This is a genomic window from Selenomonas sp. FOBRC9, assembly GCF_000287655.1.
GTDB lineage: Bacteria > Bacillota > Negativicutes > Selenomonadales > Selenomonadaceae > Centipeda > Centipeda artemidis.
Window position 1 is genome coordinate 1 of record NZ_ALJR01000039.1, and the last position, 56,114, is coordinate 56,114.

The 56,114-nt window shown below is 56.3% G+C and carries 58 protein-coding genes and 4 tRNA genes (1 of these 62 running past the window's edge); 9 read left to right on the forward strand and 53 right to left on the reverse strand.

All coding sequences use genetic code 11. The features are described from left to right. Positions 1 to 210: transposase (locus tag HMPREF1147_RS12325; protein WP_369791747.1), on the forward strand; the 210-nt coding region annotated here is incomplete at its 5' end. A 78-nt stretch (positions 211 to 288) separates the two neighbouring features. Here HMPREF1147_RS12325 and HMPREF1147_RS11455 read toward each other — a convergent pair. From HMPREF1147_RS11455 to HMPREF1147_RS09075, 35 genes are all read right to left on the reverse strand, one after another. Next, on the reverse strand, positions 289 to 1,656 hold the full coding sequence (locus tag HMPREF1147_RS11455) for a hypothetical protein (protein ID WP_009658634.1): 1,368 nt from the start codon (positions 1,654 to 1,656) through the stop codon (positions 289 to 291). Positions 1,657 to 1,668: 12 nt separating this feature from the next. Further along, entirely contained in the window at positions 1,669 to 6,012 is a 4,344-nt protein-coding gene (locus tag HMPREF1147_RS11460) for a phage tail protein (protein ID WP_009658695.1), read from the reverse strand. 3 nt (positions 6,013 to 6,015) lie between these two features. Next, the gene (locus HMPREF1147_RS08915) at positions 6,016 to 6,453 is read right to left on the reverse strand and encodes a C40 family peptidase (RefSeq protein ID WP_009658639.1); all 438 of its coding nucleotides are present in this window, start codon (positions 6,451 to 6,453) and stop codon (positions 6,016 to 6,018) included. Between the two features lie 12 nt (positions 6,454 to 6,465). Then, on the reverse strand, positions 6,466 to 7,332 hold the full coding sequence (locus tag HMPREF1147_RS08920) for a DUF2163 domain-containing protein (protein ID WP_009658716.1): 867 nt from the start codon (positions 7,330 to 7,332) through the stop codon (positions 6,466 to 6,468). Further along, positions 7,329 to 7,925 carry a DUF2460 domain-containing protein gene (locus tag HMPREF1147_RS11465; RefSeq protein ID WP_009658641.1) on the reverse strand — a complete coding sequence of 199 codons (597 nt, stop codon included), beginning with the start codon at positions 7,923 to 7,925 and terminating at the stop codon, positions 7,329 to 7,331. The genes HMPREF1147_RS08920 and HMPREF1147_RS11465 overlap by 4 nt, the downstream gene beginning before the upstream one ends. Before the next feature lie 5 nt (positions 7,926 to 7,930). Then, positions 7,931 to 11,536, reverse strand: coding sequence for a hypothetical protein (locus HMPREF1147_RS08930; RefSeq protein ID WP_009658701.1), 3,606 nt, complete (start codon positions 11,534 to 11,536; stop codon positions 7,931 to 7,933). An 11-nt stretch (positions 11,537 to 11,547) separates the two neighbouring features. Further along, a complete protein-coding gene (locus tag HMPREF1147_RS08935; protein WP_009658658.1) occupies positions 11,548 to 11,778 on the reverse strand; it encodes a hypothetical protein in 231 nt (76 codons plus the stop codon). Positions 11,779 to 11,846: 68 nt separating this feature from the next. Continuing rightward, positions 11,847 to 12,185, reverse strand: a complete 339-nt coding sequence (locus tag HMPREF1147_RS08940) for a hypothetical protein (protein WP_009658705.1) — start codon at positions 12,183 to 12,185, stop codon at positions 11,847 to 11,849. 14 nt (positions 12,186 to 12,199) lie between these two features. Further along, a complete protein-coding gene (locus HMPREF1147_RS08945; RefSeq protein WP_009658655.1) occupies positions 12,200 to 12,943 on the reverse strand; it encodes a hypothetical protein in 744 nt (247 codons plus the stop codon). A 13-nt stretch (positions 12,944 to 12,956) separates the two neighbouring features. Continuing rightward, complete coding sequence (locus HMPREF1147_RS08950; RefSeq protein ID WP_009658671.1) at positions 12,957 to 13,388, reverse strand: hypothetical protein; 432 nt, start codon at positions 13,386 to 13,388, stop codon at positions 12,957 to 12,959. Beyond that, positions 13,385 to 13,870: an HK97 gp10 family phage protein gene (locus HMPREF1147_RS08955; RefSeq protein ID WP_009658632.1), complete on the reverse strand. Its 486-nt coding sequence runs from the start codon at positions 13,868 to 13,870 to the stop codon at positions 13,385 to 13,387. Before HMPREF1147_RS08955 ends, HMPREF1147_RS08950 begins: the two co-directional genes overlap by 4 nt. Then, complete coding sequence (locus tag HMPREF1147_RS08960; protein ID WP_009658603.1) at positions 13,867 to 14,229, reverse strand: head-tail connector protein; 363 nt, start codon at positions 14,227 to 14,229, stop codon at positions 13,867 to 13,869. The genes HMPREF1147_RS08955 and HMPREF1147_RS08960 overlap by 4 nt, the downstream gene beginning before the upstream one ends. Next, positions 14,216 to 14,548 carry a hypothetical protein gene (locus HMPREF1147_RS08965; RefSeq protein ID WP_009658684.1) on the reverse strand — a complete coding sequence of 111 codons (333 nt, stop codon included), beginning with the start codon at positions 14,546 to 14,548 and terminating at the stop codon, positions 14,216 to 14,218. Before HMPREF1147_RS08965 ends, HMPREF1147_RS08960 begins: the two co-directional genes overlap by 14 nt. Positions 14,549 to 14,561: 13 nt before the next feature. Next, positions 14,562 to 16,043, reverse strand: a complete 1,482-nt coding sequence (locus HMPREF1147_RS08970) for a hypothetical protein (protein ID WP_037351371.1) — start codon at positions 16,041 to 16,043, stop codon at positions 14,562 to 14,564. A 23-nt stretch (positions 16,044 to 16,066) separates the two neighbouring features. Then, positions 16,067 to 17,095 (reverse strand): hypothetical protein, encoded by a 1,029-nt coding sequence (locus tag HMPREF1147_RS11470; RefSeq protein WP_009658626.1) that lies wholly within the window; start codon positions 17,093 to 17,095, stop codon positions 16,067 to 16,069. Positions 17,096 to 17,209: 114 nt separating this feature from the next. After that, positions 17,210 to 19,327 (reverse strand): phage portal protein, encoded by a 2,118-nt coding sequence (locus tag HMPREF1147_RS08980; protein WP_009658614.1) that lies wholly within the window; start codon positions 19,325 to 19,327, stop codon positions 17,210 to 17,212. After that, on the reverse strand, positions 19,324 to 20,799 hold the full coding sequence (terL, locus tag HMPREF1147_RS08985; protein WP_009658644.1) for a phage terminase large subunit: 1,476 nt from the start codon (positions 20,797 to 20,799) through the stop codon (positions 19,324 to 19,326). The genes HMPREF1147_RS08980 and terL overlap by 4 nt, the downstream gene beginning before the upstream one ends. Before the next feature lie 13 nt (positions 20,800 to 20,812). Continuing rightward, the gene (locus HMPREF1147_RS08990; protein WP_009658589.1) at positions 20,813 to 21,361 is read right to left on the reverse strand and encodes a phage protein Gp27 family protein; all 549 of its coding nucleotides are present in this window, start codon (positions 21,359 to 21,361) and stop codon (positions 20,813 to 20,815) included. Then, complete coding sequence (locus HMPREF1147_RS08995; RefSeq protein ID WP_009658635.1) at positions 21,354 to 21,659, reverse strand: hypothetical protein; 306 nt, start codon at positions 21,657 to 21,659, stop codon at positions 21,354 to 21,356. The genes HMPREF1147_RS08990 and HMPREF1147_RS08995 overlap by 8 nt, the downstream gene beginning before the upstream one ends. Before the next feature lie 3 nt (positions 21,660 to 21,662). Continuing rightward, complete coding sequence (locus HMPREF1147_RS09000) at positions 21,663 to 21,962, reverse strand: hypothetical protein (protein WP_009658698.1); 300 nt, start codon at positions 21,960 to 21,962, stop codon at positions 21,663 to 21,665. After that, positions 21,962 to 22,630: a hypothetical protein gene (locus HMPREF1147_RS09005; RefSeq protein ID WP_156791316.1), complete on the reverse strand. Its 669-nt coding sequence runs from the start codon at positions 22,628 to 22,630 to the stop codon at positions 21,962 to 21,964. Before HMPREF1147_RS09005 ends, HMPREF1147_RS09000 begins: the two co-directional genes overlap by 1 nt. A gap of 1 nt (position 22,631) precedes the next feature. Next, positions 22,632 to 23,291, reverse strand: coding sequence for a hypothetical protein (locus HMPREF1147_RS09010; protein ID WP_009658631.1), 660 nt, complete (start codon positions 23,289 to 23,291; stop codon positions 22,632 to 22,634). 44 nt (positions 23,292 to 23,335) lie between these two features. Beyond that, complete coding sequence (locus HMPREF1147_RS09015) at positions 23,336 to 23,593, reverse strand: hypothetical protein (protein ID WP_009658586.1); 258 nt, start codon at positions 23,591 to 23,593, stop codon at positions 23,336 to 23,338. Between the two features lie 92 nt (positions 23,594 to 23,685). Beyond that, complete coding sequence (locus tag HMPREF1147_RS09020) at positions 23,686 to 24,015, reverse strand: Mor transcription activator family protein (RefSeq protein WP_009658689.1); 330 nt, start codon at positions 24,013 to 24,015, stop codon at positions 23,686 to 23,688. Next, a complete protein-coding gene (locus HMPREF1147_RS11475) occupies positions 24,012 to 24,428 on the reverse strand; it encodes a phage protein GemA/Gp16 family protein (RefSeq protein ID WP_009658704.1) in 417 nt (138 codons plus the stop codon). The genes HMPREF1147_RS09020 and HMPREF1147_RS11475 overlap by 4 nt, the downstream gene beginning before the upstream one ends. Then, complete coding sequence (locus HMPREF1147_RS09030; protein ID WP_009658627.1) at positions 24,406 to 25,089, reverse strand: hypothetical protein; 684 nt, start codon at positions 25,087 to 25,089, stop codon at positions 24,406 to 24,408. The genes HMPREF1147_RS11475 and HMPREF1147_RS09030 overlap by 23 nt, the downstream gene beginning before the upstream one ends. After that, positions 25,082 to 25,333 (reverse strand): AbrB/MazE/SpoVT family DNA-binding domain-containing protein, encoded by a 252-nt coding sequence (locus HMPREF1147_RS09035; RefSeq protein ID WP_009658607.1) that lies wholly within the window; start codon positions 25,331 to 25,333, stop codon positions 25,082 to 25,084. Before HMPREF1147_RS09035 ends, HMPREF1147_RS09030 begins: the two co-directional genes overlap by 8 nt. Continuing rightward, entirely contained in the window at positions 25,327 to 25,557 is a 231-nt protein-coding gene (locus HMPREF1147_RS09040; RefSeq protein ID WP_009658677.1) for a hypothetical protein, read from the reverse strand. The genes HMPREF1147_RS09035 and HMPREF1147_RS09040 overlap by 7 nt, the downstream gene beginning before the upstream one ends. Further along, entirely contained in the window at positions 25,541 to 25,834 is a 294-nt protein-coding gene (locus tag HMPREF1147_RS09045; RefSeq protein ID WP_037351372.1) for a hypothetical protein, read from the reverse strand. Before HMPREF1147_RS09045 ends, HMPREF1147_RS09040 begins: the two co-directional genes overlap by 17 nt. Next, positions 25,834 to 26,790 (reverse strand): AAA family ATPase, encoded by a 957-nt coding sequence (locus HMPREF1147_RS09050; RefSeq protein WP_009658612.1) that lies wholly within the window; start codon positions 26,788 to 26,790, stop codon positions 25,834 to 25,836. The genes HMPREF1147_RS09045 and HMPREF1147_RS09050 overlap by 1 nt, the downstream gene beginning before the upstream one ends. After that, positions 26,790 to 28,754, reverse strand: a complete 1,965-nt coding sequence (locus HMPREF1147_RS09055; RefSeq protein ID WP_009658640.1) for a DNA-binding domain-containing protein — start codon at positions 28,752 to 28,754, stop codon at positions 26,790 to 26,792. The genes HMPREF1147_RS09050 and HMPREF1147_RS09055 overlap by 1 nt, the downstream gene beginning before the upstream one ends. Continuing rightward, positions 28,730 to 28,921, reverse strand: a complete 192-nt coding sequence (locus tag HMPREF1147_RS09060; RefSeq protein WP_009658718.1) for a hypothetical protein — start codon at positions 28,919 to 28,921, stop codon at positions 28,730 to 28,732. Before HMPREF1147_RS09060 ends, HMPREF1147_RS09055 begins: the two co-directional genes overlap by 25 nt. After that, positions 28,905 to 29,408, reverse strand: a complete 504-nt coding sequence (locus HMPREF1147_RS09065) for a hypothetical protein (protein WP_009658650.1) — start codon at positions 29,406 to 29,408, stop codon at positions 28,905 to 28,907. Before HMPREF1147_RS09065 ends, HMPREF1147_RS09060 begins: the two co-directional genes overlap by 17 nt. A 163-nt stretch (positions 29,409 to 29,571) precedes the next feature. Beyond that, positions 29,572 to 29,763: a helix-turn-helix transcriptional regulator gene (locus HMPREF1147_RS09070; RefSeq protein WP_009658599.1), complete on the reverse strand. Its 192-nt coding sequence runs from the start codon at positions 29,761 to 29,763 to the stop codon at positions 29,572 to 29,574. A 58-nt stretch (positions 29,764 to 29,821) separates the two neighbouring features. Continuing rightward, positions 29,822 to 30,007: a hypothetical protein gene (locus HMPREF1147_RS09075; RefSeq protein ID WP_009658621.1), complete on the reverse strand. Its 186-nt coding sequence runs from the start codon at positions 30,005 to 30,007 to the stop codon at positions 29,822 to 29,824. A gap of 52 nt (positions 30,008 to 30,059) precedes the next feature. On the opposite strand from HMPREF1147_RS09075, the gene HMPREF1147_RS09080 reads away from it, so the two are divergent. Both HMPREF1147_RS09080 and HMPREF1147_RS12070 read left to right on the forward strand, forming a co-directional pair. Next, complete coding sequence (locus HMPREF1147_RS09080; RefSeq protein ID WP_037351374.1) at positions 30,060 to 30,482, forward strand: hypothetical protein; 423 nt, start codon at positions 30,060 to 30,062, stop codon at positions 30,480 to 30,482. After that, positions 30,479 to 30,913, forward strand: coding sequence for a hypothetical protein (locus HMPREF1147_RS12070; protein ID WP_156791319.1), 435 nt, complete (start codon positions 30,479 to 30,481; stop codon positions 30,911 to 30,913). Before HMPREF1147_RS09080 ends, HMPREF1147_RS12070 begins: the two co-directional genes overlap by 4 nt. Here the strand turns inward: HMPREF1147_RS12070 and HMPREF1147_RS09085 are convergent. After that, the gene (locus HMPREF1147_RS09085) at positions 30,876 to 31,253 is read right to left on the reverse strand and encodes a hypothetical protein (RefSeq protein ID WP_009658683.1); all 378 of its coding nucleotides are present in this window, start codon (positions 31,251 to 31,253) and stop codon (positions 30,876 to 30,878) included. The two genes, HMPREF1147_RS12070 and HMPREF1147_RS09085, sit on opposite strands and share 38 nt — an antisense overlap. Positions 31,254 to 31,433: 180 nt before the next feature. Between HMPREF1147_RS09085 and HMPREF1147_RS11480 the strand changes: the two genes are divergently transcribed. After that, on the forward strand, positions 31,434 to 31,817 hold the full coding sequence (locus HMPREF1147_RS11480; protein ID WP_050992877.1) for a helix-turn-helix domain-containing protein: 384 nt from the start codon (positions 31,434 to 31,436) through the stop codon (positions 31,815 to 31,817). Between the two features lie 468 nt (positions 31,818 to 32,285). Continuing rightward, a complete protein-coding gene (locus tag HMPREF1147_RS09095) occupies positions 32,286 to 32,849 on the forward strand; it encodes a hypothetical protein (RefSeq protein ID WP_009658605.1) in 564 nt (187 codons plus the stop codon). A gap of 276 nt (positions 32,850 to 33,125) precedes the next feature. On the opposite strand, the gene HMPREF1147_RS09100 is transcribed toward HMPREF1147_RS09095, so the two are convergent. The 6 genes from HMPREF1147_RS09100 to dhaL form a co-directional block, all read right to left on the reverse strand. After that, the gene (locus HMPREF1147_RS09100) at positions 33,126 to 33,536 is read right to left on the reverse strand and encodes a rhodanese-like domain-containing protein (RefSeq protein WP_009349550.1); all 411 of its coding nucleotides are present in this window, start codon (positions 33,534 to 33,536) and stop codon (positions 33,126 to 33,128) included. Between the two features lie 45 nt (positions 33,537 to 33,581). Continuing rightward, complete coding sequence (locus tag HMPREF1147_RS09105; RefSeq protein ID WP_009658693.1) at positions 33,582 to 34,340, reverse strand: sulfite exporter TauE/SafE family protein; 759 nt, start codon at positions 34,338 to 34,340, stop codon at positions 33,582 to 33,584. 53 nt (positions 34,341 to 34,393) lie between these two features. Then, positions 34,394 to 34,468, reverse strand: a tRNA-Glu gene (locus HMPREF1147_RS09110). Between the two features lie 6 nt (positions 34,469 to 34,474). Further along, positions 34,475 to 34,549: transfer RNA gene (locus HMPREF1147_RS09115), tRNA-Glu, on the reverse strand. A gap of 80 nt (positions 34,550 to 34,629) precedes the next feature. After that, a complete protein-coding gene (gltX, locus tag HMPREF1147_RS09120; RefSeq protein WP_009658624.1) occupies positions 34,630 to 36,108 on the reverse strand; it encodes a glutamate--tRNA ligase in 1,479 nt (492 codons plus the stop codon). A gap of 34 nt (positions 36,109 to 36,142) precedes the next feature. Continuing rightward, a complete protein-coding gene (gene dhaL / locus HMPREF1147_RS09125) occupies positions 36,143 to 36,766 on the reverse strand; it encodes a dihydroxyacetone kinase subunit DhaL (protein WP_232208074.1) in 624 nt (207 codons plus the stop codon). A gap of 540 nt (positions 36,767 to 37,306) precedes the next feature. Between dhaL and HMPREF1147_RS09130 the strand changes: the two genes are divergently transcribed. Continuing rightward, positions 37,307 to 39,898 carry a cell division FtsA domain-containing protein gene (locus tag HMPREF1147_RS09130; protein ID WP_009658682.1) on the forward strand — a complete coding sequence of 864 codons (2,592 nt, stop codon included), beginning with the start codon at positions 37,307 to 37,309 and terminating at the stop codon, positions 39,896 to 39,898. Between the two features lie 119 nt (positions 39,899 to 40,017). Here the strand turns inward: HMPREF1147_RS09130 and HMPREF1147_RS09135 are convergent, their stop codons facing one another. Next, the gene (locus HMPREF1147_RS09135) at positions 40,018 to 40,677 is read right to left on the reverse strand and encodes a 3'-5' exonuclease (protein ID WP_009658609.1); all 660 of its coding nucleotides are present in this window, start codon (positions 40,675 to 40,677) and stop codon (positions 40,018 to 40,020) included. Positions 40,678 to 40,951: 274 nt separating this feature from the next. Here HMPREF1147_RS09135 and HMPREF1147_RS09140 point away from each other — a divergent pair, with 274 nt between their 5' ends. Further along, complete coding sequence (locus HMPREF1147_RS09140) at positions 40,952 to 42,154, forward strand: MFS transporter (protein ID WP_009658648.1); 1,203 nt, start codon at positions 40,952 to 40,954, stop codon at positions 42,152 to 42,154. 156 nt (positions 42,155 to 42,310) lie between these two features. Here the strand turns inward: HMPREF1147_RS09140 and HMPREF1147_RS09145 are convergent, their stop codons facing one another. From HMPREF1147_RS09145 to HMPREF1147_RS09190, 10 genes are all read right to left on the reverse strand, one after another. Continuing rightward, the gene (locus HMPREF1147_RS09145; RefSeq protein WP_009658588.1) at positions 42,311 to 46,090 is read right to left on the reverse strand and encodes a PolC-type DNA polymerase III; all 3,780 of its coding nucleotides are present in this window, start codon (positions 46,088 to 46,090) and stop codon (positions 42,311 to 42,313) included. Beyond that, the gene (locus HMPREF1147_RS09150) at positions 46,087 to 46,665 is read right to left on the reverse strand and encodes a lytic transglycosylase domain-containing protein (RefSeq protein ID WP_009349541.1); all 579 of its coding nucleotides are present in this window, start codon (positions 46,663 to 46,665) and stop codon (positions 46,087 to 46,089) included. Before HMPREF1147_RS09150 ends, HMPREF1147_RS09145 begins: the two co-directional genes overlap by 4 nt. Continuing rightward, on the reverse strand, positions 46,649 to 47,254 hold the full coding sequence (gene coaE / locus HMPREF1147_RS09155; protein WP_009349540.1) for a dephospho-CoA kinase: 606 nt from the start codon (positions 47,252 to 47,254) through the stop codon (positions 46,649 to 46,651). Before coaE ends, HMPREF1147_RS09150 begins: the two co-directional genes overlap by 17 nt. After that, on the reverse strand, positions 47,254 to 49,935 hold the full coding sequence (gene polA, locus HMPREF1147_RS09160; protein ID WP_009658680.1) for a DNA polymerase I: 2,682 nt from the start codon (positions 49,933 to 49,935) through the stop codon (positions 47,254 to 47,256). Before polA ends, coaE begins: the two co-directional genes overlap by 1 nt. Continuing rightward, positions 49,932 to 50,441 carry a cob(I)yrinic acid a,c-diamide adenosyltransferase gene (locus HMPREF1147_RS09165; protein WP_009658592.1) on the reverse strand — a complete coding sequence of 170 codons (510 nt, stop codon included), beginning with the start codon at positions 50,439 to 50,441 and terminating at the stop codon, positions 49,932 to 49,934. The genes polA and HMPREF1147_RS09165 overlap by 4 nt, the downstream gene beginning before the upstream one ends. A gap of 77 nt (positions 50,442 to 50,518) precedes the next feature. Next, positions 50,519 to 50,932 (reverse strand): nucleoside-diphosphate kinase, encoded by a 414-nt coding sequence (ndk, locus tag HMPREF1147_RS09170; protein WP_009349537.1) that lies wholly within the window; start codon positions 50,930 to 50,932, stop codon positions 50,519 to 50,521. Continuing rightward, positions 50,932 to 51,462, reverse strand: a complete 531-nt coding sequence (locus tag HMPREF1147_RS09175; RefSeq protein WP_009658715.1) for a gamma carbonic anhydrase family protein — start codon at positions 51,460 to 51,462, stop codon at positions 50,932 to 50,934. The genes ndk and HMPREF1147_RS09175 overlap by 1 nt, the downstream gene beginning before the upstream one ends. Before the next feature lie 73 nt (positions 51,463 to 51,535). Next, on the reverse strand, positions 51,536 to 52,903 hold the full coding sequence (locus tag HMPREF1147_RS09180) for an HD domain-containing protein (protein ID WP_009658642.1): 1,368 nt from the start codon (positions 52,901 to 52,903) through the stop codon (positions 51,536 to 51,538). A gap of 62 nt (positions 52,904 to 52,965) precedes the next feature. Then, a tRNA-Ile gene (locus tag HMPREF1147_RS09185) sits at positions 52,966 to 53,042 on the reverse strand. A 71-nt stretch (positions 53,043 to 53,113) separates the two neighbouring features. Beyond that, a tRNA-Gly gene (locus HMPREF1147_RS09190) sits at positions 53,114 to 53,188 on the reverse strand. A 213-nt stretch (positions 53,189 to 53,401) separates the two neighbouring features. Between HMPREF1147_RS09190 and sstT the strand changes: the two genes are divergently transcribed. After that, positions 53,402 to 54,649: a serine/threonine transporter SstT gene (gene sstT, locus HMPREF1147_RS09195; RefSeq protein WP_009658665.1), complete on the forward strand. Its 1,248-nt coding sequence runs from the start codon at positions 53,402 to 53,404 to the stop codon at positions 54,647 to 54,649. 136 nt (positions 54,650 to 54,785) lie between these two features. After that, on the forward strand, positions 54,786 to 56,114 hold the 5' portion of the coding sequence (locus tag HMPREF1147_RS09200; RefSeq protein WP_369791748.1) for a subtype B tannase. It continues 195 nt past the right edge of the window; the window shows 1,329 of its 1,524 coding nt (coding positions 1-1,329); it begins with the start codon at positions 54,786 to 54,788; the stop codon falls past the right edge of the window.

Sequence of the window (56,114 nt, forward strand, 5' to 3'; positions counted from 1 at the left end):
CCTTATACGCCAAGTGAACGCGGAACTAATGAACGCCAAAACGGCATGGTACGACGCTTTATCCCAAAGGGGACCGATATTGCTTGCCTCACGCCGGACACAATTCAACAGGTAGAGGACTGGATGAATAACCTCCCCAGGAAAATCCTCGGATACGATACACCCAAAGAGCGTTTCGATTCATATGTTGCTCAATTCGCTGCCTCGTAACTTTTTCCCTACTTGTCCCACTTGCTATTGCAATTTAGGGTCAAATTTTGTGAGATATTCTAATTCCATGCTTCCTCCTCAAATTCCAATTGCAAACCAGAGGATATCTCCATTAGGTGATGTGTTGGCAAACAATTCCGCATATTGTGGTCCATAGCTCTGTACTGCGCTATTGGTTATATTTTGATCACTCATAATAGTACTTGAAAAATTAATATGAAATATTTTATTAAAAGCTATGGGATATGTCACCCTATGCGAGCCATAGCCGTTTTTAATAACTCCCCACTGCAAAATAAACCCATTGGCGAACTTAACCCATCCGTTCTGCGCAACATTCCCAGTCACAGACGTAGCGCGTATTTGATCCAGAATCCATTGAAGTGACTGTCCACCAAGAGCATTCGCATTAGATGCACTATCTGCATGTCCATGGAAGCCTTGTGCCCATACATGTCCCGGAAACGTAGAATTGCCATTCCCATCAAGCAGCGTAAGCGTTCGAATAAGATTTTGAAACACTCCACTATATTGCCGCACATAGATCGGCTCATTGCCATCATCACAGGTCGCAATTTCGGCATAGCCGCCGTTATTATCACCGCCGACACCTATGCGGAAATAATCATTCATTGCCATACAGGCTTTTACAAGCTCTTTGAAGCCATTCCGATCGGACATATCCTCAGCACGTTGCGCGACATCTGTTGTTGTGTTAATCGTGACATCTCCGGACCCATCAAAATAAGTTTCTCCACGTGTGCTTCCTATGAGGCGGATCACACGTGCATTGTTCAGTTTGCTCGCTGTTCCGGCATTGCCCGTGCAAGAATCCGCCTCTACGTTCGTAACATCGAGGATAATATCCTGTGTCCCATCGAATCCGATCCCCGCCGCCTTAATCTTCCCATCAAGCGTAATTGTCCGCGCACTTAAGAGTTTCCCTGCGACATTCGCAGAGTCTACCATACCTGACAGGGCGATTATGATGCGATCATTCGCTGCATCGGGCGTTAGGGTGATATTATTGCCCGCCGCAAGCATCAACGTGTCGGTCTTGTTGTCCGCCTGAATCACTGTGCCGTTGACATTGATATTAGAAAAGGCATTTTGGTTGACCTCTGCACCTGTATTAACGCTGTCGAGCTTCGCTTTGTCAGCGTTGCTCATCAACCCGTTGCTGCTCGGTGTTACTATCGGATGTGTGTGTCCTGTCAAGGAAAAAGCCTCGGCAGGCTTCCCCTCAAGTAGCGCAGCATTGAGGTTTTGGTTCAGTGTGCCATTATTAACGGCAACATTACCGATGGCATTTCCCGGTTCGAGCCCCTTGAGCAGTCCAGCATTTACCAATTCGTCATGAATGAGCGCCCTCAACTGTTCGCGCATCTCAGGTGGGAAATCTGCCAGATAGCCTTGATCCTCTGGTTTATTCACATCAAATGCCATATTATCGCCTCCTTAATATCCCTTAATTCGGATGTCCACATTACCACCAACATCGTTGTTATCATGATCTTTAACCTTGATCATACAATCCGTCTGCGTCTTGCTGATAAGCTCCGCATGCAATCCCTCACCAACGGCTGCGGGGATGACAACAGGAACGCTATAATAAGTATGCCCATATGAGATTTGACTGCCGCCCCTCACGATGAGTACAGTCATTGAAATATCCGTGTCCGGCACGTCAATCTGTACAATAAAGCGATTGACCTCAGGCGAACCCGTACCATCACCATTCATCAAGATGCGAAACTGCACGTAACGGAACGTAAATTGAAGCGGTTTGAAGATATTCCAGTCAATCCAAGTCACTCCATCCTGACTTGTCCGCACCTCGAGAGAGATGTGACCGTTGTCCCGAAGAACTGACGTGTTATTGAATGTTGTCGTGATATTGGCAGTAATTACGCTTCCGATGTCGATCATCTTACAAGTATAGACGCCGTTTTCCGCATAGTGTGTCTCGCTCTTTTTGAGTCGAAGGATACGCCTGCCGCCCACGTCTACAAATTTCACCTTTGGATAGTCGGAAAACCGTCCGCCGATGGTCTGCCAACTGATCTCAGACTCGGCAAATTCAGTGTTTTCATGCATCCCATCCGCTACTTCAAATTCGTCATAGGAATGGATGATATTTTTCGGCATAAGTTCGGTCACAGTGATCACAACACCTGCCGCAAGCACACTATAATGCCCAGCCTTATTGATTGCCTTGACCATATAGCGATAGGGGCGGCAGGTATCAATCTCGACTTTGTGGCTCGGTGTCAGTACACTGATCGCAACAATCTGACCATTTTCCCATGATATACCCTCGCGTATTTCATAGCCTGCAACATCTTTTTCCTCGGGCGTGTCCCAATAGAGTTCAATGCTATCGCCATTTTGGAACGCCTTGAGATTTTGAATGTCAGCAGGTTCGATTTTCGCCTGATAAGAAATAGAAGTCTCACCCGAATAGTACCCCGCAGCATTGAGTGTCTTAATCATAACGCGCACACTTTGGGATTTGTGCATTTTATAGGACGCATAGAGTTCACCCGTGATCGGCAACGCCTCCGAGGTTTCCCATTTGTCACCGATCCGCACCTCATATCCTTTGAGATCGCCGTCGAGAACACGGCTCCATTGAAGCATGAGGTGTGAGCGGTCATCTTCTGCCTGTCTGCACTGGAGATCGTGCACCGGCGAGGGACGGAGAGAAAAGACGGAGGAGATACTTGTCGCGTATTGCGATTCATGCCCTGCGATTGTGACCGCCTTGATCATCCACGATATCAGGCGTTCCTCATCAATCTTTATGTCATAATAGACACCTGACACACGCGGTGCGATGATGTTGCCACTCTCCCATGTGTCGCCCTCCTTAATGATATAGTAGGCGGTATCAGCGTCTGAAACCGTATCCCACGAGAGCCGAACAATGGATTTATCCGTTCCGGACTGCACTGCACGAAAGCCCGTTACATCAAGCGGCTCTATGGAGATTGTGATAGAGACGTTGGTGATCGCAGAAACTTGCCCCGCAATCGTCACTGTCTGCACCATGATGTTATACGTGCCAGATGCAGGTACGCTCCACGCATGCATTGTTTCTTTCGTCGCCGTGATGAGCGTGCCTGTCTCCCAGTCATCACCATATTTGATGATGTAGCGCGCAATATCCTCACCCGGCGATGGGGTAAAGGAAATGACAGCCTTACTGCGATCCTGTTTGCTCTGTACTGCGCTCAGATCTGTCACAGCGTCGGGAACAACGCGGATCAGCTCCGTCACATATGTGTCATTAACAGAATAGTTACCGCTGTTGTCGAGGGACTTCATACGGTAAGTATACGCGCCGTTGGCTTTTACGATATGGCTGAACTCGTTGCGAAATACAGGATCCCCGTTGAGTTTCCGAGCCGCATCCCAACTCAGATTGCCAAACCGAATCTCATAGCCGCGCAGATCGGGCACGTCTGATAAAGACAGCTCGTTCCACGAAAGAAAAATTTCCTCGCGGTTATATGGATTCTGACGAAGGCGCAACCCTGTCACGTCCGGTGGCGGCGCACTCTTGCCAACGAGTGTAATCACATCACTCACAGTACCCGACGACTCTACGCCATATCGCGTGACCGTTGTCACCTTGACACGGACGTGCTGCGCCTGTGGCAAGGCCTTAATGCGATAGTCACTGTCCGCCGCTGCGCCCGCAAATTTCCAGACCCCGCTCTTGTTGAGTTCATAATAGACGTTATAACCGCTGACAAGCCCCTTTAAACCGCCTTTAAAGGCGACAAGAACATCCGACAGAACCGTGCCATCGCGTAGGCGATAGGTGTCCTCATCCAGCGTAATATTCGTAACTTCCTGCGGCATGAGGCAATTCAGCGTATGTTCGTATACTGCAACATCCGCAAGAGATTCTTCCCCCGTCCCGTAGATGTTGAATGACGTGAATTTCAAATAGATCTTCTTCCCAAGATCATCAGTCGCATAGGGATATTTGAAGACTGCCGCATCCAAACGGACAAACGCGCTGCCCATCGGGTGCATCTTGATCTCTGAGCCATATCCACCACGTTGCAACGGAGAAAGTTCATATTCGCGCGCAGCCATGAGTTTCGCGCGACGATAGGCAATGATCTCACCATCCACATAGCATGCCGTTCGATATGACACCGCGTCATCGCGTGTTCCTGAGAGCAGCTCATCACCGGAGGAAAGCCGCACATGCAGGGCGTTTTTATCATCTGCAGCGCTTCCGATCGGCAATTCACCTATGAGTTCACCGCGCCGTGCAGGGCTGTCGATCTTTCCGATGCTCTTATAGGTGCTGCCGTCCGTGCTTGCCCAGACCGTACACCCGCCCCAATTCGGTGATTCTCCGTTTGTTGCGATCCACGTTTCAAATCCTGTGTCCGTCATCTCCGGAGGCGGATTGAAAATAACAGGGCGCACAACACTTCCGGGGCTGACGTTGTAATCCATCTTGGGGCGCTGCGCAGCCTGCGTCGTATAAATGGTCGGGCTGTTGATTCCATCCGGGCAGTCCTCCGCCGTGATTTTAAGATTGAGTTCCTCGTCCTCCTCGATCGTGAGGATACGCACAGGATGACGATCCAGCCCCAGAATCTCATCCGTGAGTGTCACCACGTCCATCGGGTCGAGGAGACAGTGCCGCCACGAAAGCGTAAATTCATATTGCGCCGCAATGTAGAGCTTGCGCTGAAGGATTGCCTGTGCCGCAAACGTCGCAACATCCGGCTCCGTGATAAAGTGCATCTCAATGCTGTCTGCCGTGCGGATGCCGCGCTGACTGATGTCGGCGTCGTCCGTCGCCTTGATCGGCTCGACGTTGTAATCATTATTCCGGTTGAGGATTTCGACGGGCTGCACGTTGTAGCGATCAGTTGTCAGATTCGGACGGATCGTGATCGGTGTCTCACCCTCGGTATAGACAAGATCATCGTGTGTAATATCATAGAGCGGTGCTTTCGGCGGCGTATAGGTCACACCGTTTGTCGTTTGCTGCGTCAATCCGTACGGAACAAATTTAAGTTTTCCCTGACTCCATACAGGAGCGGCATTGGCAGCTTCCAGAAGGGCGGCGATGAGTTCGTGCGCTTCCTTCTGACTGTCATAGGCGGGCGAGAAATAGATGCCGTTGACCGTACAATAATGCTCGAATTGCGACGTATCCGCGAGATACCGTGCAGGGAAGCCGACCCCGATCTGCGTGTCCGAGAGGATGCCGCGAATAATGGAGATCGGCGCAGCGTCCTCCTTGCCCGGGGCAATGTCCCGACCTGCCACCTCGTAGTTAAATGACGGAACCGTCGCCGATGACAAGAGCTCGAGGTTCGGACTTGCAATATAGCACGTCTCCGGATAACCGAGGGCGCGCTCCGGATGTTTGCCGACCATCCACGGCCACGGAGCTTGCCCGGCTGTACCTGTATAGACACTCATGCGAAGGTCTTCGAGTTTTGTGTGCACCTCCTTATTCTTCCAAACACGCTTAACACCTTCGACAGGCCCCTCGCAGAGTGCAAAGATCGCAGCAACCTCATAGGTGTACGTCGTATGGGACGAGGTAACGCCTCCACCGCCGCCCTTGCCCCCGCTGCGTGTTGTTGTCGTATGCGGAATCGCGGTAAAGTCGATATAGTCAATCATATTGCCCGCAACGCGCGCCGTGCCGAATACCACGGGTATCGCAATACCATAGGTGCTCTGCGAGATCGCAAGACTGCCGATCCGCGTGTCTGCCGTGCTGACTGTCCCGCCGCCTCCACCTAATATCGCGCCCATGATTTACCTCCAGTAACTATAGATTCCACTCTGCCGCTTCTGCATATCCGCGTCATTGCCGTCTGCAAGGACGACACCAAGCCCTAGATAGGCGTGGATCATGCGCGGCCAATCGACAACCAGCGCCCCGTGACTGATGCAGCGTCCATAGCGGTAGACAACGATATCCCCGGGAAGCGGTATCTCACGCTCGACTTTGTGACAGTAGCGTGTCACCCATCCGAGATAGCGCTCCGCGCTCCGATGCAGATGCCAGTCCATCGGATAGTATTCAACCTCGGTATCCGGAATAAGCCCGACATTGATAAACGTCTGCAAGATGAGCATCCCGCAGTCCGTGCCGCCGCCCTTCACTCGCCCCGCGTGATGATACGGCGTTCCGAGCCACGTCAGAGCCTCGTCGACCACCTGCGCGCGTTCACACGTTTCTTTTTCGTTCATCTTACCCCTCCTCTAATATGCTGTCTCGGGTACGGGGATGAACGGATAGCCCCGAAAATGTGCGAGATTATCAAAACGCAGCTTGCAGCAGTTCATACTTTTGTCACAAGCGGGCAAAACACTGAACGTATCTCCTATGTCAGGAAGATAGTAGAATGGCATAACTACCGTAATCGCGCCTCCCTCGTTCGTACGGATCGTCCGCATAACGCCCGCATTGCGCCCGGAGGTAAATATAATGTGCCCTTGCGCAAGATAGGCGTTTGCAAGCGAAAGATTCGTTTCTATGACGCTGCGCGTTCCGCCCGTCGCTGTGCCCCGCTGCCGGAATTTTTTCAGATCGACCCCGCAACTCATATCTCCGAGGGTGTAGATACAGGGCGGATAATAAAGATGCGTTGGAAATTTGACGTTGAGCAGTTCTGTCATGGATGCTACCGTAGCCTCGATCGTAATGCCGCCCGCACGCTCGATATTCAGTCTGCCGAGCCACCAGAGCAGTGCATAATCAGGGTCAATGCGTCCCGTGAACACGGTGAACGGCTGTGGAGAAAAGAGCCGATGCAGCTCTACCTCAGCGTCTGCAAAGCGTCCTGCCGCAACGCCCTGCATGATGGTCGTTTCACGGTCAAGGCGTTGCGCCGCATCCACAGTGATCGTCAGGTGCATTTCGTCGACGGTGATATCATTGGTCTGCGTCGTACCGTCACGCTCAATCGCAAGCGGCGTATAGCGGTCGTCTCCGACCGTGAGCACGATGTCCGCTGAAGTATACCGCAGCGCAGTTCCGTCTGTCAGCGTGATTTTATAGAGATCGGCGATGTAGAGCGTCTGCGATTCAATCAGCAGACGTTTCAGTCGCTCACTCGCTTCTTTCATGACGCAAACACCTTCCTTGATGTGACAAATTCGACCGACCGCGCCGACCAGAGCTTAAAGGCAAAGTTCTGAAATTCAAGGGATGATTCCTTAAAGCGGCAGCGGTAGTAGAAATCTCCCGACCATGTGAGGCGTTTTCCCGCTGCGGGTGCTTCAGTGAATGAAACTATCCCACCGTGTATCGCATAGCCACTGTCCAGCAGTATGTCCCCGGCATAGATCGTCTCGCTTGCCGTGTCATAGAGCGGCTCGATAAAACCGCCGATATTATGACAGAGTTCAAAGTGCGTCGTTCTCCCATCTCCTACACCAAAGGTTTGACGGCTGACCTTATGATCGCTCGGATCGCGATAGAGGAAATCGACCGCATTGCCGCGACAGGTAAGGAAGAATCCAAGGAGCTTTTGCAACTCCCCTTTTGTTCCTGCACTCAGGCAGTCATAGGATAGTGAGAAATGCCAGCGCGGATACGCTGAGAGTGAGGCAGCAATGTCAACGCCGGACGGGCTGACCTTTGAGATCGTGAAGAACTCAGGCGTTTTCGTAACATCCCACGAAAGTCCGCGCAGTTCCGGAAACACGCTGATCGCCACAAGTATCACCCTTTCAAATTGCCCCGATTGAATTTCCGATACTCGCCATTGAGCACCTTCACCATGTATTTCGCATTCTCGCGCATCTCACGCCGCACGTCGGCGTCCGTGCGCCCCGTATGCACGGCGCTGTAAGACAAATTGATCTGCGGCGCCTGCCGCGTACCGCCGCTCGAAAGGAGGCTGCGCACGCCGTCCGCCTGTCCGCCCGAGGCGGGGACGATCATCTCATCCTTGTGCACCATCGCAAGGGTATCTGCCGGGAGACGCCACGAGCCAACATCAAATGACGGAATCCCGGTGAGGCGCGGCGTCTTGTAGTAACTGTCAGGATTGCGCCCAAGATTGATGCCCGGCCCAGTGCTCTCCGTCTTCGACGATTTCCCTCCGCCGAACAATCCGGTAAGCGCCGAGAGAACAAGCATAATCGGGAGCATTTGCAGCATCGCCGTAATGCTCGCTTGTATCGATGCGACGGATGCTTGACCCGCCGCTGCCGAGGATGCCACGATCGTCTCATCCTTTGAGGTCTCCATCGCTATTTGCGTTGTTGCTTTCTCGGTTGTTGCCGCGACCTGCTGCGCGCCGCTCATCTGCTCGACAGCCGTGCGCTGCATTGCACCTGCCTGCGCTGCAGCCGTCCGCGCTGTCTGCGTTGCCTGTTCGGCTGCAATCGCCGTCATATCCGGTTTTGATTTCTGCTGGAGGACTTTCGCGAACGCTTTTTGTACAATGTTTCCGGAGATCTGATTCGTGATCTGCTTGAGGATGCTCGACAAGGTAGAGGAGATCAGGGAACGGATGCCTTCAAGCACGCTTTTCGATCCCTTCGCTACATCCTGCATAATCGCAGACATTTCGTCGGCAAGCGTGTCGCGCACGCCTTTGATAATGCCGATCTCTTTTTCTTTCTGCTTTTGCTGGATGCTGATGAGCTTTTCTGCATGCTGTGCATAAAGCTCTTCCAGCGACTTGAGTGCTGCAATCGTCCCCTCTTCGTTTTTGGAGTTCAGCAGCATCTCATTGAGATAGATTTCTTTATCGAGCTCCGTCCGCGCATTCGCATATCCTTCATATGCGTCTGTCATCTTCCCGATGTCGATTGCGCTGTCTGTCAGCTCTTTTTTTGCCGCCTTGCGCTGGATATTGTAGCGCCGATCCTCAAACTCTCTCTGCTTCGCGAGGAGCGCATCCTGCGTAATACCGCCCGCATTGTAGAGCCCCTCAAGACGCTTTTCTTCAAGTGTGATAGAATCAAGAGTTTGCATACGCTGATATTCGAGGAGCTTATTCTGGATCGTCAGCTCATAATCAGCAAGCTGCTTTTCTGCGTTGAGCACTTCCGTGAGAGAGGACTTATACCAGCTCGTCGCTTCAATCTTCGCTTTGTATGCGTCAATCTGATGCTCTTTCTCATCGTCTGTAAGGCGGGCAGCCTCCATAAGGGCCTTTGCCCGGAATTCAACCTCTGCATTAAGGTTCGCCCGCTTCATTGCGGCGAGTTCGGATTGATAAGTCTGTTCGCTTACCTTCCCGCGAATATGCGCGTTTTCAAGATCAATCTCTCGCTCTTTAAGCTTCTCAACAAAGACTTCTTTCTCGAGAGCGTAAAGCCCGATCTTGTAATCCATCGCTTCTTGCTCGGATTTCGCGACGTTTTCGAGATATTGTTTGTAGAGTGCCTCCTTTTCGGCCGCCGTGTACTCTGCAAGCTGTAGCTGCTGTTCATACAGCTTTTTTGCGGCTTCATAGGCGCTGGAACTTTCGCCGCCACCGTCGTCCTTTCCGCCGCCGTCCTTTCCGCCGCCTCCGCCACCGCCGTCAAAGCCAGCTTCATCGCCGGCGTCGATCGGCAGGTCTTCGCCGCCAAACCCCATTGCGCTTTTGAGGCCTGACCAGAGGGACGAGCCTGCCGCTTTTGCAAAATTGAGTGCCCCCGACGGATCGGATGCCGCACCATAAATCGCTTGCCCAAGGCCTTGAATGCCATCCCAGAACCCAATACCGATATCTTTGATGCCTTGCATCATCCCTTTTGCGGCTTCGGCAGCACCGGAAAAATCGCCAACGAGCGCATTGCCAATCGTCAGTGCAAGGCTTGTAAAAATCTGCCCGATGCCGGAGCAAATCTGTCCGACGCCATCCGCAAAGTTATTAAGTCCATAGATCAGCCCATCACAAGTGCCCGCCGTCGCCTCTTTGATATCTGTGAATCCACTCGCCCATACGGCGGCAAGAGCCACAACAACCGCAATACCCGCCGTCGCCGTTGCGTAAAAACTGAGCAGGGCGACACGTCCAACCGCCAGCACCGACCGCATTGTAATAAGCGACCCGCAATAAGAGAGGATAGCGCGCACACCGCCGAGAGAGAAGGCGAGAGACGCTGCAACGACCGTGCTCCGCATCGCCACAAGAGCGGCGCGCGCGCCAGCCATCGCCCCCGTCATCTTCCCGTGAACCGCAGTAAAGAGTTGGCCGGAGAGAACATACTTGCCGAGCCCGATCGTGCCTGCGGTAAGCCCTACAACAAGGCTCCTGATTCCGTTGGTGCAGAGTGCAACAACATTTGGCATAGAGGTCATCATAACGCCGACACGCGCAAACGGTCCGCCGAATGCGGCGATTGCCGCAGCGGCAGCGCCCCACCCGAGCGTTAATGCCGCGACGGCAGCCGTCAGGCTTGTCGCGGTAATAATAGCGTTGCGTGTTTCCGGGTCGATCCTGTTAAAGGTCTGCAAAAGGTTTGTAATCGCCTTTGAAAAACTTGTTAAAACAGGGAGCACGCTGTTGCCGATCTGAATCTGCAAAGACTTGAGCGTTGCGTCCCACTGTCTTTGTGCGGCAATATATGACTTGAGCGCGGAGACGTTTCCAAAGACAAGGCCTAGGTCTTTTGCCTTTTGCCCCATCTTTTCAAGCCCTTCGCGGCCTTGATTCAGCATCGGGATCATGGCGCGCCCTTCACGTCCGAATACACTCATTGCAAGAGCAGTCTTCTGGACGCCATCCGGCATAGACTTAAAACGATCCGCAACCATGCCGATGATATCATTCGTCGGCAGGAGCTGACCATTCGCATCATGCACGTCAATCCCGAAATGATTGAAGATGTTTCCGGCATTATCCGTATCTCGCTCGAGGTTTGCCAGCGAACGGGACAGGAAGCCGATATTTTTCGTGAGGTCAGCCGTACTCAGGCCGACCTGACTTGCTGCAAACGCAAGTTCTGAAGATGCGGCAATGCTCATGCCGCTGGTGCGAGAAAGTCCTGCAAGCGCCTTTTGGTATTCGATCGCCGCGTGAGTCGATGTTCCAAAGACGCCCACGATCGCAATTCCTGCCGCGCCGATTGTATTCTTCATGGAGGCAACAGAGGATCGGATGCTGCCCATTGCGCTCGCAATGGATGACCGTACGCCGTTCATGCCGCTGCGCGCACTCTGCTGCATGTTCTGCATCGCTGTACGCATCTGCTGCGCCATACCGGAGGCGCTCGATTTCATTTGCGCGGCGCCGTTATTAAGCGCCTGCTGCGCCGTATTAATGCCGGATACAAAACCATCCGGCGACGCCGTAATCTTTACGTCAATCTGATCATCTGCTGCCATACTCTCACCTCCTATGCGAGGTCAAAATCTCGGCGGAGCATCTCCGCTGCGCCGGATTGTGCCTGTATATCGTAATAACTTTCGTCGTAGTAGGTTCCTATCTGCTCATTGCCCGCCGCGGGCTGCGCCTCATCCGACGTGAGTTTCATGCCGAGGTATTCGCAAATCGCCGCCAGACAAACATGCGCGGGCGGCGATTTTCTCCATACCTGTTTGAGTGCTTTGTAGCGTTTGAGCGTCATGCTGTGCCGGATATGGTCGATTGTCCACCCCGTTGCGCAAGCGATTTCTGCATAGATCGCTTGAAAATCTATGCGCTCGCTGCGGGCACCGCTTCCCCCGAGCCGGGCGCTCCCTGCTCAAAACCGCTTTCCGCAAGGATGTACTGAAAGAGCTTCACTCCCGTGCGGAGATCAATCATATTCTTGAACTCCGCCTCTGTAACCTCCGGATAGTTGCGGCTGAAGGCAAGGTATAGGAACCGGGAGATTTTACAGATCATCTTCATACTGTCTTCCTCGGAGAGCTTCTGGATCTCCTCGATTTCTCCCATGTTCTCCTCAAGCTGTGCAAGACTCAACCCCGGGAAAATATATTTCTCCCCACGAATCGTAACCTCAACGCCCTCATAGTATGCCTGTTTACTCATTTGCTAAATCCTCCTTACTCGAGCATGCTCAACTCGCCAACACGGTTCGCATCGTCAGCCATCGCCGCGAAGTCAAACTCAGGAATGGAGAAATCCTCGAGTTTCGTCGAGATCAGTGAGAGCTTCGAGGATGTACAGGCATTGAGGATCAGCGTGATCTGCTTACCGCTGAAGCGACCGTTGAAGATTGACTTGAAAGTCGGTGCCTCACCCATGAGCTGATTGTTGATCGTGATACGGCTGCCGTTCTTTTTATCCTGATAGAGATACGAGACATACACGATCTTTTCTTTCAGCGCTGCGTTAAACGTGTATTTCCCAGTCTTCTCATCCAGTGCATACTCGTCTTCGCCCGGCGTATCCTTCACGCGCGTCAGTGTCTTGCCTGCATAGTTCATAACACCGAGATTTTCAAGGAACGACGTATTCGCCTCAAACGCCGGCGTCACTGTGAAGTTGGTCTTATCGACGGTGAACTCCTTGTTGAAGATCGCAAGTGTCTGACCGGGCTGAACCTCCTCATTGAAATACAGATCGTTGTACGTATCTGCGTTGATCTTCGCGAACTTCGCCTTACAGATAACCTTCTGCTGTCCACGTGCGGCAGCCTCTGCGAATTGATACTGTCCGAACAGTTCTTTGTTCGAACCGGAAAATTCGACGCTGACTTCCTGCATCGTCCCCAGAATGCGCGGCGTTGCAATCTCCTTTTTGGGGATCGCAATCATCATGCCTGCCCCAAAATTGTATTGTGCCATTGTATATACCTCCTCAATCTACCGCCAGTATCACGAGCGGGATAATCGCAACCGACTGAGCGCCAAGAACGCCCGCGTCGGTTTCGATTTTCCCCTCAATCCGGCAGTCCATGACAAGCCCGTTAAGAGTCTGCTCTGTTTCACCGAGTTCACGGCGCGGCCGGAGCGCATCCGCGATCTTATCAACAACATGATTCATCTCGGTCGCCGTAACCGCATCCTCGTCGCCGCCCGTGTTCACATAGACGTATACATCCATTCTGAGCGTCCAGACGGCGCGCAGGCGGTCGAGCTGTTCGCCGTTCTGCGCAAGGAATACGGCGGGCTGCTGTATTTCCGGAACATCGCTCCAGTGCTTCAACCTCCGGCTCCATGTGATCACATCATTGCCAACGCGATCGTGCAGCCAGTCAAATACACCGCCGTAAACGACCTCGCGGTTCATTGGATCGCCTCCTTTACGGCATTGTCGAGCTCTGCCATAATCTCAGTCCTCTGATCATCAAGCGCCGAACGAAGAAATGAGTGTTCCGGATAATCAACATGCCGCGCATGTGCGCTGATCACAATCCTCTTTGGTGTTTTGAGCATCTTGCCAAACGCCATCTTGATTGTCCGCATATGCTCGCGGACATTCTGTGTGCCCGAAAATCCGTATTCGTGAAACGCTGCATACTCGACGTTTGTGCCGACGCGTCCAACAATACCGCTGCCGTCGCGTGAAACTTCCTGATGGATGCTGCCGCGCAAATTATTGGTGCGCACCTTCAAGACTTGTCCCGAAAGCTTGTTACGCACAACATGCGCCTGCAAGCGGATTGTGATGCGTCCCATACTATCAACGAGTTTTCCGTCAATCGTGCCGGATGCGCGCTGAAACTTTGCACGGAGTTCGTCATCACCGACAATAACAGCCTCAATACTCACGGCGTCACCCTCTTATATTGCTGCACAACCGCGCGGCCGAAGTCGCTCAGGTCTTTTTGCGAGTATGCGACGGTCTGTCCGCCAACGTCTTTCGAGACCTCGCCGATGCGGCTTTTTTCTTTGTACCGCAGCGCGGCGAGTTCGCAGCATGCGAACCGCACATCATCCGGGACATCCAGATACCCCTTCGTGTGCTCATAGTCATGCTCCAATCCTTCACGGCGATTCATCTGAGCGAGCAGGAAGCTTGATGCGGCGCGGATCAGCATCATCAGCAGCGCGTCATCCTTATTGCTTCCTGTCGTTATGCCAATGTAGTCTTTGAGCTCATCCAGCGTAATGAGCTCATGCTTTGCCATCGCCGTTATCCTTATTCTTGCCGCCGGACTTCCCGGCTTCGCCGCCGCTTTTCTTTCCTTCGCCATCGGCGGTTTTGTCATCCTGTGCGTTGTCTGCACCGGTGGAGTTGCCGGATCCGTCGTTGTCCGTATTGCCTGCGTCGGATTTATTATCTTCGGGATCCTCGGTCAAGGAGGCAACCTCTTCTGCTGTTGGGGGTTCAAGTCCGAACAAATTCGCTTCCGGCAGTGTGATCGGCGCATCGATGAACCCGTTCTCCGCCGAATAGACCGCACCGCCGACAACGATTTCTGTCACATCATTTGCTTTCAGCAGCATGTTTTACACCTCCTCACGCATCCGCAATGTTCGTAATAACGCCAAACGCAAACGGCGCGTAAAGGGCAAACGCCTCCGTCGCATAGACGCCGTACTCATATTTGCGGGTTTTGCGCGGCCACTCCGTCTGGAAGTAGTCCTGCTGACAGCGCACCTCGGCAATATTGGCGACATTGCTCACAGGGTAGGGCATAGTCGTCGAGCGGAACAGGATCGTCCCGGCGGGCATATTCGGATGCAGAACGATACGGACAAGCGTGCCGCCGCTCATCGTGTACTTGTTGAGGTACGAGCCGACGGCCGTGCCTGCCGAGAGCGTTGCCGCCTGCGTAGTGCTTGCGTCAAAGTTAAAGCGGATCAGATTGCTTCCACCGTTTTCGAGCACCTTCTGCGTGATGTTCTGGAGCTCCTGCGCGCTGACGTAAATCTCGTCCGGCGAGGCCTTGTACTTATCCCAGAACCAACGAAACGCCTCGTCGATCTCGACAATCCCTGCCGCTTTGTCTGCCGTGAGCCCCGCAGCGGTCGGCATGGTCTTGAAGTATCCGCCGTTCTGAATGGTCTGCGTCAGGTAGCCGTCAATGATGAGGTCATTCGCCGACCAATCCTCCGCAGGAAGGTCTTTCGCCTGCTGTGTTCCTTCGGCGTTTGCCGTGATCGTAACACTGCTCGTCGTTGTGATCGCGCCAAGCTTCTCCGCGTTCTCCGCGCCCCAGAACCACGCATAAGCAAAGGCGCCCTTCGTCGGGGCAACAACGGCCGTGATGCTGTTTGTCGTACCCGCGCCGGTTGTTACATTCGCCGCATCGGACTTCTGTGCAGCACCGCCGCCGTAAACATCCTTCGAGCCGTCTGCATTTTCACGTGTCACCTTCGCTTTGACGCCCGTCATCACATTCGCTGCATGATAGCCCTCGAACGTGAGTGCGGCGCAGATGACAGAGATCTTTGTCGACGCCGCAAGGCTTCCGCCCGTAGTCTTTGCCGCAAGCGTCGGCGTCTTCGTCTTGCCGAGCTTCATAGAGCAGTTGCCGCCGAGCAGCACCTTCTCCTCGCCGATGATAACCGCCTCAAGCAGGTTCTTCGTGCAGATCGCACGGAGATTGTCAAAGCCTTCACCCTGCAAAACCGCTTCATCCGTTACGAAGTTTTCGAGACCGAGCGTCTTATAGAGCGCAAACGCATCCTTCGTCTCAATCGAGATTACGCCGCTGCGCTGCCCCTCAGAAACCCCCATCGAAACGCTGTCAATATTGACGCCCGTGATTGCTTTCCAATGCGTAGCATCGCCGCCGCCCCCCTTCACGCGAGGCGTGGAGTTGCGCAGCGGAGAGAGCACCGGATACATGAGGCGCGCGGCAGGCTGCAAGTCATAGTTCTTGAGTCCGTTCCCGGTCGTGAGACCGTCCGCCTTTTTGAGCGGCGTCGCGAGCGCGCCGTGCAGAGCGGCGTCCATGCGTGCCAATGTCTCTTTTGTCGTCTGATACATGCTCATGTTATTTTCCTCCATCATAATCATTAGTATGCCCACGAACGCTGTGCGCTGTGCTGCTGCTTAATGCGGTCAAGCGCATCATCACCCCCTGCGGGAGCGTCCGTCTTCTCGGTCTTAAGCTTGAGCCCGTCCGTTTTAAGCACGATGCGGGAGGGCGCGGCGGTTTTTGCAAGCTTTTCCACCTGTGCCTTGAGCGCAGCCGTTTCCTTGTCTTTTGCCGCAAGCACGGCCTCCATCTTCTGTACGGAGGCGCAGACAGGCTTCAACGCCTCAGCAACGGCCGCCTGTACGGCTTTTGCAACATCATCAGTCTCCGCCGGATCCTTCGGATCGTCGCCGTCCTCGGATTTCTCCGGCGCAGCGGATTCCTCGGGTGCGTCCGTTTTCTCCGGCTCCGCATCGGTATCCGTACACTCTGCGATTGCCTCCGCGAGATTCGCAACGCAATCCTTGAGCTTCTCCGGTACATTCTCATCATTGGCGAGCCCTGCGTTGACGTCGCTGATCAACGCGCCGAACTCCGCAAGGTCAATCTTCTTCACTGTATCTTCCATGTCATTCCATCCTTTCAACACCATATTCCGGATGCTGCCATCCGATTTAATCACCTCGACGATACTCGCCGACGGCACGCACGGCCGATCGGCAAGGGAGAGCTCCTGCGGGCGTAAGGTGTAGCGCATCGCCGCACCGTCTTCCCAGCGTTTGATGTAATGTCCGCCAAAACTCAGCCCCGTGTAGACACCCTCGAGCACCTTGTTCCACTCGGCGTCATCCACAACCTTGATGCAGACATTAACCGTTTTGCCCTCGTCATCAAAGTCGATCGGGCGGACGATCTTGCCTGCGGAGATGTCGCCGTGCATCGCGCGGACGTTGCCGTAATTCGTGCCCCCGCTTTCCTTCGCCTGTTCTGCTGACCATGTTTCGATATACGGTTTTGACGTTGTATAGTCAAAAATCTCACCTACGCGGTCAATCTCCTCGGCGGCGGCAATGCCATAGACAAGCCGTCGGTCTTCCTCGATTTTTCGAATCGGGATATAGAGCAATGTTCCACCTCCTAAAATCCTCTGTATGCGTTTTTTGTGGTCGATGTATATAAACCCCTTCGTTTCAGATTTTCCAATTTTTTAAAAGGTGTTTGAAGGGAATTAAAAGGTAATCTAGTTCTCTCCATCCGTCATATCCTCATCGAGGACGGGGAGGAGTGTGCAAAAGCAGTTCGGATGATAGGGCGGGGCGTCATGTCCCGAAGGGAAATTTTCGTCAATGCCGACAGTCCCCGCTTCGGCATTCTCCACGCACATCGGACAGCCGCCGTCGATGCAGAGCGACTGTTTCCCTTTTACAATACCGGACGCCTTCCAGCCGATGAGATTGCCGTTTTGGTGAGCAAATTGGAGCTCTGTTCGGCTGATCATATCTGCACGGCGCTGCCAAAAATGCTCATCATCCCGAATGGTCGCCGTCAGTTTCTGCGGACTCCAGCCCTCATCGATTGCCTTACTGAGGGTGCCGCGCAGCACTTCCCGCGTAGACTCCGTGATCGCCCATTTGGGATTAGGGTTGTCGACGTATTTCTCGCCGTTCCACTTTTTCCCGACGAGCTCGGCAGCGCGTGTCCGCGCCCACTCCTGCGCATCTGCATCAACCATATCCGTGATCCCGTCCGTCGATACCTTGATCCTGCGCAGGCCTTCATATGCGCCGGCCTTTGCAATCTCTTCAAGGCATTCGGCAGCGTCATCAAACAGGGTTGCCCAGCCGTCAAAATCCAATTCGTCAAGTGCCATCTGCATGAGCTTTTTCTTTTGCTTTGCATCAATCTTCTCTGCACTCTCCATTGCCTTCGCGTAGGAGCGTTCGAGTTGGCGGAGGAGATCAGGCTTAACCCGATCAAACATCTTTTGAATGGCTGCGGCGAATTTCTTTTGCACGGCGTTTGTATCAGGAGCATCTCTTTTGCGTGCAGGCGGCGCATCTGTTTTATGTGCGCTGCCGCCGTCGGCAAAGATCGCCGGGAACTGCGCTTGCGGAGGTGACAGAGCCGCAAATTCCTCTGTCTGCTCCTCGGTGAGCGGATCGTAGCCAAGGCGACTGCGGACTTCGCTCGGTGTGAGGATATGCAGATTGACATACATCTGATCAATCTGTGCTTGCTTGAGCGGCTCAACCTCCTCTTTGGTCGCCCAGACAAACTCCACACCGTCTACGTCAAAGTAGTCATGCAGCAGGATGTCCATGATCTCCTTGAGATAATTCATGAACGCGCGCTGCCCTTCGCTCTGACTTGCCGCCTGCGTGGTCTCCGCCGTTGCGCGGTTTGTTTCCTTGACGAGTGCTGTCGGCGGCAGGTCGAGTGCATACGAGATGATGCGCGCAAGCCACTCGTCGAACTCATCCTTCATAGGAGAATCTTTTGGGAAGATCGGATTCATGCCCGCCGGAACGAATCGTGCCTTGCGCTTTATATCGGGGTTCTGCTCGAATATGAGATCCCAGTATTTCTGGAACTCGCTGATCTGGTCAACTGTCCAATCGGGCGGACAGGAGAGGAATGCCTCGGGAATTGTCCCCTGTGTGTAGTAGTCCAGCTGATACATCTGCCGATTGAGCGCAAGGTTGACGGTCATGATGACCTGTTCCACCTTGCTCAGCCCGTAGAGTTTATGTGAACGAACATTGCGGGGGAAGTAGAGCAGCTCCTCCGTCGTTAGATCGACCGCCGGAATCCCGTCAATGATCTGCTGGTAGGCGGGGAGGGGCGGCATAGGCGTGCGCCCCTCGTCCGTAATATTCACCTTGATCGTCGCTCCGTCGACAAGTTCGAGTGCGTAGATATGCCCGGCAATATTGCGTCGGACATAGATCGCAGGGGCGTCGATAACAAGCACATCCTCAACGATTGCCCGCATCCAGCGGGAAAAGCTGTGTACGCCGTCGGGACGGCGGAGCTGTTTATAGAGCCGCTCCGCCTGTGCCCGTGCAACAGGATCGCTCTTATCGATCGCCGCAATGTTCCACTCCATTGCCTCAATCTGGTCTTTGCGTTTCTCGATCGCAAGACGGAGGAGGTCATAACCATCGGCGAATCTGCGCAGCTGTTCGAAGGTGACTTCCGCATCTGCGCGTGGCGTTGTGCGGAGGTTGCTCTGCACATCAAAATCGAACTGCGAGGGCGGCGAGCCTTTCGGGAGCGCCGGCTTCTGCGGCTCACCTGCGCTTAAATACGCTTTGATAAAACCTTGAACGCCGCTTAAAAACTGTGTTCCAAAGCTCATGTCCCGCCTCCTTTCAAAGCACCCTTGAGAGCTCCGAGCAGTCCTTTCTCCTCCACTTGTTCGCGGTAGTAGTCAAGAATGCCGAAACGTGTACTCGTGATCATCGTGAGTGCACCGCTTACCGCATCGACCATATCATCATGACGGCCGTTCGGAAAAACCTCGGCCTCGTCTAAAAAGTCCTTGTTCCAGTCGCCAATAACAAGCTTCACATTGCCGGCCTCCGCTGCCGCCGAGAGGGGCATGGCGCGCTCGACTTTGTTGCTCGTCTTTTTGTCGCCGTAGTAGGTATAGCCCTTGAGGACGCTGCGGCGATAATGGTCAACGGTATTAACGCCCGAGGATCCCGGTTCTTGTTCCATGCAGATTTTCACGCTGCGTCCATCTGTGGCAGCAGTCTGTGCAACCAGACGCTCCACGCCGAGCGGCGAGCTCTGCACATGACGGATATCTACAATGTAATAGATACCATCCTTCTCGGCGATCCGCGCGCCCGCCGTCCAGTCAGGATCTTTGCCTGTGCGTTTTTCCGTCGCCGCTAGATCCCAGTAACGGACACTGCGTGCATCACGCGGATAATCCCGCATAACCTCAAACCATTCCCGTTTAAACATCCGCACAGCATCCGGCGGCTGTGGATTTTGCTGGTAGAGCGCGTACCAGTCACGGCTTCCAACGGTCTTTTTCTTTTTGGCAAGCCAGTCTGCGCCATACCGTTCCGGCCAGAGCGGTTCACCCGGCTTGCGCCCAAGCGGATCATCCTCCTCCGCCTCGCATGGCAGATTGATGATCTCCCAGTGTTCACCGCTCTCCTTTGCTTCCTTGAGGATACGGCCGGCAAGATCGTCTTCATGCCAGCGCGTCATGATGAGGATAATCCGTCCGCCGGGCGCAAGACGTGTCAACAGGGTTGCGCTGTATTCATCCCAAATGCCCTCGCGCACCGTCTCCGATTCCGCTTCCTTGCGGTTCTTCACAACATCGTCGATGAGGAGGAGATCGGCACCCTCGCCGGTGATGCCTCCGCCAAGGCCGACGGAGATCATGCCGCCAGCATGTCCCTCAATATCCCAGTTCGTTTTAGAGCTGTTCGAGCGATCAAGGCGGATGCCGAAGAGCGCTTCTCCGAAGTCAGCGACCTTCTTGCGGTTGCGGTTTCCGAACTTCTGTGCAAAATTCGCGCTGTAACTGACCTCGATCACGCGCCGATCAGGATTACGCCCAAGGAACCACGAGGGAAATGTCTCCGTCGTGGATTGAGATTTTCCGTGACGCGGCGGCATGAAGATCATCAGGCGGTCAATTTCGCCGCGCTCGACGGCCTCCAGCTTCTCGCAGACGAGATGCAGGTGGCGGCACGGCTTCCATCTGCCATGATGCGCATATTCACAGTACGCTTCATAACTCCTGCGATACTGCTCCAGCTCCGGGCTGTGCGTTCTCTTGCCGACAAGCTCTTTTAAGACCGACATGCCCGCGCCTCCTTTATTGCTTTTCCTTCGCCTCTGCCGCAACAGCGTCAACCATGCCAATCAGCCGCTCAAGCACGTCAGGATTCTTCTCAAGTTCTTCCTGCAAGCTTGTCTTGATACGGGAAATAGCGACTTCGAGCATGCGTCCTGCATCCATTTTGAGCTTTTCGCGCTGCACAGCGGAGCGTTCAAGGAGTGCCAAGGCTTTTAGGATTTCACTGCTTTTTGCATCTCGGAGATCCTCGGCTGTAACAAGCCGCTCCATGATGAGCTGCAAGGCGAGCTGTGTCGCCGCTTCCGTCATTTCAAGCGCAGGGCCGTCCTTCCCCTCGGTCATGATTGTGCGCGCCTGTTCCTTGACGACGCGCAGCCGCTCAAGTTTAGCGAGAAAATCCTTGCCGTAGCGCCCGACGCTGCTCTTCGAGATGTCGTGTCCGCGTTCCCGGAGGTAGGCCGCGATGCCTTCATAGGTTTCTCCCGCGACCAGACGCTCATTGATTGCCTGTATGAGCTCTTTGGGCAGCTCCGTTGTGATCCGCGCGTGCTTCCTCCGGCTACCCATCGAGATCAACCCCTACATCCTGCGGAATATTTCCTTCAATCAGATCAATCCCCTTTGGCAGGAGTTTTGCAAGCTTACGCGAGACACCGAGGCATTCAGCCTCTTCGAGCGTAATATAACCCTTCTCGCGCAGATAGATCAGGTGCGTCTCTACCGCTGCGGGCGAGGTCGAATACTGCGCATCGAGCAAGATTTCAGCGATCAGTTTATCTCCCGTCTGCTGCGGATAGTTGAGCTTTAGGATCTTCATGATGCGCCCTCGAATCTCGCGCGACGCGTGTCCTTCCAGTGTGGTCATCTTTTATTTCTCACCTCCCGTAAGCTTTGCTATGTTTTTGCTGATCGAGCTGACTTCGCCCGACATGCGGTCAATCTTCGTATCCAGTGCCGAGATGCTGCGCAGGAAATCATCGCGCAAAACATACTGGAGCGGCAGACCGCTCCGAAGCGTTTCGATCTCTTTGTGTACCTCGGCGAGATGATCGCGGTTCTCTTTGACTTCCTTATTCAGCGCTGCACGAATCTCGCGCGACTGATGCAGGATGATCCCGAACATGGTCGAGCCGATGCCGATCATAACGGATGTCCAGTTAAACTCCATCAGAATCGCCTCCTAAACCCAACGCCCCAGAAGCTTGACGGGTCGAGCGGATTCATCAGCACATCGATGCCGTAGTTCCGATTCTCGTATCCGAGCAGAGCGGCAGCGCCCTCGCTTGTCGCAAGAGCACCGACGGAAAAATGCTTCGCTTGTGCCCGCGCTTTGCTCTCCGCCACCGTATTAATCAGCGGCGTAAGATCAAGTGTTGCATGTGTAGATACCTCGCTTTGCAGCTTCCCGCGCTCGAATTTTGTTGTCTCGCCTGCGATACCCGGCAGGTCGTATTCCTTGCCGTTGTATTTTACAGCGACCGTCGGCGGAGCAACGTCAATCTGCGCATCTGTTCGCTCACGGACACGGCTGCCGTCAGCAGCTGTAACATATTCCTTTTCAACATAGGAGACTGCTGCGGACGTTTTCGCCTCTGACGTGACTTCGATCGGCTTTTCGTCTGTGCGTCCGCGAAGGCTTTCATAGATCGCGATCTGCTCCTGTGCAAGAGCAAGCTCGCGCTTCAGTGCATCGATCTGCGCCTCTTTCCACGCGATAACAAAGAGCGCTGCGATGAGCAGCATTGTCAAGGCAGTGAGACTGGTTGCCGTAGGAGACTCCCGCAGTCGGTCGTATACACCTCTTACGCGGGCTGCAGCACGCTCTTTCCAGTCCATCTTACGCGCCCTCCACCAACGCCTCGAGCGCTTCGGCGCATTCGTTTTCAAAGCGCCGATACAGTCCGTACCGGCAAGATGCAGCCGTCCACTCCGGCGTTTTGCACACATCGAGATAGATCGCGCGGATCAGGTCGTAGTCAAAGCGCGGATCATCCACATACGAGAGATTCGGATAACCGCTGTAATCATTGCGAGCCTCGTTATACATACAGTGACATGCCGTCTCAAACATCTCGACAATGTAGCCGGTGCCGTACTGGACAGCACGGCTCCAGATCACATCCTGCATGACGTGCGTATGCTTATCCGCATCGAAGCCCGCGCGGCGGAGTGCATCCACCGCCGGTAGATAATAGGCGTAGCAGATATAGTCATGCTGCATCTGTGCAAAGCCGTCCTCATCCACCCGCGCGATCTCGCGCCATACCTGATCAAAGTCCGTCGATGCGATCGGGAACTGTCCGAGGGTGCGCCCATAGCTCGCATAGGTCTCGTTTGCCGAGAGGCGCACTGCCCAATCAAGGAAGCTGCGCACACTTCCCATGCGGCTCGAAAGCTGATACCGCCCGTAACTCTTGCCGCCCGGATCATCTCGCCCGGACGAGATCGTTGCAGGGCTCCCGCTCGATTCATATTTTGCGCTCAGATCTCCAAGCATTTGTTTTTCCTCCCCGTTTTCTTTTCACGCTGCGGTGCAAGGGATTAAAACCGCACCGCATTATTAATGTACTTGTCGACCACCTTGCCGCCCGTGGAGAGCGTTGTTGTTGTCGCCGCAAAAACCGCATAATGCGGCCAGTCCTGACCCGTAAAGAGCAGCCAGAGCGTCACGAACACAAAGAGGACGAACAGGCCGAAGGTGATCGTCGCGAGGAGTGACGGCCGTCCGTCGGGCCCATAAATAAGGTCGCGGATAAAGTGCAGCACAAAGAGCACTGCGTTTTTTACGTACTCAATCATATTTTCCACCTCCCGTAAAAAGAAAAATCGTACCGAGTTTTCTACTCGATACGATTCTATAAAAAATTTTCCGCACGTTATATCTGCACGGTTCAAAGATTCTCTGTAGGAGGGAAAAGGCTGATCTGGTTCTTTTTCCAGTTGCTTTCCGCAGCGATCTCATAGATGCTGCGCTCGGAGAGCTCGAACCTGCGCGCAAGCTCTTTGTGGTTCCGTCCGTTAAAGAGCTTGCCGACGGCACGCCGTTTCGCCGGAGCGATCAGATTCTCATACTTTGGGATGTAGAGCGACGTGCCGCCGTAGAGCCTGCATAGCTGCAAGAGATTTACAAGCCCGAGCGACGCTGCGAGTTCCTGCCACTGCGGCGGCAGGTCTTCCGGCGCAATCTCATCCATCAGCGCGCGGATGTCTTCGCCGTTCATGGCGCCGCCCTGCGTGCCATCGCCTTGAGGCATTCGATCATCTTGTTTGCCTCGCCGCGCGTCTGCGGCCACGCCTTTTTGATCACGCGCTTGCAGAGCTTTTGCTGACCGGCGGTATCAATGCCGAGGGCGGTGTAGAGACTCTCGATCTTGCTCGTCTGCCACGGCCCGATCAGCGCCCCCGCGTCATGCTGCCGCTTCGGTCGCCCTGTAAAAGCAGGAGCCTTGAATCCGATGCGGGCAAGATATTTCATGAGGCGGGAGAACCCCGCCTGTGTCACATCTTTTGCAGATTCCGCGCCTCCATAGAGCGAGAGCACCGCCCGATAGTTCCCGTCGTCAAGCCCGAGCTCCCGCTTTGCCACATGGAGCAATGCGATCTGCTTCGGACTAATCTTCTGCGCCTTCCACATTTGATTCGCCCTCCTTGCGAGCGTTGAGCGTGAGGCTCAGCGTCTCTTCAATCGAGACCGCCTTGCGAACCTCGTCCAGATCAATGAGATCGAAATCGAAGAATCGTTCAACAAGCTGACGATTCTTCTCGTTGTGGATCGCATCCAGTTCCTCCTCGCGTGCGCCGTTGACGCCGACAGATGCGAGCAGAGCCTTGTCCTTTGCATAGTCGCCCTTGAGTTTCTTGAGAAGGAGCTTGCGCGTTTTGTCGTCATCAACCCCCATCTCGACGAGGATCCCGTTAATGTCGTGCGCCCCATAGTCGTCCTTGACGAGCGCGATCAGAGCGTCGCGGAATTTTGCCTCGAGCTCGTATTTGATGTTCTGCTTGCGTACGATCTTATCCTCTACGAGCATCGAGCCGTCGAGAGCTGCTGCAAGGCGGGAATAGTTGTCGATCTCCAGCTTTGTCTTATAGGTCGTCTCGGCGCTGCCATAGAGCGATTCGTAGCGGACATAGCGGAGATTTTTGTTCTCCATCTCGCGCAGCGCCATCGACTGAAGCTTCGCTTTGATTTCATCCAGCGACTTCTTCCGGTCGCGGATCTCGTTATCAAGGGTAATCGCCCGGCTGATCAGTGCAGCCGCCTTATTCGGCTGCGTGTCAATAACCTCAAACATGCTGCTCCGCCTCCTTCTTCATCCGATTGATGCAAGTGCTGCACACGAACCGTCCTTCATACATAATGAGATCATGGTCGCTCTTGCAGAACAGGCAAAACCCGCGCGCGCGATGCAGGACGATATCCCCTTTGTCGGTGTAGCCAATATCCATAACCTCACCGGCTTCCAGCCCAAGCTCGCGCCGCAGATGCGCGGGAATCGTAACGCCGCCTGCGCGGCTGATCTTCTTCTGATTCAGCATTCTGATACTCCTTTCTCATCCGACACCTCGCGCCATCCGCGCGCAGCGGCATATGCGTCAAGTTCCGCCTGTGCCTCCTCGGCGCTGTCCCGCACATCAAACTGACGGCAGGCGTGGAAACTCTTCTTCCCGGCCTTGCAGTAGAATGGCTTGAACGTATTTGCCCGCAGTGTCTCACGCACTGTATAGCGCCATCCGCGCCCGTCTTCATAGATTTTTCGCATATTTATATCCCCTTATCAATTCTTCATACACCGTTTTCAGCCGCTCATAGCTCTTCGACTGCTTCCATTTTTCTGCATCGTCGGGTTCATCCCCCAACACGGAGACGGCGCTCTTTGCAGGAAGCCCGAGCTTCATCCGCTCACGCTCCGAAACGATGAGCATAAAGGACTTGTGGCAGGAACTGACCGGGAAACTATACACCCTGCCAAAACTTCGCTGCCGAAAATAGAAATGAACAGCACACGTCAGCGCTTCGCCTCGCTCGCATACAACCATCAGCACGCCTCCGGTGAGATAATCACCTGCCGCGCCCGAATGATGTCATCCATCCCGATCGCGCGCTTCGCATCGTTGGCGAGCATCCACGCAAACAGGAACAGCTTCGTCATGACACGCAGCGCTCCCGTCCCGCGTGCGATGCGGTGCAGTTCCGTGAGGCAGTCCTTATCCATCTCTACGCCGTTCTGGAGGACGATCTTCTTTACATCCTCCAGCGGCACCTTCGCATCGAGCGCGATCCGCACCGCACGCGAGAAGAACTGCCCCGTGAGCGTCTTGTTCTGCTCCGTGATGATATCCATGATCGCGGGATTGCCGACAAGGATCAGCGGCACCTCCGTGATGTCGTGGATGCGCCGCAGCGTCTCAAGCGCCGAGAGCCGGAGAAAATGAGCCTCGTCAATGATGATCGCCCGATTCGAGCCCTTCAGGATCTGCACGATTGACTTTTCAAGTGCCTTGTTGCGGCCGGTCTGCTTCTTGCCGATCGCCTCGAGGATCTCTTCCATCACGTCGCGCCCGTTGTGGATATTCGGGCTCGCCGTGAAAAAGATACTGTTCGGATGTCCATCGACCCATTTGTTCACCGTCACCGTCTTGCCGATGCCGGGCGCGCCGTAAATGCAGATGATGTCGTTGCGGTCGTTCGCGTACTGGAGGCCGAACATCATCTGCTGCATCACAGCCGTCTCGACAATATCCGGCTCCTTGACTGCCGTCACCGCGCCCTCGCGGCTCTCCTCGGTGTCAAGCACGGCGGCGATCTTCTGTGCAACGAGATCCACGCGCCCTGCATAGCGTCCCTTGAGGAACGACGAGAGTGCGCCGCCTGAGATGCCTGCCATCTTCGCAAACTGCTCGCGGCTGACCTCCTTATGTGCAGCGAGATAATCCTCTACGCGGCGGATCACATTCGCCGTCTCTGCATCCATGTTGACTGCTTCTGCTGTCATTAGGTTTTCCTCCTCTTTTCGATCTTCGCCCTTGCCATAATTGCAAATGGGCTCACATCATCCGTTCCCGTCGCCTGCATCGCCTGTACCGATTCCTTGCCGGTCTTTGGCAGAGCCACAAGCTCAACCACCTTTGAGGGCTTCACGTCAGCAGCATTGCCTCCGCAGATACGGTACAACTCGGTAATATCTGCGGGCGTGAGCGGCTGCGCGTTCTTCGCGGTCTGATACGACGGATGCGCGACAACCGCTTTGCGCTCGCGCGCCTTGCGCGCCTGTTCGGCGTCAAGCTCTTCCGCTGTCGCCGCGATTGCCGGGAGCGGCGTGATGCGCTCCGCCTCGCCGAGGTAGCGGTCGTTTGTATCGTAGAGCCAGACATGATCGGGATCCTCGTCGCGGTAGCGGATATAGACCCGCTTGCCCTTTATGAGCGCCATGTCCGGATGATAGTATTCCGCCTTGCGGAACGTGATGCCGTTGCGCCCGATGCGGAACGGATTCGTCGACCGCATGAAGTAAAGCCGCATCACATCCGCATCTGCCGTCCGCACGGGCAGGCGCGTCCGCATATAGGTCTCGTCCGGGCATTCGCCCGCACGCCCCTTGCCTTGCGAGACGGTCTTGTTAAACACCGTGCGGATCCAGTCGCCGAAGACGTTGCGGAACTCATCGAGCCCCATGCCGTACTTCTTCGGATTCTTCAGCCGCTCCTCCAGCACGTCGGGGCGCTCGTCCTGATTGCGCCCGCAGTAGGTCGGGAAGAACTTCGAGAACCGTTCGACAACCTCCTTAAACGCGCGTTCAATGACCTTTGCACGCGCGTTTTCGACGATCGCCCAATGCGTTTTTACATCGAGCCGATCCATCAGAGAGCGTGCCATCTTGCCCTCGGCAATGAGCGCCTCCTTGTCCTCCTCGGTGATCGGATTGCCGCGATGCCCGCGCCCTGCGAATTTCGCCGAGCAATAGTCCCGCCCGTTGTCGATATAGATATGACGGGGGAGGCCGATCGCAGGATCGAGTGCTGCATTCGCAAATGCGGCAATGATCTCATCCGTACATGGCGAGAGATTGATTGTCCAGCCAACGAACTTCCGGCTGCGCATGTCCAGCCATGCCGTCATCCACGGGCGCACCCACTTCGGCTTTTCCGCCGTCCCGGCATTGATGAACAGATCAAGGATGTGATGATCCCCGACGAACACCTCGCCCGCGCGGATGCTTTCCGGATCCCGGCGCGTGAACGTCTGGATGTCATCCATATACTTCTTGTCGCCGAACCTGCGCAGCGTGCGCACCGCCTCCGGAATATCCTCCTTAACCATGCGCGCGATTGTCGCACGTGAGGGGATCGTCCAGCCTTCGAGCCGTGCCTTGCGGTCAAGCAGGATATAGCAGTCGCCGACGCTCGGCTGCGACTCTTGCAGGTATTGCGCCTGAAAGAATTCCCATGCCGGCGCATCGATGCTGCGCTCTCCCTTGCGTTTCCCATATTGCGGCAGCAGTCCCGAGAGACCGTCCGCACGATGCTTTGCTTGCCAGTTGTAGAGCGTTGACTGCGAGATGCGCGCCTCCGGATGTGCTGCGTTCCATTGTGCAAGGAATGTGCGCGTCAGCTCCGTGCGCTTGCCCGGTGTCGCGATATATGCCTCATACTCCTTCAGCGTCCGGTAGCGTTCGTTTGCCGCAGCACGCGCGGCGGCGTCTGCACGGTCATAGGCGGAGGCGGCGGGGCGTTCCGGCTCGTCGATGATATTGTGCTGCCGGAGATACGCCGACTGCGCCGCCTCCGGCAATGCCGCAAGGCGGATCATAATCATCTTACCGCCTCGGCCATAGCGCCCATCTACGAATTCTAGGTCGCCGTAGCGTCCCGCCATCGCATTTTTGCGCACCGCACGCTCGCCGATCGCGAGCAGCTCCGCCGCCTCCTTGACCGTCAGCAGGTAAGTACGCTGCTGCATGGCGTCACCCGCTTCCAGTCCGGCGGCAGCGCGAGTTCCTGCACGGCGCCCCGCCCGACCTGATATGTCACCTTATCCGGCTGAAGTGTCATGCGGACGGCGGTCTCGCCGACCTGACACCTGACCTTGCGCACGCCGCCGACGCGCGATTCAATGTATGTCATCATCTTGATGTCCCTGTACCTTTCTAAGCTCGCGCGTGAGCGCCATATGCTTCTTGCGCGCCGCTTTCTCCACCGCCTGCAATCGTCCGATCTCCAGATAGTACACATCCTCGGACTTGATCATCCGGCACCCGGCGGCAGCCGTCAGCACCTCGAGCGGTGTATAGTCCTTCACGATCCGGCAGAACGTCGGCAGATACTCGGCGGGCATTCGATAGCCCTCCTTACTCTCCGCTGTATAGGCGTTCAGCATGGATTCCGTGATCTCTGTCCCGAGCATCTCGCTCATCTGCCCTGCGATCGCATAGCGTTTCATTCCGCTGCCCTTGATCGCCTCTGCAATCGACTCCTTCATTCGGAGTGTCAGTGGTTTTGTCTCCGCAGCGTAATCCGGTCGTCTAAACTTGCTGGGGTTGATTTCCTCGATGAGGTCAAAAAGGCTCATCTGATTTTCATTGGCCTCGGCAGTCTTATGTTTACGTTTTGCCATTGCCACACCTCACAAAAAACGGTATACTATAAATTAAGTTACTTTTCCTTATCCCTTTTAACCAAAAGCCCTTATGCGTAAAAGGCTTTTGCGTGCGTAAAAAGGGCAGGTAAAAGTACTTTCAGCATGAGCCGGCGGTCTTGTCGCCAAACAGTTGCGCCGCTCATGCTGCCTTAAAAACCTGATCCATCGGTCTCCCGATAATCTCCGCGATCCGTTCCTGTATCCGCCGGCTCTTGCTTTTGCCGTAGATAACATAATGGATCGCCGGATGCGATACGCCGAACTCTTGCGCAATGCGCCGCTGCGTGTATCCTTTTTTTCGCAGGAGACTGATGATGCGATCTCCGGTCAACGTGCTCACCTCCTAAAAAAACATCTTTGATAGATTCATCTTCTCCGATAATTTCGTATCACAAGAAGAGAATCGCATAGACGGCGTATGCCGCCAGTGCCATTGCGGCACCTTTAACGGCGCCGTCAATCAAGAGCCCATACAGGAACACCAGAGCAACAAGCACCGCGAGCATAGCGATCGCCCCGATGCAGAACGTAACCACCGCTCTACATCGCCGCGCAATCGCTCGAATAACCTCCATTTTCATCACCTCCTTTCAATAGGATCTATAATCGCAAGAAGAGGTATCTCTTATGGCAGAGTCATCTCGATCATCTCGTGCCAAAAAACTAAAACAAAAGCCTGAGCCTCCTTCTATGTATGTTGTCTTCGCCGGAGTACTCGCTATTGCAGCATTCATGTTTGGTGCTGTATGGCATGGTTTAGTTATAACTCTGGTGGTGCTATGTTTTTTATTGCTGTTGCTTCTTTCATTTACCTGTTATTTTGGGTATAGAGCTCACTCAAATAAAAAGAAGCTTTATACTATGTACGAAGAAATGAAAAAGCTCGCTGAAACGCAAAGTCGCCGCGCAAAAGAAGCTGAAGATGCGCTAGAGGAGAACCATGAAGTTTCAGTAAAGACTACCTCGCTCGATAGAGAAATAGAATCTATAAGACGGTTAGTTCGTCTATTCTCAGACTATAAAGAAAGGCAGAGGAGAAACGAAAAATGAATACGGTTGCTCAGAAAAAAAATTTCAAAGTGGTTCGCATACTTGATGAATACCGTATTGTAGTCAATGCGGGCATAAAAGATGGGGTTTCCTCAAAGACTACCTATTTTGATATTACAGGTGCGCTTGATGAGATTTATGACCCAGAAACACAAGAACTTTTGGGAACTATTGACGGCGTCAAAGCCAGTGTCTACCCATCGGACATCTACGAAAAGATGTGTATCTGCAAAGCACAGCGAGTATTTACCCCCATGGATCTTTCTCCTACACTAGGTTTATTGGAGCAAGCATTAATGGGAAAACCAGAAAAGCTTCCTGTTGATAAGTCACAAATAAGCAATCCGGAAGCATACACCCCTATTGTGATCGGAGATACAGCGGTGATGCGCGTTAAAAGGCTTTCATCTCCCGAAGAAGAACGTAGTTGATAAGGAGCATACAAAAGCCAAAGTCAATATAGTCAAATCCATAGAACACAGACTTCCATGCCAATCCCACATAAACGACTACGGGAGAAACCTTTGAAAACTTCAAGTACATTCTGCCCACATATTCGAAAAAGGATAAGTAAAAGCGCTCCATCTTCTCCTCAATGCGTGTGATCTTTCCTTTTGGAAGATACTTGCTTTCATTCTTTTCTTCATCAGGTGGCAGAATAGCCACTTCCCATTGATCTAAGCGATCTTCCTCATGGTAATCTTCTTCGTGTTGGAGGCGCTGTAACAACTGCGCAGCCTCCTCCGGCTGAATCTCAATCGTTACTTTCAATCTCTCACCTCCTCCCACTCTCCACCTCCGCACCCTCCGCCGACGCTCTCATCTCCAAATGTTTCGTCCGTCCGGATGCTGTAGGTTTAAGTCAATAATTAAGTTACACTCTTATTATAGACACTTATAAATGTCTAGTCAATAAAAAGTTTCTTATAGATGTCTTTTAAGGGGTTTAGTATGAAACCGGATTATTCTTCTATTGGTTTACGCCTAAAAGAAATTCGCCAACAACAAGGTATCACGCAAAAAGAAGTAGCTGAAATCATCGGTGTGTCTGTCTCTTATGTAAAGAACACGGAGAGAGGTTCAAAACCAAGTATTGAGTATTTATTCTCTTTTTCTGACGAATATTCCGTATCTATTGATTGGTTACTAAAAGGTGTCCAAGTCACACAAAAAATCGAGGTCATTCCTGACCCCGAGCTAAAGGATATGATTGAAATTTTAACGGCACTCATGGAAAGCACAAACACGGATCTGCGTGGTTGGACAAAAATTCAATTTCAGAACGCCTTTAGGGAATATTGTGAAATTCACGACGAAAAAAAAATGCAGGCATGAAACAAAATGCTCGTGCGATCGCAGAGCAACTAGGGTTAAAACTGATTACATAATTGACAGCGGCAGAGAAAAATTCTTGCCGTTTTTTGCTTGAAAAATTAACTTACTTATCTATGTTCTGCTAGTTCCTTAGTCATTTTTTTAGAAAATGCTCGAATCCATTGCCACACAAAGCTTATCGCGTTTTTTTGCCGAGTTCCTTAGTCAGTTCCTTAGTCCACTATTCAAAAGCCTCCAGACCACACTATTTTTCAATCTCTAAAAAACTCTTGAAACTAGAATTAAAAGGGCTTTGAAGGTTTTTGAAAGCACTCTTCAAAAATTTCTTCAAAGCCCCGTTTTTTCGTCCAAATTCCCATTTTTCCAAAACTGACTAAGGAACTCGCCGTGCGTCGAAAATCGTCCGAATCCCTTGATTCTCATAGCGTCCCGCCTTTTCCCGCCGAATCCCGTCTTTTCCTAAACCATATGATTCGTTATAAGTTCATGATTCAGTGCATGTATCAGCTGAACGGAACGAGTGCGATGGCACTAGGGCTTGGCATCGGTCTGCTCGCAGCGGCCGACTTTGGCGGTGCGTGCAGCAAGGCAGCCACAGCCTTTACACTGGCGCTCATGGCGGAAGGAATCCTCGGGCCGAACGGTGTCTTCCGTATGTGCTGCGCGATTCCCCCGCTCGGTATGGGACTCGCCTCATTCCTCCTGCGCAGCCGCTTCGATGCTGCCGACAGACAGCTCGGCATATCCGCGCTCTTTCTTTCCTCTGCCGGCATTACGGAAGGAGCGATCCCCTTCGCCGGAAAGGATTTTCGACGGACATGGATCGCCTGTGCAGTCGGAACCTCCATTGCCGGCGCCGTCGGCATGATGCACGGCATAACGTCCATCGTCGCATTCGGAGGTATTGTCGCCATTACGGGTGTCGTGGACGGAAAGCTTTGGTATGTGCTGGATATGCTGCTGGGTGCCGGCATTATCGTCCTGATCCTCTTCCTGTGGAAGCCCAAACTCGACGCAGAAACAACACACTAACCGCCTCACGGCAGGAACATATTCCTGTATTGCAAGCCTAAATCAAACACGGAGATGTTGTACATGACAACATCTCCGTGTTTGATTTTACAATTAGAATACCGTGCGCCAAAATCCCGCGTCACGCCTCTCTATGTAGGAAACCTGAGAGACGCGGAAGTTTGGATGCAGAACAAGGAACAAGAAAAATGCAAGCGAAGTCGTAGTTAAAGACCTACGTCGAGCACAGTATTTTTCACAGTGACACAGTTATGCGCCAAAATCCCGCGTCACATCTTACTTTACGACCTCTCCATGCCAGTCCTTAATCCCCCCCATCTCAACGATATTCGTATACCCCATCTGCGCGAGCTTATTCGACGCGGTCATGCTGCGCGCGCCGCTGCGGCAGTAGACGAAAATCATCTGCGCTTTGTCGGGGAGCTCGGCGGGGGGATTCGTCCCGATGGTATCGAGGGGAACATTGATCGCGTGCGGGATATGCCCTTCGGCGTATTCCTGCGGGGTTCTTACATCCACGATCAGATAGCCCGTCTCGCTCTCCATCATTTTCTGTGCCTCGTCCCCCGTGACGCGGCGAAATGCAGTCTGCCCGCCGTCGCTGCCTGTGGCGGCGGAGCTTTGTCCGCACCCAAATGCTGTGACCGCCGCCGCTGCGAGCAGAACTGCCGCAACAAATTTTTTCATGTAAATTCTCCTTTGTATAAATTACGCGGCACAACCTGCCGCAGTCTACCGAAACAAAACCATAATCAAGCCGCCCACCGCGGGAAGCGCAACGATAAAGAACCTCAGGACGGCACGCGGAGCAAGGTGTGTCAACTTTGCCCCGAAATATGAGCCGACGGAGAGCGCGACGAGCGTCTGCAAAAAGATCACAGGCTCGAACTGTCCATAGAGGAGGTAGCCGATGCCTCCGCTGATGGAGATCGGGACGATGATCATCATGGTCGTCCCGATTGCCTGCAGGAGCGGCACGCCGAACACAACCATGAGCGCGATCTGAATGTACGCCGCCGAGCCGATGCCGAACGCGCCCGCAAGGATGCCGCAGACGAGTCCGGTGAGACTGCCGTAGATATAAAGCGGGCGTCCGGTGAGGAGTTCGGCACGCACATGGATGTGCTGTTCGAGCCACGAGGATTGATAGATGCGCAGGTAGAGCAAAAATGCACTCGACTCGAGCATCAGCCCCGTGAAGAGGCTGAGGTTTCCTGATTCGATATGATTTGAAATCACTGCGCCGATGAGTGCGCCGACGAGTCCGCCCGCACCGATCACAAATCCCGTGCGCGGAACGACTTCGCCCTCACGGTAGTGGCTGACCGCACCCGAGAGCGTCGTAAACGCCATCGATCCGAGTGCGACGGCGAGCGCCTGATGGATCGGCACGCCAAATCCGACGACGAGCAGTGTGATGACGACGCCGCCGCCGCCCGCACCGACGAACCCGATGGTCGCGCCGAGAAGGAGCATGGACAGAAAAAGCATACAAGCTCCCATATACACAAAAGGAGCTGCCATGCAGCTCCCGAATAGACACATGGTGACGCCTATGGGATTCGAACCCATGAACCCGCCGTGAGAGGGCGGTGTCTTAACCACTTGACGAAGGCGCCGAATGTTGGTGACGCCTATGGGATTCGAACCCATGAACCCGCCGTGAGAGGGCGGTGTCTTAACCACTTGACGAAGGCGCCGGATATGTCAACAGGAGATACTATAGCATAGAGACGGGTAAAAAGCAAGCGTTTTTTCTTCGCATCTTTGCCGCCGGGTCTCAGCGCAGTTCGTTCAAATGCGCGAGCGCCGCGCGCAGCCGTGCAAGTCCCGCCTCACGTCCGAGGATCGACAGAATCTCCGTTGCGCCGCCCGGTGTGACCGCCTGTCCCGCCGCCGCAATGCGCAGCACCCACATGACCGTCCCCTTGCGCCAGCCCTCGCGCTCAATACACTCCTCAAGGAGCGCATAGAGGAGGTCGTTCTCCCAGTGCTCCGCGGGGAGTGCCGCGAGGATCTCGATGAGCATGGGCAGCAGTTCCGCCGCCGCTGCAGGCGTAACCTTGTTCCGCTTATTCTCATAGAGGCCGGCATCAAAGGCAGGCGCTTCGATGAGAAAGGCGATCGCGGGGCGCACATCACCGAGTTTCGTGACGCGCGTCTTGAGCAGCTTTGCAATCTGCATCCACCGCGCCGCGAGATTCGCAGGCAGATTACCGGCAAAGGGGCGTGCAGCCTCCGCAAACTCTTCGTCCGTCATCGCCTTGAAATATTCGCCGCTCATCCACCCAAGCTTGTCATAGTCAAAGACGGCGGGCGATTTCGAGAGCCCCTCGAGCGAGAAGCATTCGATCAGCTCGTCCATCGAAAAGACTTCCTGATTCGTCGTCTTCGGGCTCCAGCCGAGCAGCGCCACATAATTGACGATAGCGGCGGCGGGGTACCCTGCCTCTACGAGGTCGTTAAAGCTCGTCGCACCGTGGCGTTTCGAGAGTTTGCTCGTCTTGCCCGTCTCCTCATCACGTCCCATGACGGGCGCGAGATGCACGAATACGGGCGGCTCCCAGCCGAACGCTTCGTAAAGCAGGACATGTTTCGGCGTCGAGGTGATGAACTCGGTGCCGCGGATGATATGCGAGACCTTCATGAGGCGGTCGTCGATGACATTGGCAAAGTTATAGGTCGGCATACCGTCGCTCTTGAGGAGCACCTGATCCTCGAGCTCCGTGTTCGGGATCGTAACGTTGCCGTGCAGCACATCATAAAATGTCGTCTCGCCCGTGAGCGGCATCTTTTGCCGGATGACGTACGCCTCGCCCCGTGCGAGACGCGCCTCTATCTCTTCAGGCGGGAGATCGCGGCATGTGCGCGGATAGCCGCCGAAGCTCTTTTCTCCCTCTGCCGGGGGCACTTCCTCCGCATGGTTGCAGAAGCAGCGGTAGGCGTGTCCGGTCGCAACGAGCTGCTCTGCGTATTTTTTGTAAATCTCCATACGCTCGCTTTGTACATAAGGACCGTAGTCGCCGCCGATGTCGTCGGGACCCTCGTCGGGAACAATGCCCGCGGCATCAAGCGTGCGGCGGATGAAGTCAACGGCGTCTGCGACGTAGCGGCTGCGGTCGGTGTCCTCTATGCGCAGGATGAACGTCCCGTCGTTCGCGCGCGCAAATAGGTACGCATAGAGCGCCGTGCGCAGATTTCCGATGTGCATGTACCCCGTGGGGCTCGGTGCAAAACGGGTGCGAATCGCAGTGTTCATCAAATATTTCCTCCCAAAATACAATCTCTCGTGTTCAGCCGCGCAGATAGCTGCACAGTGCACGGAACATGATGAGCGAGCTCATCGCGCCCGGATCCTCAATGCCGATGCTGCGCTCGCCGATGAGCGCGGCACGCCCGCGCCGCGCGACAATCGTCTTCGTATACTCTGCACCCGCGCGCCCCGCGTCAAGAGCCTCCTCGAGGCACTCGCGCAAGCTCTTGCCCTCTGCCTGCGCGGGCAGGAAGGCATCGCGGATCGGGATGAGCGTATCGAGCATGGTCTTATCGCCGCGCTGTGCACGCCCGCGCCGCTCAATCGCCTCAATGCCGCAGGTAAACAGTTTTTCGAAACTCCGCACGTCAAGCCGCGTCTCCGCGTTTACCGCCTCGCCTGCACGTACGAACGCGATGCCGTACAGAGGCCCCGCCGCACCGCCGACATTCTCGATGAACGCGCGCCCGATCTGCCGGAGGACGTCTCCGAGCGGCGCATCCGGCGGCAGCTCCGCCAGCCGATCCTGTGCCTCTGTAAAACCGCGCGCCATGTTCAGCCCGTGATCACCGTCCCCGGTTTTCGCATCCACCGCCGTGAGGTAGTCCTTCTGCGCCATAACCGCAGCGACGACCGCATTTACCGCATCACGAACATTTGCCATCTCCGTCACACCATCTTTCTCATGAAATTGAGAATTTTCCATATTACCGCTCATATTATAGCACGGGAACCCGCACAGGAAAAGGGGGGCGCGCAATTTCCGGCGAGTTTTTGTGCAAAGTCGGATTTCATATTGTTGTTACAAATTTTGATTCTTTATTTGTCAAGTCTTGCGGGTCATTTTTTTTTATGCTATCATAATATAAAAGAGCGGTACGCCTTCGATGTGCGTATGTCTTAGCAATGTCTAACCTACAGATCTTTTAGGGAACCCGACTTGATTTCGGTGAACGCGAAGTGCTCCGCACAGGCGGAAGCCGGACTTAGGGTACCCACCTGCTTTACGCAGGTCTAGACATATAAGGCATACGGCATTTCAGACCCCTCTCTTCCGGTCAGGACGGATCTGCCCGCGCGGCGGCTGCGTTCTGACCTTTTTGTGTGCGGAGATACGGAGCACACAGCAGGATTTTTTCAAAAGAACACGAATTAAATGAAATAGTATACTTTAGTTTACATTGATTGGTCAGGGGAGACAGAAATGCCGGATTTGGAGAATATCAACGAAGAAGTTCCTGCCCCGGAGCAGTCCGCAAAACGGCGCGGCCGCCCCAAAAAACGCATACAAGAGGAACCGGAGGAGCAGCCGGCGAAGCGCCGCGGCCGACCGAAAAAGGACGAGAGCGCACCCACGCTCGGCACGCCGCGCCGCGAGCGGCAGACAGAGCTTGTCTTTGCACTCGACATCGGTACGCGCAGCGTCATCGGCATTGTCGCCGAGCAGCGTGAGGGCGGCCTCCACATCCTTGCAACGGAACGCATGGAGCATAAGACACGTGCCATGCTCGACGGACAGATTCACGATGTGCCGCAGGTCGCAGCAATCATCCGCGAGGTCAAGCGGCGGCTCACCGAGCGCACGGGTGCGCTCCACAGTGCCGCCGTCGCCGCAGCGGGGCGCGCGCTCTACACGATGACCGCCGAGGCGTCGCAGGATGTCACGGGGACGATCACGCCCGCACAGCAGCGCGACCTCGACTTTGCCGGCGTACAGGCAGCACAGAAGAAGCTCGCCCAGTCGCATACCGTAGACGATCCGACGCGCTACTACTGCGTCGGCTACAGCACGATCCGCTACACACTCGACGGCAACGACCTCAAGACGCTCGTCGGACAGCGCGGTCGGCGTGCGCAGGCGACGGTCATCGCGACTTTCCTCCCGCGCCAGGTCGTCGACTCCATGCAGTCCGCTCTGCGCGAGACGCATCTGGAGATGCGCGCGCTCACACTCGAGCCGATCGCGGGCATCAACGTCCTGATCCCCCCCACGATGCGCCACCTGAACCTCGTCCTCGTCGACATTGGTGCGGGCACGTCCGACGTCGCCATCACGCGCGGCGGTTCGGTCATCGCGTACGGGATGGTGCCGATGGCGGGCGATGAGATCACAGAGGCGATCTCGCGCGAATATCTCCTCGACTTTAATATTGCGGAGGATATCAAGCGCAAAGCTTCTGCCGGCGAGGACGTCTCCTTCACCGATATTCTCGGGATGCGGCTCTCACTCACGGCGGATCAGGTCGTCGCTGCCATTCGCCCGAGCGTTGAAAATCTCGCGGGCGCGATCGCAAAGCAGATCTTGGAGCTGAACGGCGAGCCGCCGCAGGCGGTCATGCTCGTCGGCGGCGGTTCACTCACCCCGATGATGCCGGAACTGGTCGCGGATGCGCTCGGCATCCCCGCGGGACGCGTTGCCGTCCGCCAGCCTGACGTCGTCGACGGCGTCGAGGATCTGCCGCCCGAGCTGCACACGCCGGATGCGGTAACGCCGCTCGGCATCCTCAAGATCGCCTCGATCAACACACTGCACTTCCTTGCCGTGTGGATCAACGATATCGAGTACAGCCTGTTCAATTTCCGTGAGCTAAACGTCTCCGACGCGCTGCTCGCCGCGGGCATCAGCCTGCGCAAATACAACGGGCGTCCCGGCATGGGACTCATGGTCACGGTGAACGGCGAGCGGCGCAGTTTCCCAGGTACGATGGGGACGCTCGCGCAGATCACCATCGACGGCAAAAGCGCGGGGCTCGACTCCCCCATTCACGACGACTGCCGCATCAAACTCGTGGCAGGAGAGAACGGCACGCAGCCCGAGGTGCATCTCAGCGATGTCACAGGGGCGGCAAACGACTATACAGTGCTGCTGAACGGCGCAGAAGTGCGCGTCGCTGCAAATGTCCTCGTCAACGAAGCAGCCCCTGAGGGCGACCCGCTCCTATGCGACGGCGACATCATTACCTCACGACGGGAGCGTACGCTCGGCGAGCTGCTGCGCGCCGAGGATCTGCCGCCGGCAGGACGACACATCGCCTATACGCTGAACGGAGACCCCCGCCGCTTTACCGCGCAGCCAAAGATCACACTGAACGACGCGCCCGCCGCACTCTCGACCGTTCTGCGCGCGGGGGACGTCATCGAATACGAAGAGACAAGCATTCCAACCATCGCGTCCGTCATTGATCTCTCCTCTGCCTCGTATGCAACGATTACCTATGAGGGGAAAGAACACGATGTCCCCGCCTCCGGCTTCAGCCTGACAGTCAACGGTGCGGATGCCGCCCCCGAGACCGTCCTCACGGACGGCGCGGTGATTTCATATCAAAAGGGCACGGGCAACGCCAATGTCAGCGAAGCGCTGCTCGCCGTAGGATTCACTCCCCCGCCTGCGACCACCCGCGTGACTTTTGCCATTCTCGTCAACGGGGTCAAGGCGGACTTTACAAGCCCCATCCGGAACGGCGACACACTCGAGGTCATCCTAACGCCGATCGTTTCACCGGGCACATCCGCATCGTCCGTCGATACGGATGCCCCTGCCGCAAGCATGATCCTCGGCACCATTGCCGCACACGCGGGACTCCCCGACGCACCGGCAGTCCCCCTCCCCACGGTACGCCCGCATACAAAAGAAGAGATGCAGGAGCCGGCGGAAGAACTGCCTGCAGCGGAGGAAACGGTACCCGGTGAAGCAGCGCCCGCAGAATCATTTGACGCCCCGGCAACATCCCCTGCAGATCCCCCCTCTGCATCGCCCGGCACGATCACCATCGAGTCGCTGATGCGGTACGATTGAGCGTGTGTCGACGCGATTTTTGCATCAAGCACTACCACATAGAAAAATCAAACACATGTAAAAACAGAGCTGTTGCATATACTTGTGCAACAGCTCTGCTGCATATTGGCGGGATTTGACTACAAATTATTCTTTAGTTTCTCAAGATCCGGAAAGAGATCCCCGATCGCGTCCGAAAGCCCCTCGCTCGGCTCGAGGATCTCAAGCACGGGACGCATCGTCTCGCGGAACTTCTCATCATCCTGCATCAGCGTGAGTACCGCACTTGTATTGATCGCGTCGGCAAGCGCAGAGTGCTGCGTCCCCTCGAACCGCCGCCCCATCGCGCCAAGCGCGTGTTTGAGCGCGAGACTGTTGTGCAGCCCGAGCCGATCGTCAAATGCCTGCTGGAGATCCACCCAGCGCATATCGAGCCAGTTCACATCAAAGTCCGGCACCTTGAGGCGGCACTCCTTACGGAGCTGTTTGATGTCCGACATGCTCCACGAGTAGATTTTCGTCTCCGAAGCACCAATCCAGTCCACAAAATTTTTGAAGCTCTCGGCAAAAACGCGCTGCCCGCTGACCTGCTCCTGCGTGATGCCCGTGAGCTCCGTAATATGCTTCTTCACCAGCCCGTACTCAGGGCAGACATAACACTGAAATTTATCCTCCTGCACAAATTTTTCGCTGAGACGCACTGCGCCAATCTCAATAATCTCGCCGTTTAATTTCCGTCGTATTTCTTTGTATTCCTTGCCAATAGGATTCATCTCCAAATCGACGACAATGTGTTTCATACGCATTCCTTACCTTCGAAAAAATCTGCCGTAAATGACGCGCGGCAGACAATGTTGCAGTGTTCTTTGGCGCTTTACCGGGAGCGCTTTTCATAAACCCAAAAAGTTAATGTATTTTAACTTTTTAGGACGGAATTGTTACGTTTTCGTTATCATAGCACAATGGGCGCTGAAAATCAAGAAATAGGAAAAAAGTCCTGCCTCACTTATTTCTTTTTCCGAAAAAAGTGTTAGAATAGAAGCAGATATATTTTCTGAAAGGGTGTACCGCATCATGAATTGGAAGGCCGCGCTCGCACTGCTGACCTGCAACGTCCTCTTTATGTCCGCCAGCTATACGATGCTCATTCCGTTTCTCCCCATGTACCTGACGCTTGAGCTCGGCGTGGACGAGGCGTCGGTCAACATGTGGGCAGGCATTACGTTCTCAGTTACCTTCCTCGTCTCGGCAGTGATGGCGCCGATTTGGGGGCGCATTGCCGACCGCAAGGGCAAGAGGCTCATGGCAATGCGCGCGAGTTTCCTCATCGCCGTCGGCTATTTCCTCGGCGGCATCGTGCAGACGCCCGAACAGCTCGTCCTCGTGCGGATCTTTCAGGGATTTGCCGCGGGGCTCTGGCCGATGGATCTTGCCATCATGACCCTCTACGCGCCGCGCGAACGTCTCGGGCTATGCCTCGGCATCATGCAGGGCACACTGACCGCAGGCGGCGTCATCGGTCCCCTCCTCGGCGGCGTGCTCGCGGAAACATTCGGTATGCGCATGAGCTTTTACATCGGCGCCGCGGCACTCTTTGTCAACTTCCTCGCATTCACATTCCTCATCAAGGAACCGCCCGCCCATGCGGATGAAACGCCTCAGACGGAGGAAGACGCGAATCCATGGCATCTGTGGCGCATTCCTATCCTGCGCACGATGATGGTTGTCAGCACGCTCGCACAGATGGTCGTCTTTATCCTCCAGCCCGTCCTCACAACCTATGTCAAATATCTCGCGGGCGATACGATCGAAAACATCGTCCTCGCCGCGGGTGTCGTCTTCTCGCTCAGCGGCATCGCGGGCGCGATCGCCGCGCCGCTCTGGGGCATCTTCGGCGCGCGGCGCAGCTATTTCGTCTCCATGTGTCTGGCGATGACGCTCGCGGGCATCGTCCTAACCCTGCAGGGGATCCCCGAGACCCTTATCCCCTTTGCCGCCATGCAGTTCGTCATCGGACTATTCGGCGCAGGCGTGCAGCCCTCGCTCAATGCCGTCATCGCGCAGCACACCCCCGCACACCTCAAGGGCAGCGTGTTCGGTATGCTCTTCGCCGCGCAGCAGGTCGGCGGCTTTACGGGACCGCTCCTCGGCGGCATCGTCGCCACCTATCTTGGCATGCACTTCCTATTCCCGACGGCGGGCGCAATCTTGCTGACGCTTTCTGTGTTCGTTTGGGGGCGGTATATTCGGAAAGGATATACTGCGGCCGAAATATAATCCTTTGCATATTTTTCAGAAATACCGCATTCATCATATAGTCCCTCAGAATACGTTGTTCATCAAGAATTTTCCTCCGCGTATATCAGAATTGGATTCCAAAATGTAAAACCACATCCGAATCATTGATTAACTCGGATGTGGTGTTTTATTTTTCTACGCAAACAGCTCCACCTGGTTGCTCTCGGTCATACCTGCGAGACATCCGTGTGCACGGAGGACTTCGATGGAGGGGGCGGGGACATGGGCGCGCGTGGCGAGGTCCTCGATGGAGATGAATACGCCGTCTTTGCGCGCCTCAACGATTGCCTGCGCCGCCTTTTGCCCCATGCCGGGGAGCGCGGTGAGCGGGGGCAGAAGGGATTTTTCGTGCAGGATGAAGGTCTCCGCGTTGGAGGTGTAGATATCGACGGGTTCGCACGCGAATCCGCGCAGATACATTTCCCATGCGAGCTGGAGCACGATGAGTGTGTCCTGCTTCTTGTTGTCGAGCTTCCCTCTGTGCTCGCGCGCCTCGGCGTTCAGTGCGTCGATCGCCGCCTTGATCGCGTCCCGCCCCTTTGCAATGATGTTCGCGTCGAACTCGTCGGCGCGGATGGAGAAGTACGCGGCGTAGTACGCGAGCGGGTAATGCACTTTGCAGAACGCGATGCGGTAGCCCATCATGACGTAGGCGGTCGCGTGCGCGCGCGGGAAGAGGTACTTGATCTTTTGGCAGGACTCGACGTACCATTCGGGAATGCCGCCCGCATATAGTTTCTCCACGACGTCGGGCGCGATGCCCTTGCCCTTGCGCACATTCTCCATGGTCTTGAACGAGAGCAGCGGGTCGATGCCGTTCTGCATGAGGTAGTTCATGATGTCGTCGCGCGCGGAAATGGCGTCCTTCAGCGTGCTCGTGCCCGCCTTGATGAGATCCTGCGCGTTGCCGAGCCAGACGTTCGTGCCGTGGGAAAATCCGGAGATGCGCACGAGGTCGGCGAAACAGTCGGGATTCGAATCGTCGATCATTTTCTGCGTAAAAGACGTGCGGAACTCTGGAATGCCGTACGTGCCCATGTTCGCGCCAAGCTCCTCGGGCGTGATGCCGAGTGCGTCGGTCGAGGTGAAGATGGACATAGTGGCGGGATCGTCGAACGGGATGGTTTCCGGGTCGCGGTGGGTCAGCTCTTCGAGCATCTTGATGACGGTCGGGTCATCGTGTCCGAGAATGTCGAGCTTGACGAGACGTTCGCTGATGGAGTGGTAATCAAAATGCGTCGTGAGCGTGTCGGATTCCATATTGTTCGCGGGGCGCTGGATCGGCGTGAAATAATGCACGTCCATGTCGCGCGGCACGACCATGATGCCGCCCGCGTGCTGTCCCGTGGTCGCCTTGACGCCCATGCAGCCGCGCATCATATGCTCGATGTAGGGACGCCCCTTCTGCACGCCCATGTCCTCATAGTAGTGCATGGCGTAGCCGTAGGCGTTCTTGTCCTGCAGTCCCGCGATCGTACCCGCACGGAACACGTTCATCTTGCCGAAGAGGACTTCGGTGTACTTATGCGCGACGGGCTGATAGTCGCCCGAGAAGTTGAGATCGATGTCCGGGACTTTGTCGCCGTCAAATCCGAGGAACACCGCGAACGGGATGTTGTGTCCGTCCTTGATGAGCGGTGTGCCGCAGACGGGGCAGTCCATGGAGGGCAGATCAAAACCGCTCCCGACGGAACCGTCCGTGATAAATTTATTGTACTGACAGTGTTTGCAGCGATAATGCGGCGGCAGGGGGTTGACCTCGGTGACGCCGATCATGGTCGCGACGAAGGACGAGCCGACCGATCCGCGCGAGCCGACGAGGTAGCCGTCGTCGTTGGATTTCTTGACGAGACGCTGCGCGATGATGTAGAGCGCGGAAAAACCGTGCTTTAGGATGGGTTTGAGCTCAAGATCGAGGCGGTCGGAGACGATCTTCGGCAAATTTTCGCCGTAGAGCCGCCGCGCCTTCCGATACGACATCTCTTCGATCTCGCGATCCGCGCCCGGTACCATCGGCGCGTAGAGCTCGTCGGGAATCGGCAGGAACTCTTCGACCTCGTCCGCGATGCGGCGCGGGTTCGTGACGACGCACTCGTAGGCGCGCTCGACGCCGAGGTAGTCGAACTCGGCGAGCATTTCGTCCGTCGTGCGCAGATAGAGCGGCGGCTGGCGGTCGGCGTCGCGATAGCCGTTTGCCTTTTGCAGCATGGCGCGATAGACGGCGTCCTCAGGGTTGAGAAAATGGACGTCGCAGGTCGCGATCAGCGGCTTTCCGAGTTTATCCGCGAGTTCCGAGACCTTGCGGTTGATATTGCGCAAGTCCTCGTCGTCGCGAATCGGGAAACGATCGTCGATTTTTAGGAAGTCGTTGTTGTGGATCGGCTGTATTTCGAGGAAGTCATAGAACGCGGCGATGCGCTCAAGCTCCTCGTCGCTCTCCCCGCGCACGATGGCGCGGATCAGCTCGCCCGCTTCGCACGCGGAGCCGACGATCAGCCCATCGCGGTATTCTTCGAGGATGGCGCGCGGCACGCAGGGGCGGCCGCGCTTTTTTGACCCGCGGAAAAAGCGGATGTGCGAGATGGAGACGAGCTTGTAGAGGTTGTAGAGCCCCGTTTTATTCTTCGCCAAAAAGATGATGTGGTTCGACCGCTGCTGTGCGGGGTCGTCGGTGAGGTAGCCCTCCATGCCGTAGATGATCTTGATATCGACGCCCTTTTTCTTCAGCGCGCGCGCGGTGTTCATCGCCTCGGGGAACGCCTGCACGACGCCGTGGTCGGTGATGGCGACCGCGGGCCATCCCCAGCGCGCCGCCGTCTCGACGAGCGTCTTCGGCGGCACAACGGCGTCGAGCGCGCTCATCTTCGTGTGCGCGTGCAGTTCGACACGCTTTTCCGCGGCGTTATCCTCACGCTGCGGTACTTTCCGCTTCTCGATGCTGTCGATGAAAAGGACATAATCGCTGACGAATTTGTCGTATTCGATCTTCCCTTGGATGCGAACGGCGCAGCCCTTGCCGATTGCCTTCAGGATGCGCTCGACCTCGGCGTCGATCTCCTCCTGCGTGGCTTTCCCGCGGATGCCGAAAAATTTCTTGCAGGCGATGCCGTTCGTCTTGTCGGCAAATTTGAGCAGGAGGATGTACGCGCCGGATTTGAGCTTATTCGCCTGCGGCGCGAAGATTTCGCCCTCGAGGACGATGTTTTTGATTTCGTCCTCCACGACGCCGAGTTCGCGCGCTTCGCCCTGCACGACGCGCCCGATAATGACGCTTTCGGGGAGCGGCGCGCCTTTTTTTGCGCCGCGTGATGCGCGGGACGAGGCGGGCTGTGCGGCGGATGCGGATTTTTTTGCGGTCACGGGCACGGGGGGCGGCGTCCATGCCGGCTGCGCCGCGTCCTCGGCGATGGCGCATTCCGCGCACACAACGCGGCACGCACATCCTACATTCATGCGGATCGCTTCTTCGAGCCGCCGCGTCACCGTACGCGTGCCGAGCAGCTCCGCGCCGAACCGCCCCGGCGCTTCGAGCCGAAGAACGTTGCCGTCGACGGCATAGCGCGACTGGCGCAGCGTGTGAAAGAGGACGGCATCGCCCGCCGCCGCCTGATTGACGGCGCGCTCCCAGACGGGCGCAACGGCGCGCTCGAGTGCGACGACGTTCTGCTGCAAAAAGACCTCGGCAAGACCGTAGTTCTCCGCGATCTGCGCGCAGATGCGCGCAATCAGCTCCTCCGAGAGGACGGCGGATGTGCCGACGACCAGCTCCCACTCGTTCGACTCTGCGGATACCTCGACATGGCGCAGTGTGCTCGCACACAAAAGCTCCCGCTCCGCATCGGAGAGGGAGAGTCCGCGTATGAGCCGGAGGAGCATATCCTCGGCACTGGGGAGAATCCGGTAGGTCTTGTTCATTCTTCGTACAGCCTCTTATACTGCGCTCTGTCCTCGAGCACCGCCCGCACATAGAGCCGCGTCTCCGGGTAGGGGATTGCGTCGATCTCGTCGAACGCATCCGTCCACCGATAGCGCTCCATCCAGTCGCGCACGTTGCCGCGCCCCGCATTGTATGCCGCGAGCGCAAGAATTTCGTTGCCGCGGAACTCCTGCAGGAGCTCCGCCAGATACCACGCGCCATAGCGAATGTTCAGCGCGGGGTCGTAAAGGTAGTCCTCGGTAAACGGCTCGCCCAGCCGTCCTGCAATCCATGCGGCGGTCTGCGGCATGAGCTGCATCAGCCCGACCGCGCCGCCGTCGGAGGCGGCATCGCTGCGGAATTTGCTCTCGTTTTTAATTACCGCGGCGACGAGGAAGGGGTCGAGCCGCTGCTGCGCGGCGCTCGTCTCGATGTAGCTGCGATAGTCGTAGGGGTAGATATAGCTGCGCTCGACAAAGGACCAGCCGCCCACGAGCGCAAAGGCGACTGCCGCGACAACCGCCGCGCGCAGGAGCAGCCACAGACCCCGGCGCGTATTACGAAAGGGACGCAAGACGCTGCCTCCAAAGCTCTGCGGCGCGCCGCTCGGTGTCCGTGCGTGCGCCGCCGTTGTCGATCACGACGTCTGCCAGCGCACATTTTTCCGCGAGCGGCATCTGCGCCGCGATCCGCGCGCGCGCCTCCGCCTCGCTCATCGCCGTATCGCGTGCCATCAGGCGCGCGAGCTGCACATCTTTCGGCACGGAGACGACCCACGACTCGTCGGTCATCCGATGCCAGCCCGCCTCAAAGAGGAGCGGCACGTCGAGCACGATCGCCGCGTGTCCCTCCGCTCTCAGATCCGCGATTTTGTCCGTCGCCGCAGCGCGAATCAGCGGATGCACGCGCGCGTTCACCCGATCCCGCACATGCGGATCGGCAAAGACGCGCCGCGCAATCTCGCCGCGGTCGAGCGTGCCGTCCGCAGCGAGAATATCTCCGCCAAACTCCCGCACATAGAAGTCGTAGACCGCCCCGCCCGGGCGCGAGAGTTCGTGCGCGATGGCGTCCGCGTCCACGATCGCCGCCCCTTCCCTGCGCAGCGCTTCGCTCACGGTGGATTTGCCGCAGGCGATGCCGCCCGTCAGCCCTATGACATACATTACTTTGCCTCCGCCCAATTCTTCCCCGTATGCACGTCGACGGCGAGCGGCACGGCGAGCTGTGCCGCCCCGCTCATCGCCGCCGTCAGCAGCTCCGTCACCTGTGCGATTTCGTCATTTACGACCTCAAGCACGAGCTCGTCGTGCACCTGCAGGAGGATGCGGCTCTTTACCCCCGCGGCACGAAGCGCCGCGTCCGCACGAATCATCGCGATTTTGATGAGATCTGCCGCCGTCCCCTGAATCGGCGTGTTCATCGCCATGCGCTCCGCGTTCGACCGCTGCATGAAATTGCGGCTGTTGATCGCCGGGAGCGCGCGCCGCCGCCCGTAGAGCGTCGTGACAAATCCGTTCGTGTGCGCGTCCGCGACGACGCGGTCGAGGAACGCGCGCACGCCGTGATAGCGCTCGAAGTAGCGTTCAATGTAGCCTGCCGCCTCCTTGCGCGGGATGCCGAGATCCTGCGAGAGCCCGTAGTCGCTGAGCCCGTAGACGATGCCGAAATTGACCGCCTTTGCGCTGCGCCGCTGTGCGCTCGTCACCTCGGCGAGCGGCACGCCGAACACCTCCGACGCCGTGCGCGCGTGAATGTCCTGCCCCTGCAGAAACGCGTCGATGAGCGTCTCGTCCCCCGACATATGCGCAAGAATGCGCAGCTCGATCTGCGAGTAGTCCGCTGAGAGCAGTGCATCATAGCCCTCGCCCGGTTCGAAGAGCGCACGTACGGCGCGCCCCTCCTCTGTCCGCACGGGGATGTTCTGGAGATTCGGATCGGAGCTTGAGAGCCGCCCCGTCGCCGTCACCGTCTGGTTGAAACTCGTGTGCACCCGCCCCGTATCGGGACGAATGAGCGCACCGATGCCCTCAAGGTAGGTCGAGCGAATCTTGCTCCACATGCGGTACGTCAGCACCCGATCCACAACGGGATGCGCCGCGCGCATCTCCTCTAGCACCTCGGCGTTCGTCGAGTAGCCCGTCTTGGTCTTTTTCATCTTCGGAGATGTCAGCCCGAGCCGGTCAAAGAGGACTTCGCCGAGCTGCTTGGGTGAGCTGATGTTGAACTCCGTCCCCGCGAGCGCATAGATGTCCTGCTCGATCTCCGCGATGCGCTCATTCGCCGCCGCAAGCGCACGCGCGAGCGCCGCACGGTTCACCGCGACGCCCGTCCGCTCCATCGCCGCGAGGATGGGGACGAGAGGAAGCTCTATTTCTCCATATAGCTTGGTCAGCTTTGCATCGGCAAGCGCCGCCGACGTCGGCGCATAGAGCCGCGCCGCAAGAATCACCTCATAGAAGGCAGTCTGCTCGTTATGCAGCGGCGCGCCGTTTGCGAGGTGCGCATACGCCGCAGAGAGCGTACGATCCTCCGCCGTCTGCGGCGCAGAAAGCTCGTCCAAATAGGCGGACGCCGCACGATCAAGCGACCTCTGCCGCTCCTCGGGGCGCAGCAAATAGTCCGCGAGCGCGAAGTCAAAAACCTCCGTCCCGAGCGTCACTCCCGCCTGCGCATAACGCTTCGCATCCCAAAGGACAACGGGACGCTCCGAAAGAATCGACAATACCTCTGCAAAATGCGCAGACGACGCGTGCAGCACGCCGCGCACATCCCCATAGGAAAGCGCCAGTGCTACGAGATTCAGGAACGGCGCCGTCCCCTCGAACACGCCAGCGACCGCGATCCGCTCCGCAGAGCGCAGCGACACCGGATCGAGCGATGCGTCAAGGTCGAGCGGCACGAGGTCACTCTCCGTCTTTTCTTCCTCCGGCGCCGCAAAGAGCGACTGCTCCACATGCGTCTCCTGCGCCGCGGGCGCAAGGAACTCCGAGAGGCTGCGCCACACGGAGCGCAGCTCGTACGTCCTGCAAAACGCCTCGAGCGCCGCGCGGTCGGGCTGCATACGAAAGCCCTCCGCCGTATAGCGGAGTTCCGGCACATCGCATTTGATCGTCGCAAGCTCCTTCGAGAGGAGCGCCTGATCGCGGTACGCTATGAGCGATGCGCTCAATTTCTTCCCCGCGACCTCCTCCGCATGATCGAGCACAGATTCGATCGTCCCGTAGGAGAGCAGGAGCTTCGTCGCGGTCTTGGGACCGATGCCCGGAACGCCCGGAATATTGTCCGAGCTGTCCCCCATCAGCCCCTTCAAGTCGATGAGACGGATCGGCGCGAACCCGTACTCCTCCTCGAACGCCGCCGTATCGTAGCGGTGCGTGTCACTGATGCCCTTTTTCGTCAGGAGCACGTCGAGCCCCGGACGGATGAGCTGGAGCGCGTCGCGGTCGCCCGTCACGACGATCGCCGCCGCCCCCGTTGCCGCCGCCTGCGTCCCCAGCGTGCCGATGATGTCGTCCGCCTCGTAGTCATCCATCTCGACAAAGGGGATGCCGAGACACGCCGCGAGCTCCTTCAGCAGGGGAATCTGCTCAATCAGCTCCTCGGGCGTCTTGTCCCGCGTGCCCTTGTAGTCGGGGTACAGCGCCGTGCGGAATGTCGTGCGGCTCTTGTCAAACGCGATGACAATCTGCGCGGGCGCGTGCTCCTTGAGGAGTTTCACAAGCATCATCGCAAAGCCGTGGATCGCGTTCGTATGGACGCCGTGTGCGTTCGGCGGGAGCTGCAGCGCGTAGAACGCACGGAAAAAGAGGCTGCTCCCGTCGATGACTGCAAATTTTTCCGTCACTTGTCCCGCACATCCTGTTCTTCGAGGCGCATGAGGAGGAAAATATAATCCGACATGCGGTTGAGGAAGCGAATGTCGATCTCATGGACATCCTCTTCGCGGCGCAGCGACCATGCGCGTCGCTCCGCCGTGCGCGCCGTCGTGCGCGCAAAGTCGAGCATCGCGCCGCCCTTCGTCTCGCCCGGGATGAGGAAAACGCGCAGGGGCGGCAGACTCTTCTCGATGGCTTCCTCGTCCGCCTCGAGCTCCGCCAGCATCTCGTCGGTAATCATCGGCTCTTTTCCGATGCTCGCGAAATCCGCCATGAGCATACCGAGCTTCTTTTGGAGATTCAGAACGCGCTCCCTGACGCTCTCGTTCTCGACGAATGCGCGCGCCATGCCGAGCGCGGACGCGAGCATATCCACATTGCCGTAGACCTCGACGCGGCGGTGATCCTTGTCCACGCGTTCGCCTGTGAAGAGGCTCGTCTGCCCTTTATCGCCTGTTTTCGTTGTGACGCCCATTACAGTTTCCTCCTTATATAGATGCATGTGCCCGGCCGCGCAAAGGCACGGTCGGGCGATCGCTTCCGCTATATTTTTTAGAAAATCTCCGTCTCGCTGAAGAAGATGTGAATCTCGCGCGCTGCGCTCTCGGGACTGTCGGAGGCATGCACCGCGTTCTCGCTTCCATCCTTTGCAAAACGCTTGCGAATGGTTCCCTCAGCCGCGTTCGCAGGGTTCGTCGCGCCGTGCAGCTCGCGCACACGCGCAATCGCGTTCTCCCCGGCGAGCACCATCGCAACGAGCGGCGCGGAGGTCATGAACGCGGAGAGCTCGCCGTAGAACGGCTTCGTCAGATGCTCTTCGTAATGAATGCGCGCGATGCGATCCGTCATCTGCATCATCTTCATCGCGCGGATCGTGAGCCCCGCATCCTCGTATGCCTTCGTGATGTCGCCGATGTGATGTGCCTTGACGGCGTCCGGCTTAATGAGAACCAGTGTCTGTTCCATTACTTCAACTCCTCAATGATCTTTTGATATTCTGCCGCGAGGTCGGCGTAGTTTTCCGCTGCATTGTGCAGCGCCTCGATTTCGTCGTCGCGCAGTGCGCGCACGATCTGTGCAGGGGAACCGAACACGAGCGAGTTCGCGGGGATCTTCTTGTGCTGCGGCAGGAACGTCCCCGCCCCGATGACCACGTTCTCGCCAATCTCGGAGTAACCCATCACAATCGAGCCCATGCCGATGAGCGTATTGCTGCCGATCTTGCTGCAGTGCACGACCGCGTTGTGCCCGATGAGCACATGATCCCCGATCTCTACCGTCACGTCACGCATGACGTGAATTGTCGCGTTCTCCTGGATGTTCGTGTTGCTGCCGATCCTAATCGGCTGAAAGTCGCCGCGCACGACAGCGCCGAACCAAACGCTCGAATGTGCGCCGATCGTCACGTCGCCGATCACCGCCGCGGACGGTGCGATAAACGCCGTCGGGTCGATCGCAGGGCTCTTTCCCCTGTAGGGCAGAATGATCTTGTCCATCAATACGCGCCTCCTCATCATGTTCCTCTGACGTTCCTATTATAGCATGGCGGAGACATATTTTCATCATATTTTATTTCTCGTTTTGAGGGACGTCCGCCCCGCTCTTCACCTCGACCGGATCATGTTCGGAAACGTTTCTCCCTGCTTTTATATCGGCGATTCTGCAGGAGAGCACCGCCATATTTTCTGCCGAATAAAAAGGATCCGCGCGGCGCTCCGCTAAAATTTTCCGCAGCGTGCGGATTCTCTCCTCGCGCAGCCATGCACCGATCTGTGCACCGACGAGATGCGCGGGCGCATCCCTGCCCGTTACGCGCAGCATGGCGGCAAGGTACTCCGCCCCGTGCGTCAGGTAATCCGGCAGCGTCCCGTGATCCGCGCGGATGACGGCGGTGAACTGCTCCATGGAGAGCCCCGACCGCCCGACGCCGAGCAGGAGATCGGCAATCTTGCCGACATGCGTGAGGCGCGGCGCACGCATATGCTCACGGATCACGAACGACGCCGCCTTCATCCATGTGTGCGGCAGCGTCATGCGCCTGTTCCACGCGGCGAGCACATCGAGACCGACCTTCTCATGCCCGTAGTGGTGCGGCAGCATCTCCGCGGGCGTCTCCCCCTTGCCGATGTCGTGCACAAGCCCCGTGAACCGCGTTATCACGTCGTCCGTCGCCGCCGCAACCGCATCGACAATAGACATCGTATGTTCAAACGCGTCCCCCTCGGGATGAAATTCGACCGGCTGCGTCTTTCCTTTGAGCGCCGCGATCTCAGGAAAGGTCACGTCAAGCAGCTCCGCCGCGTCGAGCACGCGGAAAAACACGGAGGGACGCGACACCTCGAGCGCACGGCGCAGCTCTCCCATCGTACGCTCACTCGGCTCTTTTTGGAGTTCCTCCGCGCAGGAACGCATATAGGCAAGTGTCCTCGCCTCGACCATAAAGCCGAACGCCGCCGCCTGCCGCGCCGCGCGCAGCGCCCGCACGGGATCCTCGATAAAATGCGCCGACACAGCGCGAATGATGCCCGCCGCAATATCCGCGCGCCCCCCGTAGGGATCGACGAGCCGCTCCTCCGGCAGCTCCTGCGCCATCGCGTTCATCGTCGTGTCGCGCCGGTAAAGATCCTCCTCAATCGTCACCGCAGGGTCGAACATGACGTCAAACCCGCGATAGCCCGCGCCCGTCTTGACTTCTTTGCGCGCAAAGGACACCTCTGTGCGCCGCCCGTCAATGTAGACATGGTAGACCGGAAACGCCTTTCCGATCTTCTCCGCACGCGGAAAGAGCGCACAAAAGCATCTCTCCTCCATCCCCGTCAGCACATAGTCCATATCGTGCGCCGCCGCCCCGCGAAAGGCATCCCGCACGCAGCCGCCCACGCGAAAAACGCGCGCGCCCGCAGACCGCACCGCCTCCACAAACAGAGATTCCGTCATATCCTCCCCTCCTTTCAAGAAAATAAAAAAAGCATCACCTGCGCGATGCTCTTCCACCTCTATGGTGGGCCCACTTGGACTTGAACCAAGGACCGACCGGTTATGAGCCGGTTGCTCTAACCAACTGAGCTATAGGCCCCTATGCAGCGAGGAACAGCACGTTCTCCGCTTTTCAAAAAAACCTGCGCATTGCGCAGGTCAGGTAAGCGATGGAGCGGAAAACGAGGCTCGAACTCGCGACCCCCACCTTGGCAAGGTGGTGCTCTACCACTGAGCTACTTCCGCATCCTGCGCCGACAACATCGGTCAATCAACGGATATTATTCTAACAAGAAAGCTCCCGTTCTGTCAAGAAAATTTTACAAACTAAGAAAATACGCGCCCCCCCATTTCCCTTCTCTGCCGTGAAATCAGGTATACAGCCGCGTTGTAGTGACAAGGATTTCAAAGTCTGCTATAATGAGGAATATTTTTCTCAATCATAAAGGGGGAGTTTCTTTGTTTAGGAACATCAGCCGCAAGTACCGCGAGACGGCACTCATCAAGCTGATCGCTATTGGTCTCATCATCGGCATTCTCATTGCGCTCTATGCGCCCGCGATGATTCCCGCCGTCTCCGTGCTCGGCGACATCTTCGTCCGCGCGCTCAAAGGCGTCGCGCCGATCCTCGTCTTTGTCCTTGTCATGAACGCCATGGCGCAGCGCACGGTCGGCGCCGGCGCAGCGCTCAAACCGATCGTACGGCTCTACCTCATCGCGACGTTCCTCGCGTCCGTGGTCGCCGTCGCGTTCTCCTTCCTCTTCCCGACGCAGCTGCATCTCGTCGTCGCCGATACTGCTGTTGCGCCGCCGAGCGGCATCGTCGAGGTCGTGCACAACCTCATCCTCAACGTCGTGGACAATCCTCTGCACGCGATTGCAAACGCCAACTACATCGGCATCCTCGCGTGGAGCATTCTCGCAGGTCTGGCACTGCAAAAAGCGAATCCGACCACAAAGAACACCGTGCACGATTTCGCCGTCGTCATGACGCAAATCGTCCTGTGGGTCATACGGTTCGCCCCCTTCGGCATCATGGGACTCGTTGCGGATGCGGTTGGAACGAGCGGCGTGGACGCCCTCATCAGCTATCTGCAGCTCCTCGCCGTCCTACTCGGCGCGTTCTTCTCCGTCGCGCTCATCATGAACCCCATCATCGTCTGGCTGCACATCCGCCGCAACCCGTTCCCGCTCGTCTTTACGACTCTGCGCGAGAGCGGCATCTACGCATTCTTCACGCGCAGCTCGGCGGCAAATATCCCCGTCAACATGGAGCTGTGCAAACGCCTTGGTCTCAACGAAGAAATCTACTCCATCTCCATCCCGCTCGGCGCGACCATCAACATGAGCGGCGCGGCGATCACGATTGCGATCCTCTCACTCGCCGCGGCATATACGCTCGGTATTCATGTTGATCTGCCGACCGCGCTCCTCCTCTGCCTCATCGCCACCGTCGGCGCGTGCGGCGCATCGGGCGTTGCGGGCGGCTCGCTCCTCCTCATCCCCGTCGCCTGCTCCTCGTTCGGCATCAGCAATGACATTGCCATGCAGGTCGTCGGCGTCGGCTTCATCATCGGCGTCCTTCAAGACTCGTGCGAAACCGCACTCAACAGCTCCACCGACGTCCTCTTCACCGCAACGGCGGAATTCGCCGACCGCGCTAAGGCGGGCACACTGACGGCGGAGGACATGACGCCAAAAAACTAAATCATATAATAAGAGGGATACGGGCAGCACCGTATCCCTCTTATTACTTTCTCCCCTGTATAGAAAGGTGATTGCCGTGAACAATCTACAGCTCATCCGTGTCGGTGTCCTCAGCGCTTTATTGAGCTGTACCTGCATGGGAAATACGTCGGCGGCTCCGATGAGCGGCACCGCAGGGACAGGCGCCGCAGCGGCCGCCGAGCCGAGCGTGACGTCACTTATCTTTGACCGCACAAATTATACGGACGAAGTACTGTCGCTCAACGGCACGCCCGTTGCATTCCGTGCGTACCGCAACATTCCCTATGTGTCGAGCCCCAAAGATGCCGCACATCAAAGTATGAGCATCTTTATCCCTGCCGCGTATCTGACAGGCGGCACGGTAAACGGCTATACGGCAGCGACCGCTCCCATCTTCATGCCGAACGGAGTCGGCGGCTATATGCCCGGAGAGATCGAAGAGCCTCAGGAAAAATCACGTATGTCGGGCGCCCCAAACACAGCGCTTACCGCACTCTCCCGCGGACTGGTTGTCGCCGCTCCGGCGATACGGGGGCGTACGAACACCGACGCACAGGGGGTGTATGTCGGCAAAGCGCCCGCGCTCATCGTGGACTATAAAGCCGCTGTCCGCTATCTGCGCTACAACGCCGCACGTCTGCCCGCGGGAAATACGGAGCGGATCATTTCAAACGGAACAAGCGCAGGCGGCGCATTGTCGGCGCTTCTTGGCGCAACCGGCAACAGCCCGGACTATACGGCAGCTCTTGCCGAGATCGGTGCGGCGGGTGCGCGCGACGATATTTTTGCCGCCAGCTGCTACTGCCCTATTACCAATCTCGAGCATGCCGACATGGCATACGAATGGATCTTTTCGGGCATCAACGATTATCATCAGGGAGCTCCCGCCCCTGCCCTGCACACGGAAAATCAAGAGGGCGCCACGGTAACGAACCGCCCTGCAAATGCCCCCACGGAAACCTCATCTGCAGTACCGATGACCGCAGAGCAAATCACAGCCTCTGCATGCTTAAAAAAGGACTTCCCCCGCTACCTCAACAGTCTCAGACTGAAAGACGCTGCGGGCAGCGTGCTGCAGCTCTGCTCCGACGGCACGGGCACCTTTGCGGAATACATCAAAGGGCTCTACCGCACTTCTGCACAGTATGCAGTTGACAATAACGCGGCCCTGGACGGCGCCGATTGGTTTACCGTACAAAACGGCCGCGTCACAGACGTCGATCTTGCCGCATATGCGCGCTGGGCGACACGTCTGAAAGCGACTCCCGCCTTTGATAAATTCGATCTTAGTTCCGGCGAAAATGATGAGTTCGGCACGGAGACAAACGTTCCCCGCCACTTCACCAAGTTTTCCCGGAAATATGATACGACGCACGGCGCACTCGCTCCCGCTGCGAACATCCGTATGTTGAACCCGCTGAACTATATCGGCGCAAACGGCGTA

Bases quoted from the DNA above. Each gene is read 5' to 3' on its own strand.
- HMPREF1147_RS09015 (WP_009658586.1), bottom strand. From the start codon at position 23,593: ATGATTGAGTACGTAAAAAACGCAGTGCTCTTTGTGCTGCACTTTATC.
- HMPREF1147_RS08935 (WP_009658658.1), bottom strand. From the start codon at position 11,778: ATGACGCTCAAACGCTACAAAGCACTCAAACAGGTATGGAGAAAATCG.
- HMPREF1147_RS09005 (WP_156791316.1), bottom strand. From the start codon at position 22,630: ATGGACTGGAAAGAGCGTGCTGCAGCCCGCGTAAGAGGTGTATACGAC.
- HMPREF1147_RS09010 (WP_009658631.1), bottom strand. From the start codon at position 23,291: ATGCTTGGAGATCTGAGCGCAAAATATGAATCGAGCGGGAGCCCTGCA.
- HMPREF1147_RS09100 (WP_009349550.1), bottom strand. From the start codon at position 33,536: ATGAAAAAATTTGTTGCGGCAGTTCTGCTCGCAGCGGCGGCGGTCACA.
- HMPREF1147_RS08915 (WP_009658639.1), bottom strand. From the start codon at position 6,453: ATGAACGAAAAAGAAACGTGTGAACGCGCGCAGGTGGTCGACGAGGCT.
- HMPREF1147_RS09065 (WP_009658650.1), bottom strand. From the start codon at position 29,408: ATGGCAAAACGTAAACATAAGACTGCCGAGGCCAATGAAAATCAGATG.
- HMPREF1147_RS08965 (WP_009658684.1), bottom strand. From the start codon at position 14,548: ATGCTGCTGAAAGCAAATGATGTGACAGAAATCGTTGTCGGCGGTGCG.
- HMPREF1147_RS11480 (WP_050992877.1), top strand. From the start codon at position 31,434: ATGAAACCGGATTATTCTTCTATTGGTTTACGCCTAAAAGAAATTCGC.
- HMPREF1147_RS08960 (WP_009658603.1), bottom strand. From the start codon at position 14,229: ATGGCAAAGCATGAGCTCATTACGCTGGATGAGCTCAAAGACTACATT.
- terL (WP_009658644.1), bottom strand. From the start codon at position 20,799: ATGTCGGTCTTAAAAGAGCTTGTCGGCAAGAGAACGCACAGCCCGGAG.
- HMPREF1147_RS09055 (WP_009658640.1), bottom strand. From the start codon at position 28,754: ATGCAGCAGCGTACTTACCTGCTGACGGTCAAGGAGGCGGCGGAGCTG.
- HMPREF1147_RS09145 (WP_009658588.1), bottom strand. From the start codon at position 46,090: ATGAACAAGACCTACCGGATTCTCCCCAGTGCCGAGGATATGCTCCTC.
- dhaL (WP_232208074.1), bottom strand. From the start codon at position 36,766: ATGGCAAATGTTCGTGATGCGGTAAATGCGGTCGTCGCTGCGGTTATG.
- coaE (WP_009349540.1), bottom strand. From the start codon at position 47,254: ATGTATGTCATAGGGCTGACGGGCGGCATCGCCTGCGGCAAATCCACC.
- HMPREF1147_RS09050 (WP_009658612.1), bottom strand. From the start codon at position 26,790: ATGACAGCAGAAGCAGTCAACATGGATGCAGAGACGGCGAATGTGATC.
- HMPREF1147_RS08995 (WP_009658635.1), bottom strand. From the start codon at position 21,659: ATGACCACACTGGAAGGACACGCGTCGCGCGAGATTCGAGGGCGCATC.
- HMPREF1147_RS09075 (WP_009658621.1), bottom strand. From the start codon at position 30,007: ATGGAGGTTATTCGAGCGATTGCGCGGCGATGTAGAGCGGTGGTTACG.
- HMPREF1147_RS09060 (WP_009658718.1), bottom strand. From the start codon at position 28,921: ATGATGACATACATTGAATCGCGCGTCGGCGGCGTGCGCAAGGTCAGG.
- HMPREF1147_RS09165 (WP_009658592.1), bottom strand. From the start codon at position 50,441: ATGGGCGTCACAACGAAAACAGGCGATAAAGGGCAGACGAGCCTCTTC.
- HMPREF1147_RS09140 (WP_009658648.1), top strand. From the start codon at position 40,952: ATGAATTGGAAGGCCGCGCTCGCACTGCTGACCTGCAACGTCCTCTTT.
- HMPREF1147_RS08920 (WP_009658716.1), bottom strand. From the start codon at position 7,332: ATGAAAGAAGCGAGTGAGCGACTGAAACGTCTGCTGATTGAATCGCAG.
- HMPREF1147_RS09180 (WP_009658642.1), bottom strand. From the start codon at position 52,903: ATGACGGAATCTCTGTTTGTGGAGGCGGTGCGGTCTGCGGGCGCGCGC.
- HMPREF1147_RS11475 (WP_009658704.1), bottom strand. From the start codon at position 24,428: ATGTGGAAGGCGCAGAAGATTAGTCCGAAGCAGATCGCATTGCTCCAT.
- HMPREF1147_RS09035 (WP_009658607.1), bottom strand. From the start codon at position 25,333: ATGCTGAATCAGAAGAAGATCAGCCGCGCAGGCGGCGTTACGATTCCC.
- HMPREF1147_RS08940 (WP_009658705.1), bottom strand. From the start codon at position 12,185: ATGAGTAAACAGGCATACTATGAGGGCGTTGAGGTTACGATTCGTGGG.
- HMPREF1147_RS09095 (WP_009658605.1), top strand. From the start codon at position 32,286: ATGATTCGTTATAAGTTCATGATTCAGTGCATGTATCAGCTGAACGGA.
- HMPREF1147_RS12070 (WP_156791319.1), top strand. From the start codon at position 30,479: ATGAATACGGTTGCTCAGAAAAAAAATTTCAAAGTGGTTCGCATACTT.
- ndk (WP_009349537.1), bottom strand. From the start codon at position 50,932: ATGGAACAGACACTGGTTCTCATTAAGCCGGACGCCGTCAAGGCACAT.
- HMPREF1147_RS08945 (WP_009658655.1), bottom strand. From the start codon at position 12,943: ATGGCACAATACAATTTTGGGGCAGGCATGATGATTGCGATCCCCAAA.
- HMPREF1147_RS08950 (WP_009658671.1), bottom strand. From the start codon at position 13,388: ATGAACCGCGAGGTCGTTTACGGCGGTGTATTTGACTGGCTGCACGAT.
- HMPREF1147_RS09080 (WP_037351374.1), top strand. From the start codon at position 30,060: ATGGCAGAGTCATCTCGATCATCTCGTGCCAAAAAACTAAAACAAAAG.
- HMPREF1147_RS09020 (WP_009658689.1), bottom strand. From the start codon at position 24,015: ATGAACGGCGAAGACATCCGCGCGCTGATGGATGAGATTGCGCCGGAA.
- HMPREF1147_RS09030 (WP_009658627.1), bottom strand. From the start codon at position 25,089: ATGTTTGAGGTTATTGACACGCAGCCGAATAAGGCGGCTGCACTGATC.
- HMPREF1147_RS11455 (WP_009658634.1), bottom strand. From the start codon at position 1,656: ATGGCATTTGATGTGAATAAACCAGAGGATCAAGGCTATCTGGCAGAT.
- HMPREF1147_RS08980 (WP_009658614.1), bottom strand. From the start codon at position 19,327: ATGAGCTTTGGAACACAGTTTTTAAGCGGCGTTCAAGGTTTTATCAAA.
- HMPREF1147_RS08970 (WP_037351371.1), bottom strand. From the start codon at position 16,043: ATGAGCATGTATCAGACGACAAAAGAGACATTGGCACGCATGGACGCC.
- HMPREF1147_RS09040 (WP_009658677.1), bottom strand. From the start codon at position 25,557: ATGCGAAAAATCTATGAAGACGGGCGCGGATGGCGCTATACAGTGCGT.
- gltX (WP_009658624.1), bottom strand. From the start codon at position 36,108: ATGAACACTGCGATTCGCACCCGTTTTGCACCGAGCCCCACGGGGTAC.
- HMPREF1147_RS09045 (WP_037351372.1), bottom strand. From the start codon at position 25,834: ATGGTTGTATGCGAGCGAGGCGAAGCGCTGACGTGTGCTGTTCATTTC.
- HMPREF1147_RS09135 (WP_009658609.1), bottom strand. From the start codon at position 40,677: ATGAAACACATTGTCGTCGATTTGGAGATGAATCCTATTGGCAAGGAA.
- HMPREF1147_RS09000 (WP_009658698.1), bottom strand. From the start codon at position 21,962: ATGGAGTTTAACTGGACATCCGTTATGATCGGCATCGGCTCGACCATG.
- HMPREF1147_RS09175 (WP_009658715.1), bottom strand. From the start codon at position 51,462: ATGGACAAGATCATTCTGCCCTACAGGGGAAAGAGCCCTGCGATCGAC.
- HMPREF1147_RS09130 (WP_009658682.1), top strand. From the start codon at position 37,307: ATGCCGGATTTGGAGAATATCAACGAAGAAGTTCCTGCCCCGGAGCAG.
- HMPREF1147_RS08930 (WP_009658701.1), bottom strand. From the start codon at position 11,536: ATGGCAGCAGATGATCAGATTGACGTAAAGATTACGGCGTCGCCGGAT.
- HMPREF1147_RS11460 (WP_009658695.1), bottom strand. From the start codon at position 6,012: ATGGGCGCGATATTAGGTGGAGGCGGCGGGACAGTCAGCACGGCAGAC.
- HMPREF1147_RS09105 (WP_009658693.1), bottom strand. From the start codon at position 34,340: ATGCTTTTTCTGTCCATGCTCCTTCTCGGCGCGACCATCGGGTTCGTC.
- HMPREF1147_RS08990 (WP_009658589.1), bottom strand. From the start codon at position 21,361: ATGGGTAGCCGGAGGAAGCACGCGCGGATCACAACGGAGCTGCCCAAA.